Origin of the sequence: Vibrio sp. M260121 (assembly GCF_036533715.1) — a bacterium.
GTDB lineage: Bacteria > Pseudomonadota > Gammaproteobacteria > Enterobacterales > Vibrionaceae > Vibrio.
Genome location: NZ_JATABF010000003.1, coordinates 1 through 57,671 on the forward strand (window position 1 = coordinate 1; position 57,671 = coordinate 57,671).

Below are 57,671 nucleotides of genomic sequence, written 5' to 3' on the forward strand. Positions count from 1 at the left end.
GCCAGAGTGATTATTGCCAACCGCATGAAAGCAGTGCTTACCTAAATCGATACCTAAAATGTGGATAGTAGACATATGGTTCACCTCGTTCTGATAGCCTACTCTAAGCGTAGGGCTTGAGAGTGAGGCGGACCATATAATTAGCCCCGCTCACTATGTAGCGGGGCTTTTATGTTCGAAACTGGCGATGCAGAGATTAAAGCACTTTCTCTTTGATCACTTTCATTACGCCAGAGTCACGATTGCTTGGTGCCGAGAAACGTGCGATTTTCTTCACCGCTTCGTGCGCGTTTTCCATCGCGTAAGAATGCTCGCTCACTTGTAGCATCTCTAGATCATTCAAGTAATCACCAAAGGTCATGGTTTCTTCCGGACCAAAACCCATGGTTTCTTGAAGGTGTTTGATCGCCGCGCCTTTTGACGCTTCGGCGTTCATCACGTCTAGCCAAATCTTCGCGCTCACCACAACTTGATGGCTGTGACCAAACTTTGCACTCATGGTTGGGAAAACCAACTCTTCAGAACCACCAAAGTGACAGATCGCAACCTTGATAAACTCATCGTCAACGGCCAGTAGATCTGGCACGTATTCACAGCGATGGTAGTACTTCTGGAACTCTTCCAACGCTTTAGGATCTTTGGTTTCAATGTAAGCCGAGCGCTTACCACACAGCACTAGGTGTGTACCTTCAACTTCACGAGCCGCTTGGATGATCGCATCAATTTCTGTTTTTGGAATTGTGCAGCTGTATAGCTCTTTATCTTGGTACATCACCAAGGTGCCATTTTCCGCCACGTAAATCATACGGTCTTGAATTGGCGCAAACGTATCACGCAAACTGTAGTACTGACGACCCGATGCCGCCGAAAACAAAATGCCCTTCTCTTCTAGCTGCAAAAACAGATCAAAGAACTCAGGGTCTAAACGACCATATTGGTCAAGCAAGGTGCCATCCATATCGGTGGCAATAAATTTGATGCTAGCTTGTGACATGACTTCAACTCAAAAATAAGCAGCACAGGTCACTCTGCGAATGAAAACGGCTGCAAAAAACAATCACGCTAAGGTACAGGATATTGGGTGAATCTCAAGCTGAAAGAAAAATGAAAACCGACCAATATAAAAAGCCACCCGAGAGTGGCTTAGAATTAAGTACTAAACTAACTTAAAATCTACTGGCGCTTCCGATAACTCTGGTTGCGCAAACTCGATAATGTGCTCGGTATCACTGTAGGGGATAACTTGCACGCCTAAGTTCATCATTCCTTTATAGACTAGATCGAAAGCAGTTAATACATCATCACTTTTTGATTTTGGTGGTTCCACAGTGAACAAGAAATTGTTAGGCGCTAAAGCTTTTGCTTCTATAACGTGTCTAATTCGTGAAATCCATTTGTCGCCATGGTCAGCTATATCAATAGGTTTTGCTTGGTTAAAAGCCATCGGCTTAATTGCCCGTAACGATGCTCCTATTTCAGTGACCAATGGAACTTTGATTTGTCCAAACCCAGTATCTAATGATTTTTCTCTGTATCGTAATGGTAACCTATTGAGACGAGCCCTAAGCTCTTTAACCATGACTCTTTCCCTTTGCTCTTTAGATAGAGGTAAATCACGGCCAATATAAGTATCATACAATTTTTTTAATACTGTCTCAGGGTCTTCTGCGAGAAGAGCTCCAGGCTCGCTGAAGGTCATAACCCCTTCTCGCTGACGAGTTAACTCATGCATAATTGCATCAAATTGCTTCTCTTCAGCACTTGCGGCAAAAGACTTTATCCTACTTAACTCTAATTCCATGAAATGGCGGGCTTTCTTATAAAGATTCCCATCTAAATCATCGAAAAAGCCATTGATACGAGCAAAAGGAGCAGGAGCCAATTTCGTAAAAACAATGTTTGGTGAGCCTGACCACAAGACAATCCCAACATTTGCAAACTCTTGAGTTTCAGCAAATGGCATAAAGCGCACTACGGCATATTCATATAGCGTCTTCATTTGATTGCCTCCCAAAACTCTTCGCTTTCAAACCTCTTAAGTATAGGTTTGATTTCTAATTCTATATCATCAAGAGAATAGCGCTCTAACCATTCATCTGGAATTAACTTGATAGCATTATCAAGTGCCTCAAGTGATTTTGCAAACATCCCTTCATAGCGTGCTCTCTCGATTTCAAATAAGTCCGCCCATTTTTTATATGGAGCACAAACATGGAGGCTCTTGTGGTTTTCAATGTCGAAATCCGAATCAAAAGCTAGATTATGGTCGATTACATATGGATACCCTGTTTTCTGATGGACAAAAAAGTTCGGGTTCCCGCCATGTTCCGTCAAATTCCTATCCGCATTCAAAATCCAATAGTCAAACATGTACAAGTCATTAAGCAAATCTTGATTGAGGCCTTTAAGTATAGACGGCGTCACATCTTGAATATTTTCAACAAAACAAGAAGCAAAATTGTATTCAAATAAATCTCTTTTCCTTTGGAATGGAGTGTCAGCCCACGCGACTGAAAAATCTGGAATTGGTAAGCCAAACTCAGTGCCTATCACAGCACAAATCCACTCACGAACAAGACCAGCAATAGTTGCATTCTCACCTTTGACGATATGTTGGCGATCTTCATCATCTTTGCACAAATAAGGGGTTGTTCTACCTTGCTTCATTTCGCGCAAAACGTGTGTTATACAGATTTCTTCTTTTAATGCCATTAGCGTAACTCTGAGAAAGCATAATCGAGCATCAGCTCTTACGCCGAATATCAATGTGATACAGAAAGTATATACAACCTATTTTATTGCCACTCAGAATGAAAGTCGATATAAACGAAAGCCCGATGCATATCATGTGAGTTCCACATTTCGTTGACCTTCGTGCAAGATAGCAATCACAGCCAAAACAGGTACAATCCGTGCTCGATTTTTATTTCGCGCGGACTCACTCTCATGCACTCGCCTGAACAATGCTTTACTCGATTTACTGCGGACACTTCTGGCTACGGCTTGCCAGCGCAGTTTACGTTTCCGTTCTACTACACGCCTCACCCATTGTGTGTATTGGCTGTCGAACAATTGCAGCAGCACCTAATGACACAAACTGACTTCGAACACGATTTCGGTCTTGAGGATGAACAAAACGGACGCGGCAAAATGTTCGGTGTTTTGTTAGTACGTAACCCGCAAGGTGAGCTTGGCTACTTCAGTGCTTTCTCTGGCAAGATTGCCGATCAAAACTTGCTTCCGGGTTTTGTTCCACCCGTATTCGACATGCTGACAGAAGAAGGCTTCTTCCGAGGTGAGACGGATGCCATTAATGCTGCGAACGCGGAATACAAAGCCTTTGCTGCCAACCCAGAGTTGGCACAACTGAAAGCAGAAATCAAAGCCGACCAAGAAGCGTATCAGCAAGAAGAGAATGCCCATCGCCAAGTGATGATTGCCGGTCGTGCAGAACGCAAACAACAGCGCAAACAAGGCGAACAAACACTGAGTCCAGAAGATCTGAAAGTGCTACTGGATGATTTGGGTAAACAGAGTGTGGCTGAGAAAAATGTGCTCAAGTACCTCAAACAAGCTTGGGACGAAAAACTGGCAATCAAAGAAGCGCGCTTAACTGAGCTAGAGCAAAAACTAGCGGAACTTAAAGAGCAGCGCAAAGACTTGTCTAATGCTCTGCAGCACAAACTGCATAAGCAATACCGCTTCTTGGACAACAACAGCGCAGAGCGCGATTTGGTGGACATTTTTGCTCCTACCACCAATCCAGTACCACCCGCAGGTGCTGGCGAATGTGCTGCGCCGAAGCTGCTTCAGTTCGCATACAAACATGGTTATCAGCCACTTGCATTGGCGGAGTTTTGGTGGGGCGTATCGCCGAAATCTGAAGTGCGTCAGCACAAGAAATTCTACCCATCTTGCAACAGCAAATGCCAACCTATTTTGGGGCATATGCTGCAAGGCTTGGATGTGGAACCAAACCCGTTGGCGGAGAACTGGGCGGAAGATAAAGAATTGGAAATTCTGTTCCAAGACGAAGCCATGGTGATCGTCAACAAGCCTTCGGGCCTACTTTCCGTTCCGGGCAAAACCATCAAAGATTCCGCGTACACACGCCTGCAAGCGATGTTCCCAGATGTCGAAGGGCCGTTCGTGATTCACCGCTTGGATATGGCAACGTCGGGGATTCTCGTATTTGCTTTAACCAAACGCGCTAACAAGAGTCTGCAAAAGCAGTTCATCACTCGCGGCGTACAAAAGCGCTACATGGCACTGCTAGAAGGTGTGTTAACCGAACCTGAAGGTGAAATCTCGCTCCCGATGCGTGGCGATCCAGATGACCGTCCACGTCAGCTAGTATGTTTTGAACATGGTAAGCCTGCTGAAACTTACTGGCAGCTAATTGAAGTGAAAGACGGGCGCAGCAAGGTGTACATGTACCCAAAAACAGGACGAACCCACCAGCTACGTGTACACAGCGCGCACCACATGGGGTTGAACATGGCGATGGTTGGCGACGGCTTGTATGGCGAGAAAGCGAACCGTCTGCATTTGCACGCGGAGATGTTGGAGTTGGACCATCCGTACAGCAAAGAGCGTATGTGTTTCCAAGCAGAATGTGAGTTTTAAAGCGACTTATACTTGAAGAATAGATAGCGAAAAGGCACTGAATTTCAGTGCCTTTTTTACGTTTAGAGCGGGTAAAAGATAAGGTTAACTTACCTTAAACTTCGTCCACACTTGAGAGCGCCAGCGTCTTGCCATGATGATACCGCGTACCCATTCATCCAGAGCAATCGCCATCCACGCACCAATCACGCCGTAGCCTAAGTGAATACCCAAGATATAAGAGAACACCACACCCAAGCCCCACATGCTCAGAATCCCCATCTGTACTGGGAACTTGATATCACCAGCGCCTTTCAGTGCCGAGATGAAGATCAGGTTAAACACGCGACCAGCTTCTAGCACGATGGAGCCCATCACCAATGCGCCCGCCAATGCCAAGATTTCTGGCTGATCAGTAAACACGCTCAAAATCTCTTCGTGGAATAGGTAAATCAAACACGTTGCCGCCGTTGATGCAGCAAAACCGACCAAGAAGTAGATCTGCACGCGTTTCAGAATGCTGCTTACCCAACCTTTACCGATGTAGTAACCCGTCTGGATTTGAGCCGCCTGACCAATCGCCAGCGCAAACGCGAAAGAGAAACGCGCGATGTTTTGCGCATAGGTAAACGCGGCGAGCGACGATGTACCCATTTGCACCACAAAGTAGACGATACAGATCTGCGCCATGTTGTAAGACAGCACTTCACCCGCGTTCATGCCACCGATTTTTAGGATCTTCTTGAACACATCTTTCGGCACTTGTTTGAGCTTAGACATTGGCAGTTCGATGCTGCTGCGTTTCAAAATCACACCCAACAATAGCGTACCGATTACTTGGCTCACGACTGTCGCCACTGCAACGCCTTCAACGCCATAGACAGGCAAACCAAACGGCTGATACAGCGCAATGTAGTTACCAATGATGTTGAACACACCAGAGATTAGGTTAACGACCATTGGCGAGCGTGAATAACCGTGGCTACGCAGAATCGTGGTAAACACGATACCAATCGTCACGTTGAACGTCATCGCACCGCTGATAAGCAAGTATTCACGCGCGTACTGCTCAACTTGAGCCTCTAGCCCGTAATACGGCAAAAAGAACACCGCACCAATCACGGCAAGCACACTCAAGAATACGCCGACAAGCACGGATAAAACGATACTTGCAACACCCACATCAACCGAGTCTTTCTCGCGTCCTGCACCATTATATTGCGCAATCAGAATCCCCGTACCACTGCTTACAAAGGTGGATACAATGATTAGGAAAAATGTTAATTGTGTGATGACCCCAACGGCGGATACCGCTTTGTCTGAGTAACCACTCAACATAAATACATCGCTGGTTCCTAAAGCCGTCCGTAGCAATATTTCGACAAGTATTGGCCAAGCTAATGCCACAATGGACATACGCTGGTTGATATTCTGGCTTTTAGGCATGTGTTTGACCTTTCCTAAAACTAAAAACTGCCCCACAGAGAACTGTGAAGCAGTTTGAGTTATCGACTAATTTTGTGCGCGGATTGTATAACTTTTAAACGCAAAGTCACGTTACTTTTAGGGGTATTTACAAGAAACATTCCCCACCATTTACCCAGCAACAACAAAACCATAAGCTTACGTTATCATTTATTATTTACTGCTTGATTATTTTGATTTTTTCCAGCTCTAAACCCGGCTTAACAAAGTCGATATCTAGGGTGTAGAACCCAGGATTCAACTTCACCTTCAAACCTTCTACAGTAATCAGTTCACCATCCGTGCCATGCATTGGTAACGTCATACTAAAGTCTCCATTGAGGAATAGACTGCAAGAAGATTGTGCCAGAGAGTCACGCTCGTACTTCATCATGCCATTGAACTGGTATACACCTTCCTCGCCAACCTGAAGCACAACCGAAGCGTTCACTTTCGTATTCAAGGTAATTTCCTGTTCAACGAAATGCGTTTCTTCACTCGGTTGCTCAGTTTGTGCAATAAAGGTTTTAATTGGCTCGTAAGCTTTCAGCGGTCGTTCCATGACTGGAGCGGCCATGATGAAGCGACAGATATTCATCGCAGAGCGTTGCAGCTCACCAATGGTTAATGTGCCGTTTTCTAGCGCTTGTAACGTGTCATCGCCCATCGCGTTGCTCTCTGCACCATCGTTCTCGACCACCATGTAAAGATCGTTTTGTGCACGCACCATGAATGAAGTAAAGGTTTTACTCTCTTCTCCCGCTTCGATTGGGTCATTCATCTTCGCCCACCAATCCGTCATCACAATACCGGTGTAGCCCCACTCATTACGCAGAATAGTGGTGTTTAAGTCGTAGTTGGATGCCGCCCAGTGCCCATTTACAGGGTTGTAAGAGGTCATGATGGTTGTCGCATTACCTTGCTTCACTGCCATCTCAAACGGCTTGATATGGATTTCACGCAGTGCACGCTCTGACATGATGCTGTCCACATCCACACGAGCGGTTTCCTGATCGTTCGCCGCATAGTGCTTGATGGTGCCCGACACACCCGCTTTGCTTAAACCACGAGTTTGCGCTGCCGCCATTACGCCCGTCATAAACGGATCTTCAGAGAAGTACTCGAAGTTACGTCCATTCAAAGGGTGGCGATGAATATTGATGCCAGGGCCAAGCAAGGTATCGATGTGGTTGGCACGCAACTCTTCACCAATCAGGAAGAAAAGTTCTTCGTTTAGAGCAGAGTTCCAAGTACAACCAAGCAAAGTGCCAATTGGTACTTGCGTTGCCTTGTGTCCACTGTCCATACGAATACCTGACGGTCCATCTGCTGCCGCTGCCGTTGGAATACCTAGTTCAAACAGACTGTCCGATACACCACCAAACGCGGCTGCCGTTCCCGGCGTCACTTTCGGGCTGCACATACCTTCACCACGAACGATAGTGGCAAGTTGCTCCGCTGACATCTGCGCGACAAAGTCCTCTAGGCTCGCTTTGCCTTGTTTTACGTCCATCAACTTGATGCCTTGGTTGCCGGTCAGTTCGAAAGTGCGAGGCATATTAGCTTGGATACGCTCAGCTAAGGAAACGCTGCGTTGTGGCGTCATTTCATGGCTCAACGCATACGTACCATTGTCGCTCTTTTGTGCAGGCTTCATGCGTTCAAATTCATGAATTGGCGCACAAGCCTCACTCAATACTTCAACGACTAATGTGTCATCCAATTGGTACGTCGCCGCAACTGGCTTAGCGTGACGTACACTTTCACCGATACAGAACTGGTAGCAACCCGCTTCCAGCACATAACAGCTGCGATGTCCGGTCACGCCGCTGTCATCGTAAGAAGCGAGCGAAGCAACAGGTACTGAGATACGAACCAACTCACTCGCGCCCGGCTTAAGTGTTTGTGTTTTAGCAAAGCCCGCCAACACGCGAGCAGGTTTACCTAGCTTGCCTTGAGGCGCTTCAACATAAAGCTGTACCACTTCTTTGGCGGCAAATTCAGAGCCAACGTTGCTCACTTCAACATCAAAGTGCAGCACAGCATCTGCGCCTTGACCTTCAGTTGTGAACTCGACCAAATCACGGCTGAAATCGGTGTACGATAGGCCAGCGCCAAACTCAAACTGCACCACTTCAGGATTGAAGGTTTCAAAGTAACGGTAGCCCACGTAGATATCTTCAACGTAGATGTTGCGGTCTTTACGCCCGAAGTTCGCCGATGATGGGTAGTCGGCAAGATCGTAAGCAATCGAATCGGTCAAACGTCCGCTTGGTGATTGCTCGCCAGAAACGATATCCGCCAAACCATGACCGCCTTCCATACCCGCAGCCCAGCTGTAGAGCACACCTTTGATGGACTCATTGCCTTCGATGGTGTTTAGCCACGCCATGTCCATGATGTTGGTGACGTTCATCACTACGATCACGTCGTTGAAGTGACGATTGACCTTGGCGATCATGTCCGCTTCTTCTGCAGTTAAACGGTAGCTGCCCGGCTCGTCGGCGTTGTCTTGGTCTTCACCAGCGGTACGACCAATAAACACCATGGCTTTGTTGGAACTGGATGCCGCTTTGGCCACAAGTTCATCAGTCAGTGGCATTTCCTGTTGGAACCAAGGTTCCGCCGCCCAACCACCGCCGCCATCGTCAAATGGGTGCTCTGCAATCCAATCTTGATAGACCGCAACCAACTCTTCATTCAAACGAACCTTTGCATTTGCGCGCAAACCGTCTAGCGCACTGATCGCATAAGGCACATTCACTGCCCCGCCCGAACCTGTGCCGCTGCGGTGCGTATCAATTTGGCAGCGACCAAACAGAGAAAGAGTGTCTTGCGCAGTAAGAGGTAAAACCGCGTCATTGTTTCTGAGAAGTACAATCCCTTCTGCTGCCGCTTGTCGGCTTACAGGGACGAGGTTCTTTTGCGCTTGGCTAATTTGTTTATTGTTCATACACAACCCACAACCGTTCATTTTTATTTCGTATTTCAGCGCGCTGAATGACAACGGGTCACTAAAGTCACGCAAGTCGTTATTGGCACCGTGCTTTTCACCAGCTAAACAGGCATTGAAGGCAAGTTAAAAAAATGTCGCCAGCCCAGCAAAAACGGGCAAAAAACGTCGATGAGAATTCGTTTTTCTATGGGGAAATAGTATGCTGACCGAATGCGCCATTCTACCAAAATGGCGACAGTAAAAAGGAATATCGCGACATGAGCATCATCTACCAACTTAAAGCACATCAGAAGCACAGTCATCTCAAGTTTGCCTACGTCGACGGACATCACCATTGTGATTTTGCCGCCCACAAACATGACTTTTCTGAACTGTTTTTAGTGGTCAGTGGCAGCGGTAAGCACACAGTCGCGGAATACGAATACCCGCTACACAAAGGTGATGTATTTGTGATTAATGGCGACATCGAGCACGGCTTTCGAGACGTAAACAAACTCAAGATCATTAACTTGATGTTTGACTCCAGCACGCCGTTTTTTGAAATCCCTTCCATGCGCCAGTTGTCCGGCTACCAAGCCATGTTCAAGGTCGAACCAATCGCGAGACAAACCACCGAATACAAAGCCAAACTGACCCTCGACCGTCAGCAATTGCCAGAAATCGAGCGCCTGTTATCGGTTTTAAAAACGGAATATGAAGCCTCGCAGCCTGGGTTTGAAGTCATGCTAACCAGCTTAATGCAGCAGTTGGTGATTGCCCTCTCCCGAATGTATCAAGACCAAAGCCAAGAGTTGCCCCAAACCACACTTGCACTTAGCCGAGCCTTGGTATTTATCGAGCAGCACTTCAGTGATGTCGGCGTAAACAGCGATGCAATTGCGAAAGCAGCCTTCATCAGTAAACGTCAGTTAGAAAGGCTGTTTCGCCAGTTTTTAGACACGTCGCCAAACCAGTATTTACGTGATGTGCAGTTGAACTACGCGACAAAGTTATTGTGTGAAGAGAACGAGCGCTCGGTACAGCACATCGCCGAACAGTGTGGATTTTCGGACAGCAACTATTTCTCGAAATGCTTTAAACAGAAGTTTCAGCACAGTCCAAGAAGTTACCGCAAACAACATTTCTTACCGGCATAAAAAAAGCCGCTATGCCAGCGGCTATGAATGGTTAACCATTCACTGCAATATAATCGAGCTCCCCCGTAACATGCCCAAGTCGATTCAAGATAGTATGTTGCAAATCGTTTCTCGGCTCGGGCATTACCTCTCGCATATTGCCAATGGAGTGAGTGCGGCCCCCCAAGAGCCGCACTTGAGTTAAGAATCTACGTATTGGCTTACCACCACGCTTCGAACATAGCACCCACTGTCACAGTATCCACGTCTGATGAAATCTTCTCACCTGTTACTGAGTCAAAACCTGTGTACTCGTTGTCTGCATTACCCACTGTCGCGTAGAAGCGCAGCATTGGACGAGACCAAGTTTCAGGACCGATCGCCATGTTTTGCGATAGCGTCATTTTCCAAGAGCTGTTGGTTGCGTCGATGTCATCGTAATCAACCACGCTGTAACCCGCTTCTAGCCACGTAGAGTGGATATCATTCCATTGGTAAGTTGGACGAACAATCGCGTTGTAGTTTACGCGGCTCTCATCACCTTCCACTTCAAGTGCTTGGTAAGCAGCTAGGTATTGAATGCCCGCTTTGTCAGTCAATGAAGTGCTACCATCAAAGCTCACTAGAGTTGCTGTTTGACCGTCAGCTAGGTCAAACACACTGTCTTTTGCGTTATCAGAGTAACGAACAATCACACGTTGGCCCGACATCGATAGCTCACCCGCGACTTGGTATGCCGTTACATCGCCAACATCTTCGCCATCCAATTTCTCAGAAGCAAAACCATAGTTGGCGTATAGGCTTAAATTCGCAGACTCACCCAGTTTGATGCTGTGAAGTTTACTTGTGATTGCGTAGCGACCGTTGTCACCTACCATATCGCCTTCAACTTGAGCTACCGCACCGAAGTCCAGCATCGCACCACCAAGGTTTAGGTTATAGAAACCCGCACCTTGACCATCGTGCATCATCCAAAAGTAGTCGTTCAAATCGGTTTGTGGACGTTGATGGAAGTCACGACCAGCCCAAACATAAAGGTCTGGCTGAGATTCGAATAGGTTTGTCGCACCAGCGTACATCTTCTTCACGTTTACGCCGCCATCGTCAGCCCATGAAGCATCTGCCCAGTGATCCAACATAAACACGAGATCCCAGATTGCACCACCATCACTCTTGAAGGCACGAGCTAACTGGAATTCGCCGCCGTTTTGTTCATTACCTAAACGACCTGTTGCGTTTGAGTTCAATGCGCCAGCCGTGCCCACTGTCAGAGCATCACTGCCTTGGTAGCCCGCGCCGTAACGTGCGTAGCCAGAGAATACGATGCCTAATGGCACTTCCGTTTCTGGTGTCAATACAGCAGGTTGTTGATCGTAGACGTAGCCAGTTTCAATTCTTGTTTCCAATTCTTGAATGCGTTTTTCAAGCGCTTCAATCTCAGAATCAGCAGCAAAAGAAGGTAGAGAAGCAAACGAAGCAGCCACTGCTAGGGTAAGAGGTAAAACCTTAAAGTTTTTCATGATAACTCCATCATTATTATATTTTGCATTTCCAAGAAAGCGCTTTCTTAATGAAGCAAAATTTTTTGCCAGAAATGAGCAAATTGAGCTGATGCTTGAGGAAAAAAGACAGAAATCCCCCAAATATCAGCAAAACAGCTATTCCCTAGCGCTTTTGACGGCATTATATGGACAAAAAGCGAGCTAAAAAGTGATCGCACTCACTAAGAAAGCGTTTTCTTAGTGTATAGATCACATCATTGATACATTTGATCATTAGTTTGAGTGATTGATCATATAAGCTACTCATCGACGCACTAATGAACCCATACCTAGAGCGCTGGAACGATGGCGATTATCGAATTGCAACAACACGAATATTGCACCGTTTCAAAACTTAATCGACGCTCTAAAACCCAATTAAATAAAGGTTTCCCTGCTATTTCAGTGCCAAAAATCAGCTAAACAAAGCTCCCTATAAAACGTTCACTTCAAAAAGCCATACTACGAAAAACAAAGCATTCATTACGTATTCCCAACACGTCATCACAGCATCTCTCAGTAAGTGTTCATTCATGTTGATTTATTGATTTGGCTAGAAAATTAGGAAAGCGCTTTCTTGAGGTTAAGTATAAAAGGAGAGATAATTCAATAAACAGAATTTGTAAAATCTCGTTATTGCTTCATAAGCTGATGAAAATTAGAGAATAAGATCACATTCGCTTTTGCTTCTGTCCTTTACTCTCTTTGTTTATGGGCTGACGAGTCTTAATGTTTTTGAAAGCACTTTCGAACTTTCAGATGCGCGTGATTTCACGTGCGCATTTTTGTTGAATTTATACACCTGTGGCTCTCGTTTGGTAGACCAGAGCGCGACCAAGTCGACAAATGTGATGCCTTCTCTATGACGAATAGAAAACGGCGAGTAACATAGTTCGATAATTAGAATGGATAAGGTACTTCCCATTGATCACGATTAAAGAAGTCTCTGAGCTGGCGAAAGTTTCTCAATCTACTGTCTCACGAGCGCTAAACGGCCATCCGACAGTCAAAGAAGCCAACCGTAAAAAGGTATTTGATGCGATTGAACAGCTGGGCTACAAGCCGAATGCGTTTGCTCAAGCCTTGGCATCTAGCCGTTCAAACAGTATCGGTATGTTGGTTGGTTCTTTAGATGGTCCTTTCTACGGCCCTTTGATGCACAACGCAGAAAACACCGTACGCGAAAACAATAACCATCTGATCGTGACCAGCGGTTTAGAATCACATTCACGTGAAATCGATTCAATTAACTTCCTGCGTTCTAAGCAAGTCGACGGTTTGATCATTCATTCAGACATGCTGTCAGACGATGAATTGATTGAGGTTATTGAGAAGACACCATCAACCATCGTGCTCAACCGCTACATTCCCGAGGTTGCAGATAAGTGCATCTTTATCGATAACGAGTTGGGCGGCTATCTCGCAACCAAGCACATGTTAGAAAACGGCCATACTAAAGTGGCTTGTATTACTGGCCAGCTGAGCAAGATCGATAGTCGAGATCGTCTACAAGGCTACCGTAACGCACTCACTGAACATGGTATTGATTACGACACTAACCTGATTGTAGAAGGTCGCTTTGACCATGAAGATCGCGGGTTAAATCATACCTGTGCTCGTCGATTGCTTGACCGCGATCCTGAAATTACCGCCATCTTCTGCCATAACGACAATATCGCACTCGCGGTATATGATGTCGCGTACGAACGTGGTTTAGAGATTGGGAAGGACATTTCTGTTGTCGGCTTCGATAACGACAGTCATAGCCAACATATTCGTCCAAAACTGACCACAGTAAACTTCCCGGTACGAGAAATGGGGTGTGAAGCCGCTCAAGGGGTAATTGCTTTAGTGCATAAACAAGAGCGCCCACTTAAGCATAAACTGACACCAGAGTTAATCGTGCGAGAGTCCGTCGGAAAACGATGATCTCCACACTCCAGTCGTACCAACTGGTTTGGCTGAATACAGATACAAAAAGGCCCCGATATCGATCGGGGCCTTTGCTTTTCAGCGATTTATGCTCTTAAGAGCGATGTTGGAATCGACACAACGACTTTCTCAACCTCTCCAGAGCGCGCAAAGATTTGCTGGCTCAACGCGCTCGATAGCGCCAAGCCTTCTACAACAAGCTGCTTACCATTTGATTGGGTTAATACCATACCAGCTTGAATCTCCGACTCCACAAGTTGATACACAAACGGCACTTGGCACAGAGTAAATGCCAACTGATCTTTCTCAACCACATAGCTTTGCGTTTGACCCGACACACTTTGGCAAGAGAACGATGCCGATTCGGTCAAGAATTCATGACGATGAAGCAAACGTGGGTCGATACGAATCTCGCCCTCTTCAACCAAAATACCCAGTTCAACAAAGCGCGTGATCACTTCTTCTTTCACCTGCCCCGTCATACCTGGTTGCTGCGCACCAGCATGCTTTGGTGTGTGAGAGTACGGGTCTGTTGGGAATGCGCCGTAGTTTTCTGGCGTTTTGTTGAAACCAATACCAGCGCGAACTCGGTAGTAGTATTCCGCTAACTTTTGTGTCTCTTCGCTATCAGCGTCCAGTTCACGCGCTGCCAAGTAGTTTTCTTGTACCGCGAGCAACAGCTTAGAAACCATGTGCCAGTAGATACAGCCTAAACCTTCGTAACCAAACATGGTGCCAGAGCGGCCAGTAAACGCTTTGTGATTGAACACATCTTCGTATAGGGCTTCAATCGCTTCCCATTCTTCTTCAGCAACATCAACATACTCACCACGGAGTTGCTGAATCTGAGCTTTAAGATAACCGCTGTTCTCTAGGCTCGCATGGAAGTGGAAATGACCTTGCTCATCCGCATTCACTAGGCGTTGATCGCCCTTACTCAGCATCGAACTTAACACCGGCACCGCATTGATTTGCGCGTCCGTTAAGCTGTTCTTGTTCATGAATGCACTCAAGTCACGATCTGGATACAGCATGAAGCTGTGTTGATCTTCGCGGTACATCTCGCTGGTAAACAGATTATCCAGCAAGTTCACCGCTTGCGCTGGTGTCAGCACGCCGGCGCTCAGGGCTGCTACTTGGCCTTCCAACATTGGGTACAACTCTTCCACCTGCAAGCTTTCCGCAGAGTAAGTCAGGATGTTGTAGGCGTTAAACAGACCATCTTCTCGCAAGTTGCTAGCAATGCTCGAATCCAGCACAGCCAAACTCACCTCAAGTAACTGTTTGATAGCCGATGCTTCGACGGTGGTTTTGCCCGAGAAGCCATTCACACGGTATACGCGCTGACGGAAATCTTCGGCGGCTTTCTCCAACTGAGTCAGGAACGCTTTGCGAGTTTGGCGAGTTACGGTTTCTTGGCGAATCTCTTTTGCCGCTTCCGACAAGATACGAGTGGTTGAAAGTAGCCATTCGAACACTTCTTTCGACATGCTGACCGACGCAGGCGCATCTGCCAACAATTGCTGCAAGAACGCGACATAGCGACGCATGTAGTACAACGTGACCATCGACAAGCCATTGCCCACAATCGCGTTGTTCGCATCATTCCACTCTGGTCGCTGAGTATTGAGCCAAATGCCGCCATCAAGTACCAAGTTGCTCAGTTTCGCCAACAGTGGTACTAGGACTTTCTCAGTCAGATTGACCATGTACACGTCGTTGTCGCTACCAAGCACCAATCGACCATCGCTGCCCATTGCAGATACGCGTTGTTCGATGTTGTGTTGCAACTCATCATTGAACGTCACGGTGTCTTTTGGATTGACGAACAGCTTCTCAACATCACACAACTCGTAAGGTACGTTCGCGTAGCTGAACACATCCGTTTGCATCATCGCTAACAGATCATCGCGCTGATACTTGTCTGCCAGTTCTAGGAACTTGAGTAAGTAGATGATTTGATGGTCGCCCCAGTAACCAATGTTGCTCCATGGGTCATCTGGCTCCAACATTTCCCAGTCAATACCATCTTTGGTGATGCGGTATGGGTTGTAACCATCCATAGTGGAAGCATTCACAAACTTGGCTAAGAAAGATTGAATAAAGCCAGGATAGCTCAGCGCAATCGCCTCCCAGTTTTGGAAGATATCGCGCCAGTTACCTTGGTAAGAAAGCAAACGCTCGCCATTGTCGTCTTTCAATTTGATTTCGTAGTGGTTCCAAGGACGGCTTGGATCACCGTGGCGACGACCAAACGTCAGTGGCAGATATTCGTAACTTAAGCGGACTAACTGAGCGTCTTCACTCTGCTTAGCAAGGCTCACAAGCTCAGCATGGGTAAACTGCTCAGGCAGGTCATTAAACAGCGCAGCATGACGTTCAAACACAAGGCGGTTGGCATTACGAATCGTCGTCAACACATCTTTTTTATCTAGGGTGTAATTGTTCTCAAATACCCCACCACGCATGTTATTGAACAACACGTTCGCGTAGTGGTGCACACTGGTCTCTTCTTCCGCGGTGATTTGCCACGCATCCGCACCAGACATCAAACTGATCAGCTCTTGTTGGTTGGCAGCGATGCTCTGCTCAACTTGTTGTGCCATATTCACCGGCTGCGCAAGGCGATTACGCATCGACGTCACATCGCTATGGCTCTTATCGATATCCGCGATGATTAACCAAGACTTGTTCTGGTTTGTTTCTAGCTTGATAGACTTGTGAATCAAGTAGCTACCACGTACGCCTTTAGTCAAAGTTTCGTTTTGGATTTCACGACCTTGACGGAACGCGCTCACTTGGCTGCTGCTCAATAAGCGCTGGCCGTAATCGTTATCGACACTGAACACGGTCGTTGCGAGCAAAGATTCCGCTGGCTCAGCGCGATCACTCAGTTTTGCGTACATGGTAAACAGCGCTAGTGAACTGCCATCAAGCAACTCATTCCATTTGTAGGCATCGACCAAAGCGCTACGAGTTTGCAACGCAGACAGTGGCGCGCCCGATGGCAATAGGTTCTGCAGGCCATCAATCAACTCAATCTCTCGAGTTGTGCCTGACAGATCGGTGATTTGCGAGCGACGAACAAAGCCAAACTCTTCACTGGTGTTCCAGCTGTATTGGAATTTTAGCTTTAACGTGTGGTTAAGCTCTTCGAAAACAATCTTGTCGCCAATGGTGTTTTTATACAGATGACGCTCAACTTGGTACAGGCCATCATGATGGCGGTTGAACGGTTCCCACATCGCTACGCCTTGTCCACTAGCGACTTTAATGATGGTTTTTGAACCCGTGTTTTCTGCGTTCTCGTGGATATGATCGACGGATTTGTATGGGAACAGCGCGTTCTCGGGACGAATACGCCCCGCCGACAAGCTGCCCGTGGATGAAATAAACAGCCAATGGTCACTGGCTGACACGACACTAATGAAAAACGGGTTCATTTGGTCGACATGTGAAATCTTGTAGTATCGCTCGCCGTCCAAATCGACGAAGCTTCCCTCTACGGTTGGGCAAGAATAATGTTCAAAAGTCATAATGTTCTTCCAATAATTATGAAAGCGCTTTCTTTCTACGCTTTTTTTAATAAGCTAATTTGTTTTTATCCTAAGTGGTGACAGCGTGCGTAATGGTCTGCGCCGACTTTCGTCGCGTCAGGTACCGATTGAGTACACACTTCAGTCGCTTTTAAACAGCGACTGGCAAACGGACAGCCTACGCTGCTTGGCTTCCATAGCGGGATTTCACCCTTCTTCGCCATCAAATCGCGTTTACCGGAGTTGCCCACTTCAGGCACCGCCGAGAGCAATAACTGGGAATATGGGTGTTGCGGATTTTGTGTCACGTTGTCGCTGTTGCCCCACTCAACCATGTGGCCCACGTACATAACGGCGGTCTTCTCCGCGAAGTAACGTGCGGTTGCGATGTCATGGGTGATGTACATGAAAGAAATGCCGTGCTTGTCTTTCAGATCCGACATCAAGTTCAAAATGCCCAAGCGAACTGACACGTCGAGCATTGAGATAGGTTCATCCGCCAGAATCACTTCAGGATCGACGGCAATCGCACGAGCAATCGCAACACGTTGGCGCTGACCGCCACTTAGCTCATGTGGGTATTTTTCTGCGGTTTCTTTCACCGGAGACAGACCAACCAGCTCAAGCAATTCGTAAACCAGCTTTGGGATCGCGTCTTTTTCCGCACGTTTGTGGATCAACAGCGGACGTGCAATATGGTGGTAAATGGTATGAACCGGGTTCAGCGAGCCAAATGGGTCTTGGAAAATCATCTGCACTTGGCGCGCGTATTCCAGCTCGCCGTGCTCTTGAATGTATTCACCCAACTCTTGGCCTTTGAACGTTACCTCACCATCGGTTTTGTCGTAGATGCGCGTCAAAACGCGTGCGCCCGTGCTTTTGCCTGAGCCAGATTCACCCACGATAGCCAACGCTTCCCCTTTGCGCAGTTCAAACGTGACGTCATTCACCGCTCGCATCAAGTTGCTTTTTGCTGACTGACCAATAGGAAAGTCTTTCACTAGATTCTTAACTGAGAGAATCACTTCTGGGTTTGTTACGTTATCCATTATTCTCTCCCGTTTACATCAAATGGCATGACACTAGGTTGCCGTTTGTGACTGGCACCAAGGTTGGATCGCTCTTCTGACACTCTGCAAAACATGCATTGCAACGCGCTTGGAAGTTACACCCTTGCGGGATTTTCAGTAGGTTCACAGGGTTACCCGGAATGCCGTACAAACGCTCTTTCGGTCCGTGAATGGTTGGGAATGAAGAAATCAAACCTTTGGTGTATGGGTGTTGAGGATCACCAAATACGTTCTTCGCATCCCCAAGTTCAATTAAGTTGCCCGCGTACATCACACCAATGCGGTCTGCGATTTCGCCCATCAAGCTCAAGTCATGGCTGATGAACAGAATTGAGAAGCCGAATTTGCTCTTCAGCTCGTAAAGTTCATTAAGGATTTCACGCTCTACCACCACATCGAGCGCGGTGGTTGGTTCATCCATGATGATCAGTTTTGGCTCTAACGCTAGCGCAACTGCAATCACCACGCGCTGGCGCATACCACCACTCAATTGGTGTGGGAAGCTCGCCATGCGGTCGCCGTGAATGCCCACCACGCCAAGCAGCTCAACCGCACGATCATACGCTTCTTGGTAAGTCACTTTTCGGTGCGCAAGAATTACGTCGGTTAACTGCTCACCAATGGTGATCACTGGGTTCAAAGAGTTCATTGCACTTTGGAACACCACAGACACGTCATTCCAGCGGAAGTTGCGTAGCTGTTTATCGTTCATCTTCAACACGTCCTGACCTTTGTAGAGGATTTCCCCTTCAGAGATCAGAGCCGGTGCTTTATGCAGACGTGAGATAGCAAATGCCAAGGTACTTTTGCCGCAACCAGACTCACCGGCGATACCGAGCGTTTCACCCGGAGCGATGCTGATACTGACGTTGTTCACTGCACGAGCTACACCGTTTGGTGACACATAATCGACGCATAGGTTGTTAATTTCTAATAAGTTGCTCATCTTAGACCTCGGCGCTTATCTGCTTCTTTTTTCAGTTTGTGCCACAGCTTGATGTGTGGACCAGTACGAAGTTTCGGGTTACTCACTTGGTCAATCGACATGTTGATCAGTGCCAGTGCACCACCTGTGATTGCCAATGCCATGGCTGGAACTAACATCTCCCACCAAGCACCTGTGTATAGAGACGAAGACGTTTGTGCCCAGTACAACATAGAGCCCCAGCTCACTTCTGTTGCGTCACCCAAACCTAGGATGCCAAGACCCGCCTCTGAGCCCATTGCGTAAATCACCGTGCCCAAGAAACCACCAAATACGATCGAGACTAGGTTTGGTAGGATTTCGACCAAAATGATGCGGATTTTTGATTCGCCCATCACCTCTGCCGAGATAATGAATTCTTTGCTTCGAATCGCCATGGTTTGCGAACGAATCACCCGCGCTCCCCAAGGCCAGGAAGTTATCCCGAGCAATATGGTGATGACGAGGGACCCCACCTGCCCTAAGAAAGCGGCGAGCACAATCAGCAAGGGGAGCTGAGGGAACACCAAGAAAACGTTGGTTAGGAAGTTAAGACGCTCATCGATTTTGCCGCCGAAGTAGCCCGCAGAGACACCGATAATGACGGCTAGGCTCATTGCAATCACACCAGCTGAAATCGCAACCGTGAGTGATTTTCTCGCGCCGTGCAACACTTGGCTGTAGACATCACGGCCACTACGAGTAGTGCCAAGTACGTGCTCTGCATTCGGAGCGACGTGTGGTCTTGCAACACGACGATCAGGGTCATGCGTTGCTAGCACAGGAGCGAAAATCGCACCAGCTAAAACAATCGACAGTAGCAAGCCACCGATAATGGCAGGCGGGTTGCCATAGAAAAAAGCGTACACTTTGCCGAAGCTTTTTTTGATTCGCTTCCAAGAGAATTTCGACTCACGAGTCATTAACTCATCGTGCTCTGAAGGCGTTGGGGTTTTGATTATTTTTTCCATGATGCACCTTAGTTCGAAATTCGTGGGTCAAGCCACACATACAGCAGATCGGCAATGAAGTTGGCAGTCAGAACCGCCGTTACTAAGATAAGTAAGATGGCTTGGATAAGTGGGTAGTCACGCGCCACGATGCCTTTCAGCAGGATGTTGCCCAAACCCTGATAGTTGAACACCACCTCTGTCATGATTGAACCCGCGAACGAGAAGCCAATCGCCATCGCAATCGCCGTGGCAACAGGCAAGATCGCATTACGACCCGCGTAACGGCTCATCACTTTGTAGCTGCTTAAGCCTTTCGCTTCAGCCATGGTGACGTAGTCCTCACCCAGTACGTTGATCATTGCGTTACGCATGTTGAATACCCATGTCGAGATACCAACCACGACCATTGAGCCCATTGGCAGTACCGCGTGTTTCGCTACACTGCTGATGAATTCCCAGTTAAAGCCAGGCTCTAGCGAAGGGTCATAGGTGTAAGCCAACGGCAGCAGTTCCATCTTCAGACCGAAGAAGTAGAACAGCAATAAAGCGGTCACGATGTAAGGGAAGTTACTGATAAAGGCCAGCACTGGCGGTACGATTTGGCCGAACAGTCCTTCGCGACGGTAAGAGGCGTAAGTACCAATACTGACACCAATGATCAGCGCCACAATAAGAGAACCAAGCGCTAGGAACATGGTCCATGGCAGTGCCATCGCAATCACTTCAGATACGCTAACAGGGAACATCAAAACCGATGGACCAAGATCAAGCGTGAATACACTTTTCATGTAAGCGATGTATTGCACAAAAATGTTGCCATCAACGAAGCCGTACATCTCACGTACAGCATCCATCTGAGCAGGATCCATTCGACCTTGCGCTGCAGCAAACAAGGCATCAACTGGGTCACCTGGCATTAAGCGCGGCAACATGAAGTTGAAAGAGATCGCAATCAGAAAGGCAGTAAAATAAAAGCCAAATCGGCGAGCTAGAAACGACATATCAAACCTTTAACTTACGAGCCACAACACACACTTACTTTTGCAATTACGGTTGCGGCTCCGATGTTAATTAAAAAACCTACCTACAAATTGAAACTGCTAGTTATTTCAGGTGTAGGTTGTTCAGGATGATCACGCGCTTGCCGCCGTCATACCAAACCGGTTGGATGTAAGGGTCTTTTTCACTTGGCCAACCAACGATGTTTTTCGTGCTGTATTGGAACCAAGTTGGGTTTGAGAACAGCGGAATAAATGGCATGTTCTCTGCCGTGAACTCTTGAAGTTCAGAGATGATCGCTTCCTGTTTCTCTGCATCACCAATTTTACCGAAGCTGTCGATCAGCTTATCGATTTCAGGAGAGTGCACACCGTGGCCAGCATGGAAGCCTTTACCGATACGTGAAGTGTGGTAGTACTCTTGGAACGCAAGGATTGGGTTATCCGACACCATTGACCAGTTGATTGACATAGTGAACGCACTGTCTTTCAAGTTCTTGTCGTATACGGCCCAGTCAACGGTTTTCACGTTGGCTTTGATGCCCACATCCGCGAAGTATTCCGTCACCATTTGCACGACTTGAATCCAGTCCGTCCAGCCGTTAACCACTTCGATATCGAACTCAACCGTTGAGCCATCAGCATTGTCACGGAAGCCGTCGCCATTGCGGTCAACAATGCCCGCTTCATCTAGCAAGTTCTGCGCTTTCTTCGCATCGTATTGCGTTAGATGGCCGTACTTTTTGTTCACATTTTCGTCAATGTGATTTTTGTACAGCTCGGCAATACCGCCGACGTTGTAGTTCACGGTTGGATAACCATAAGCCGCGATATCAACAATCGCTTCACGGTCTAGTGCCATAGACAGAGCTTGGCGTACGCGCAGGTCATCAAACGGTGCTTTCTTAGTGTTTACGTACAAGTGAATCGCATCGTTCGCTGGGTACCAGAAGTGGTTGTTTTCTTTGTCTTGACCAACAAAAGTGGACTCAACGTCAGCAATAAAGTTTGAACCCCAGTCAATTTCACCTTTGATCAGAGCCGGCTGGATCTGCGAGTTGTCGTTGTAAGAACGGAAGTTCACGCAGTCTAGGTAAGGGCGATTTTCTAGGTAGTAGTTAGGGTTACGACACAGCTCCATTTGTTGTGGTTTCACATACTTAACGGTTGTCATTGGACCGCTACCCACCGGGTTTGGGTTGGTGAACGTTGTGTAATCAGATACCGTTGACCAAATATGTTTAGGGACGATGTGATAAGCACCAATGCTCCAAAGGAAAGTAGAATCCGGCTCTGCTAAATCAAATACAACTGTCTGCTTATCCGTCGCTTCAATACTTTTTAGGTTACCCGTTGGCCAAATCGCTTTGACATCAAATGCTGGAGATTTTTTGGTTAACTCAAAGCTAAACACCACGTCTTCCGCCGTTAATGGCGCACCATCAGACCATTTCAAGCCGTCACGTAGTTTTAGCGTAATGGTTTTTAGATCATCGGAATATTCAACCGACTCAGCCAAACGATAGTGTGTTTCCCCCGTCATGTTGTTCAACACAAACAGTGGTTCGAACATAATGCCGTGTAACGTGTCCTTAGTAGTGTATGGGTTAAAGTTTTCAACAAACCCGGTGTTGATGATTGGCACCGTCAGCGTACCACCTTGTTTGATGGTGTCCGCTTGAGCGGCAGTAGCAAGCATCATGCTGGCAGCAAATGTAGCGAGCAGAGTTTTCTTATGCATCACATTGTCCTTTTATAATGTTGGATACGAAAAGAAAGCGCTTTCTTTTGATTTCAAAAAAATGAAGCGAACTTTGTTGAATGGTTTCATCAGTTCATCATCGCTGACGACGCTGACAGGCTCGAAACCGACACAAAGAAAGCGCTTTCTTTATGCGATAGATACTCGTAAAAATGCTTAGGTTCTTCAATAAAAGTGAGCAAAAACAAAGCTCTGATCACAATCAAACAAAATCAATATATTCAATAAGTTAAAACAGTACTAGATCTCACTTTAATATTTAATCTATTAATTTCAATAGGTTAAAATCAACTCCAAAACCTTGTATTTTGTGAGCTCATGCAAGTTTGATCATGCGTGATGTCACGATCATTTTTGACAATAGCGACTCCTAATAAAGTTCACTCATTGATTCAGCCTTCGTGCGCTCGTACACAAAATTCCACGAAACAAAAGAAAGCGCTTTCAATATTAAATAAGCAGTGAAATCATAATCTAATGAGATCCACTTAAAGGAGAGCACCATGGTGCAATTTTGGAATGGCAATAAATCAACGATTCGTCAGCAATATGAATGGGAGGCCTTGCAACTTGCGCTCCAAAACTCTCAGCATGAATTCTTATTAAACAATGACTTAACAGAATATCCAGATGCAAAAGATGAAGGGCGAGTCTTCTCTCACGGAACTGATCTGCTCGTCACCGTTGCTGGCAATAAGAAGTTTGCTCAAGGCAGTTATCTGATGCTTCCACAGCCTTTATGTAAAGGGTTATTAGGCTGCCGAGTTTTGATTGTCCGTAGAGACCGACTGGCAGAGTTTCGAGGATTGAGTGAAGCGAAGCTAAAACAAATGAGTATTGGTATTCCTGCAACCTGGGCGGATGCCGATCTGTTTCGCGTTAATCAATATCAAGTCGAAGAGCATGGCAGTTTAGAAGAGCGCTTATTAGCCGTACAGAGTGGCGAATGTGATTACATGGCACTCGGTGCAAATGAAGCCGAAGCGATCGTGACACAATATGCGTACCTTGTTCCCGATTTGGTCGTAGAACCAACGATTATGCTCTATTACCCTTTCCCACTGGTGTTTTACTGCCACCCAGAAAACGCCGAATTATTTACAGAGCTCAAGTTGGGACTGGAACGCTGCCTTAACAATGGTGAATTGGATAGATTATTTGAACAAACCTACGGCACAGATGTGCGTGCAATGAAGCTCCACCAGCGTCGTGTGTTTCATTTGACCAACCCTATTCTGCCCAGTGAACTGGCTTACTATCAATCGGACTTGTTACCCGCTTAGAGCAGTGATACCCAAGCAACCTTAGCTCTTGGGTATCGGCTACTTTGGGTATTAGCTTATTGAGGACGGAATTTCGATACCGTTGAATCACGCACAATCAGATCAATCGGTGGAAGTCGAGTATTGCACTGCTCGCCAGTCAATAAGCCAAGAATCGACTCGGCACAGGCTACCCCAATTTCTTCAACAGGTTGACGTAGTGTGGTCAACCCCGGCGTGAAATACTTCGACGTAGGCAGATCGTCAAAGCCTATCACTGAGACGTCTTCCGGGACTTTAAAACCGTGGTCATGCAGCGCTTTGATCGCCCCATAAGCGGTCTGATCATTGGCGGCAAACAACGCCGAGAAATGCACTTTAGATTCAATCAACTCAACGGTGCGTTCATAGCCGACTTCGCTACTGAAATCGCCCTGCTTAATTAGGTTATTCCGCACTTTGATCCCCGCTTCAGTAAGTGCCTTCTTATAACCGACAAAACGCGCAACCGCGTCTGGTTGGTTGAGTAACCCTTTGATATGAGCAATGTTCACATGGCCTTGTTGCAACAAATGCAGTGTCGCCATGTGGCCACCTAGAACGTTATCGATGTTGACTGAATGCAGCTTTTCACTGGTGTAGCTATAACCAACCGCAACGACCGGAATTTTTCGCGAATACTCCACTAATTCATGCTCGGTTAAGCTGCCAGCGACCACAATCACACCATCAACATTACTCTTTGCCAGATAATCCAACGCTTGTAACTGCATACTGTGTTGCCAGTACCCCGAAGCAATCACGAGCGAATACCCTTTTGGCCCAAGGAATCGTTCCATATCATTAAAGATACGGCTAGTGAACGGGCTTTCAGGATTTTGAACTAACACACCAATCGTCATCGAGCGCGTATTACTGCCCTGATTCATCTGGTAGTTCGGTTTGTAATCGAGCGCTTTGATCGCGTCTTCTATCGCTATGGTTTTCTCTTTAGAAATAAAGGTGGTGCGATTTAGAAAACGAGAGACGGTACTCGGTGAAACCCCGGCGAGTTTGGCGACATCGTAAATGGATGGAGCGCGTTTTTTCTTTTTCATAGTTACCAACATGCAAGCTAATGATAGAAATATATTTAACCGAAAGGAGTACGGCAACGCTTAACGATAAGAAATGAGAGCTTGGTAATTTAGCCAGCACGCCTTAAGCGCACTGGCTTTCATATGTCAGATTAGAACGTTGCCAGAGAATTTTCACTCAGCGCGTCGAATAGATGAATCGCATCCAAATCCAAATACAGTGTGAGTGTATCCACATCCACTTCAGCCGCTTGCGTCTCCACCATTAAAGGCTGACCAGCGATTTCTGTCTTCAGCAGAATACTCGCACCCAATAGCTCTTTATCTTTGATTTTCACCGGGAACGGCAGTACGCGGTCGTGATCCACTTGCTCTGAACGCAAATGAATGTCCGTCGGACGAACGCCAAAGTGCAGGGCTAGGTTCTTCGATGCGTGGGCTTTAAAACGCTCTGGTAAAGGAATACGAACATCACCCAGTTCGACTTCCCAATTGCCTTCTTCACCCACTAACTTCGCATCCAACATGTTCATTGACGGGTTACCGATGAACTGTGCCACGAACTTGTTTGCAGGGCGTTGGAACACTTCAGTTGGCGTGCCAACCTGAGCCACATAACCATCTTTCAGAATCACGATACGATCTGCCAATGTCATCGCTTCAATCTGGTCGTGGGTTACGTAAATCGTCGTCGTTTTCAGTTCGCGATGAAGGTGTTTGATCTCTTCACGCATCACACCACGGAGCTTGGCATCAAGGTTAGACAATGGCTCATCAAACAAGAATACTTTTGGCGTACGCACCATCGCACGTCCCATCGCCACACGTTGACGCTGGCCACCAGACAGCTCTTTCGGCTTACGATCCAACAGCGCATCCAGCTCTAGCATTTTCGCCGCTTTACGCACTTCAACGTCAATTTGATCTTTCGGCATGCCCTTTAGCTTGAGCGCAAAGGCGATGTTTTCGTAAACCGTCATGTGTGGGTAAAGCGCGTAGCTTTGGAATACCATCGCAAGGTCACGGTCTTTGGCATCGATTTTGTTCATCAACTTATCGCCAACGTAAATCTCACCGGCTGTGATGCTCTCTAAACCTGCCAACATACGCAGTGTGGTCGATTTACCACAACCCGATGGACCAAGGAAAACCACGAATTCGCCATCTTGCACGGTAAAGTCGAAGTGCTTGACGACCTCCACATCATCGTAAGATTTTTTGATGTTTTTGAATTCTACTTTAGCCATTATTTGTTCTCCTCAGCTCGCTCTAGCAGCATGTTTCGGTACGCAATCGCACTCTGCTTTAAGGTGCGCTCTTGAGTTTGGTAGTCAACGTGTACGATGCCAAAACGTTGTTTGTAGCCATACGCCCATTCGAAGTTATCCATTAGGCTCCAAGCGAAGTAACCATTCACATTTACGCCTGCTTTGATCGCTTCATCCAGCGCTTCTAAATGCGATTGGAAGTAACGCACGCGTTGTTCATCATTCACTTGACCCGCTACATGGTGATCATCACCCGCGGCGCCGTTTTCAGTAATGTACAGTGGCGGTAGGTTTGAGTAACGCGCTTTCAGACGCAGCAATAGATCGGTTAGTGCTTGTGGGTAGATTTCCCAACCAATAAACGTATGCTCTGCTTCTGGTTGAGGAATGCTCTCTAGCATGCCGTTAGCATCAAATCGCACAACACAACGGGTGTAGAAGTTGATGCCAATGAAGTCTAGGTCAGTACGGATGATATCGAGGTCACCCTCTAGAATCATCGGCATGTTGTGTGCTTGGCGCTTAAGTACCATTTCTGGGTATGTCCCTTTCAACACTGGGTCCATAAACCAATGGTAACCTTCTGCATCACTGTACTCTGCCGCTTCTACATCTGCCTCTGTGTATGGGTAGGCGGGCGTCGCATTGAACACACAACCGTGCATTGCGTTTGGTGCGTTGTTACGCATGTGTGGAATCGCCAAGCCATGGCCTAACATGAGGTGGTGTGCAGACAAGAAGCCTTCACGCTCACCTTTAATACCAGGCGCATGCTCGCCCCAACGGTAACCTAGGTAAGCAGAACAGAAAGGTTCGTTCAATGTTGCGTAAGAATCAATCTTGTCACCGAAGTAAGCACTAACTACATCCGCATACTCTGCAAACTTGTAAGCCGTTTCACGGTTAAGCCAGCCACCTTTATCCTCAAGGTATTGAGGCAAGTCCCAGTGGTAAAGGGTGACAAACACTTTCAAACCGCGAGCATGACATTCATCGATGATTTGCTCGTAGAACTTCAGCCCTTCTTCGTTTACCTTGCCATCTTCTGGCAGGATGCGAGGCCATGCCATCGAAAGACGGTAGGCATCTACACCAAGACCTTGAATCATCTCAATGTCTTGTTTCCATAAATGAAAGTGATCACACGCCACATCACCGTTATCAGCGTTATCGACGGCGCCAGGTTTGTTGCAGAACGTATCCCAAATCGATGGGGTGCGTCCGCCAAGTTGTGCACCTCCTTCAATTTGGTAAGAAGAGGTCGCGACACCAAATAGAAACTCTGGGCGGCGCATTTTAGAATCTTGGGGTAATTGGAATTTATTCATTATATTTTTATGCCTTAAATTTCTCTTAACCTTTAACAGCGCCTGATGTCAGACCGCTAATCATCTGTTTCGAAGCAAATAAGTAAGTAATTACTAACGGAAGAATGGAGATAGTGGTACCAAGCATCACCGCGCCCCATGGCGTATTTGGAATGCCCTGCACGCTTCGCAGTGCCTGAGTAATCACATAGTTCTCTGGCGTTGTCAGTACCACCAGTGGTTGCATGAACATGTTCCAGAAGAAGACAAACTGCACGATAGCAAGCGTCGCTAACGCTGGTTTCATCAGCGGGAGTACTACGCTCCAGTAAGTACGGAACTCACCAGCACCATCCAGTTTCGCCGCCTCTAATAACTCTTTTGGAATCGATGCCACCACATGCTGACGCATCAAGAAAATACCAAATGGCGTGGTAGTGAACGGTAGCCAAACCGCTAAGTGGTTATCGAGCAGACCAAGGAACTTCACGATCATAAAGTAAGGGATCAAGCTCAATACTGGCGGAATCATCATCGAGCCAACCAACATACCAAACAGCACGTTTTTACCTTTGAACTTGTACACCGCAAATGCATAGCCACCCATGCTACAAAACAGCAGTGAAATCGTGGTGCCGAGGAACGCGATGTAGATAGAGTTAAACATCGCCTGCCAGAAAGGCATGATTTCCAGTAGCTTGGCGTAGTTGACCGCTAAGCTGTCACCAATGGCAAAGCTGATGCCTGTGCCAAAAATTTCGGTACGGTCACGGGTTGAAAGCAACGCCGACCAAATGAACGGGAATACCGTTATGATGGCAGAAACAATCAGTACGGAGCCGAGCATCACCATCAATACTTTAGTGAAGATCTCAATGCTGCGATCGCTAGGACGCCAACGCTGCGCCGCAGGTAAAGTGTTAGTACTCATCTTATTGCTCCCCTAGACCTTTCTTACCGAAGAAGAAGAATTGAACCGCTGTACAGCCTGCAATCAAGGTAAAGAGCAGCCATGAAATTGCTGACGCTGTACCCATTTCTAACCATTCCCAACCCACTTTGTAGAGGTACATAGAGATGGTTAAACCAGACTGACCTGTACCACCCGTACCGCGCGTCAGAACAAATGGTTCTTCGAACAACTGCAAGTTACCGATGATGGTCATGGTGACCGCAAAGAAGATGAATGGACGAATCATTGGTAGGGAAATGCTCCAGAATCGACGCCATGCGTTTGCACCGTCCATACGAGCCGCTTCTAGAATGTCTTTCGGAATCGTCATCAAGCCAGTGGTGTAAAGCACGATGTTAAAACCGGTGTATTTCCAGAACACCATGATAGCGATAGAAGGCTTCACCATGGTCGCGTCATCTAACCAACGGATTGGCTGGAAGTCGTTTACCCAAGAGAATGCCCAACCAAAAAGCGTGCTGTCGGCCAGTGCCATTAAGCTTTGGTTGATGATGCCCGAGTTCGGCGAGTACATATTGAAGAAGATAAGCGACGCTGCCACCGTAGATGTGATGAACGGAAGGAAGTAAGCCGATGTCAGCCAATGACGGAAACGGTCACCCAGCGACACCAAGATGTACGCCACAGGTAAAGCAACTAAATGCTGAGCCACACCCGATGTGATAGCTAGCCAAAGCGTGTTTTTCAGTGAGCGCCACAGCCACGGGTCAGTTAGTGCAATGTGGTAGTTTTCGAACCCCACATAGTCCATTGCCCCCAAACCCTCGACTGGGTTCCACTCATGAAAAGAAAGAAAAATAGAAAACAGCAACGGAAAAATTCCGAACACTGAAAAGATAATCAAAAACGGCAATAGGAATCCATACGGTGTAAGCGCTTTCAAATTTAGACGAGAAAAAATGCTCTCACGCTCTGATGTTTCCATAACCTTGCTCGCTGCCTGATTCATAGTAACGACCTCTTACCCAGAAGGGGGACATGCCCCCTTCCTGCCTTAAGTATTGGCAAAAATTACAGATTACGCGTACGACGCTTGATCATGCGCTCTGCTTCTTTAAGCGCAGTCTTAATGTCTTTACCTTCATCCAGCACTTCCATCAGTGCATTCTCTAGGATGATAGAACGAGCAACGTGATCGCCTTTCGCTGGTGCCACTGGCTTGATGTTCTGCGCCACTTCAGCAAACAGTAGGCGTGCTTGTTGACCACCTAGGAATTCGATTTTCTCTTCGAACATTGGGTCGTCGTAAGTCGTGGTGTTAGCAGGGAATGCAGCAATGGTTTCGAAGTGTTTAAGCTGAATATCACGCTTGGTTGTCATGTATTCGATCAGCTTCCAAGCTTCATCTTGGTGTTTAGATTGGGTTGGAATCGATAGGAATGAGCCGCCCCAGCTTCCGTAAATACCATCAGGAAGGTTAGACACGCCCCAGCTGCCTGCTGTTTCTGGCGCAATCCAGTTGTTTAGGTGGCCAAGTAGCCAAGCACCAGAAAGCTGAGTCGCGAATGTACCGTTACGGAAGCCTTCGTACCATTCGTTTGACCACGCTAGAATACGACCATCCAAGCCTTTGTCACGGATCTCTTTCGCCACTTCGAACGCGTGGACAAAGCGCTCAGAAGTCACAACTGGGTTGCCGTCTTTGTCGAAGTACAGACCTTCACCTTCAGGAACTGTAGTGAAGATGATCGCTTGTGCCACATCCGCAGCTGAAGCAATCAACTGAACATTTTGCTGCTTAAGTTTTTCACCTGCTGTAATGTAAGAATCCCAATCTTTGATCGCTTCGTTAATATCAATGCCCGCTTTTTCAAAGATGTCTGTGCGGTAATACATAACACCAGGACCTAGATCGACAGGCATGCCGTAAACATCACCGTCGGCACCTTTGCCTTGCGCCCATGCGTAAGGAGCAAAGCTTTCTGCGTACTTATCCGCGCCATAATTTTCAGACAGATTTACCAAGCCGCCCGACGCCACAAATGGGCCAATCTTTTCTACATCAACAACAATCACATCACCTGCACCAGAGCCCGTCGCCAAGTTGGTTGTCAGCTTCGTATGGTGGTCACCGTGGTTGTTCATTAGGTAATCAACCTTAATGCCTGTCTCTTTCTCGAAATCTGGCAACAGCACTTTCAAGCTGCTATCGAAGTCAGGAAAACCATCGAAGCGGATTTTAGTTTCATCGGCAGCGTTTACCGTTGCAGCAACACCGAGTGCAGCCGTCATGGCAAGCGTCAAAGTTTTGAGTTTCATGTTGTTGTCCTTAATTATTGTTCTAGAGAGTATTGAGTTCCTTGACCGAACTTCTTGGCACCAGGGTAGGAGTGAGTTTGAAGTTCACATCACGTTTGTTCTTGTTCAGCGCTTGGATGACAAGTTGTACCGCCTCTGCGCTCATCTGTTCTATAGGGAAGTTAACCGTGGTAAGGGCTGGCGTGAGATAGCGAGCAAACAAGATGTCATCAAACCCGACAAGCGAGATTTGCTCTGGCACTTGCATGCCCTCTGCCTTCAAGACTTCATAAGCACCAAACGCCATGTGATCATTACAAGCAAACACTGCGGTGAAACCGCTTTCACGTTTAAGCAATTTTCTCATTGCACTGATGCCTGATTCTTCTGTAAAACCGGCCTCGGACACTAACGCTTCGTCATACACGATTTCCGCTTCTTCAAGAGCCTTGCGGTAACCTTGTAGACGCCCCCGTGCGTCAGATCTGTCCAGAGGTCCGGTAATACATGCAATGTTGCGATGCCCCATTCGCAACAAGTATTCGGTTGCCATTCGGCCACCAAATTCGTTATCGATCTCGATACAGCTATGAGCCATTTCAGGGATATATCGGTTAACTAACACCACCGGAATCCCTTTATTATCGAGGTCGATCAGATAATCATCAGAAAGACTTTGTGTGTGCAGAATCATCGCATCAACACGGCGACCAAGCAGAAACTCAACCGACTCGCGTTGACTCTGTTCTGTATTCGAACCCGCCGTCACTATCACGTGATAGCCCATGCGTCGTAAGCGCTCTTCAATGCTATGTAAGATGCCCGAATAAAATGGACCGCCTAATTCAGGAACGATAATACCAATACTGCCCGTACGGCTTGAGGCTAATGCCTGCGCAATAGAGTTTGGACGATACCCTAACTCTTTGATCGCTTTTTCGACTTTAAGCTTTTTGTCATGGCTAACGCGGCAAGTCCCGTTAATGACTCTAGAAACGGTCGCTTGAGAAACGCCGGCGTATTCAGACACATCTTTAATCGTCGCCACAGAAACCTCTTAACAGACTGCACCTCTCCGGTTTCAATTCTTCTCGAAACCGCTTTCATGAACTCATTATTCAATATCCACTTAGAGGTTAGCGTGAGAGAGTTCACAACAAGTTTGGGGCTAAATTGAGTAATTTGATAAATAATGAGGCTACTTGCAGTTTTTATTTCATCCATGAAACTGTTTCATGAAACAACACAGGTCGCAGTCTTTTAACCAAAAAAAGCCTCCACGAGGGAGGCAAAAAATATAGGGCAAAGAGATGAATGGATGGTAAACACCTGATACTTCTGCCTTAAGTGTTTACCATCTTTACACGGACAGTAGTTAACTAGGTGTGGCTTACCACCACGCTTCGAACATCGCACCAACTGTTACGGTGTCGACGTCTGATGAAATCTTCTCACCAGTCACAGAATCAAAGCCTGTGTATTCGTTATCTGCATTACCAACTGTTGCGTAGAAACGCAGCATTGGGCGAGACCAAGTTTCTGGACCGATCGCCATGTTTTGCGATAGCGTCATTTTCCAAGAGCTGTTGGTTGCGTCGATGTCATCATAATCCACCACACTGTAGCCTGCTTCTAGCCACGTTGAGTGGATGTCGTTCCATTGGTAGGTTGGACGCACAATCGCGTTGTAGTTAACGCGGCTTTCATCGCCTTCCACTTCTAAAGATTGGTACGCCGCTAAATATTGAACGCCTGCTTTGTCAGTGATTGACGTGCTGCCATCAAAGCTCACTAATAGCGCGGTTTGGTCTTCTGCTAAGTCAAACACACTGTCTTTTGCATTGTCTGAGTAACGAACAATCAAACGTTGACCCGCTGCAGATAGTTCACCGGCCACTTGGTAAGCGGTAACATCACCGACATCTTCGTCTTTCAGCTTGTCAGACGCAAAACCGTAGTTGGCGTAAAGGCTTAAGTCTGCAGACTCTCCGAGCTTGATGCCGTGTAGTTTACTGGTCAGCGCATAGCGGCCGTTATCGCCAACCATATCACCTTCCACTTGGCCTACAGCACTAAAGTCAAACTTCACGCCACCTAGATCTAGGTTATAGAAACCACCACCTTGACCATCGTGCATCATCCAGAAGTAATCGTTGAGGTCCGTTTGAGGACGTTGGTGGAAGTCACGACCCGCCCACACATACAAATCAGGTTGGGATTCAAACAAGTTCGCTGCACCAGCGTACATCTTCTTCACGTTTACGCCGCCATCGTCAGCCCATGAAGCGTCAGCCCAATGATCTAACATGAACACCAAATCCCAAATAGCACCACCGTCGCTCTTGAATGCCTTCGCTAGTTGGAATTCACCGCCGTTTTGTTCGTTACCTAAACGACCTGTCGCGTTAGAGTTTAGTGCTCCTGCAGTACCAACGGTCAATGCATCGCTACCTTGGTAACCCGCACCATAACGAGCGTAACCAGAAAATACGATACCCAACGGTACTTCAGTTTCTGCAGATAACACCGCTGGTTGCTGGTCGTATACGTAGCCAGTTTCCAGTTTCGTTTCCAGTTCTTGGAGACGTTTTTCTAATGCCTCAACATCGGCATCAGCAGCAAAAGAAGGTAAAGAAGCAAGCGAAGCGGCCACCGCAAGAGAGAGAGGTAAAACTTTAAAGCTTTTCATGTGATATCCCTAAAATTTGTATGTGTTGTTATCTCGATAGGAATATTAAGGAATGAAAGCATTGAAAAGCCGCTATGGCTTCACACGACGATGGCCTAGAAAGTGACATGAAACAACGCATGAAACTTAACCATCATTTTTAAATTTAAAAACAATTAGATAGTAAGTTTTAATTTTTGAATCATGATTTGAAATCGCTTTCATTTCACCAAAATGTTTAAGTGCTATCACGTTCACTAAGGCTGAAAAGCCCACATTTCTGAATGACGACATGAAAGATTTCAGAAATATGAAAGATTTCACAATCCGTAAATTTCTTACGAATTCAATAACTCACACTCATAACAAACATGCTTCATATCACAAATACGGGCTTTGCTATTCCATGCAGCACTAAATTACCACCTAGAATAGGCACTAAGTAATTCTTAAGTAGGGAAGCATAATGTCGAAATTGGCCGGAGCACGCCTAGAGGAAATGGCGGATATCCGATCGACAAGAAAAAAGAAGATCGTATTTCTCTGTTCTAGCATTGCCACCGCATTCTTAGCGTACGGGTCCATCCTGCATTATCTGCAAGGGAATTGGGGACTCAGCTTGTTAATCGGGCTGTGCTCTATTGCGTGTCTCACCATCAGTTATCTGATCAAAATTCGAGGTCATCACCAATACGCCGACTTGTTGCTCACCGGCGTGTTGATGTTCGATGGTCTTCTGTTGCTGCTTTATAACGACGCGCCATCGGGTCGTTTGTTGTGGCTCTACCCAATCATCGCTGCCATCATTTTGATTAACGAATTCAAAGTCGGTTTGCTGTTCAGTGTTACCTACACTCTCATCATCTTTTTCGGTTTAACCTTTTTAGAGAGTGTGCCAACTGCTAGCGAAATGACCGAACGCCGCTTTATGTTCACCCTTGTGGCTATTTGCTTTGTTTGTCATACCTTCTCTTATTACTACTCAAAAGTAGTGAACTACATTCAGACCCTTTATCGCGAAGGGATTGAAGAGCTCGCCTATCTCGACCAATTAACTGGCCTTGCCAACCGTTGGAGCTTTGAAACCTGGGCGCGCGCGAAACTAGAAGAATTAGATCAAACTCAAAGCAATACCGTCACTGCTCTGGTTTTCCTCGATATCGATAACTTCAAGCACATTAACGACAACTACGGACACGATGTCGGCGACCGCGTGTTAAAACACTTTGCGACACGCCTGAAAAATAACATTCGTAATAAAGACAGAAAGACGGATAAGCACGACTACTCTATTGCGCGCTTTGCTGGGGATGAGTTTGTGCTGATGCTTTACGATGTGCGCTGCAAGAAAGATTTAGACCGAATCATGGATCGCATCGTCAACTTGTTCCAAAAAGGCTACCACTCGGAAGACAACATCAACGAGCTGACCATGAGTATTGGGGTCGCGATTTACCATCAAGATGCCAATGACCTGTCTGAGCTAACACGCTGCGCCGATAAAGCTATGTACGCAGCCAAGCACACAGGCAAAAACCAGTACGCGTATTATGAGCACTGCTCACACGCAGAAGAGTTGCGCCATCAAAGGCATTCGTTGGTTGGAGCAATGGGCAGTGAAAACGTCACGTCTCTTCAACGTGACGCAAGTTTGTAAGAAATGTCGATTGGCGTGTATTTGCGAACTGGCTTGTACTTGCGAATAGAGGCAAGGCAACGACCACTTACATTAAGCGAACATGTACATCGCCCACAAACCGCCAAGTAAGAAGGTGAGCAGCCATACCACTTGGCGCGTTTTACTCGGTTTGTCTTCTTTTGGTGGAATAACTGGCTTGAGCGCTCGCTCTTTTATTTTACCGACCAAGCTGTTTTCGATCGCACGCTTATAGAAAGCACGGCGTTTTTGAGCTGCATTCGCCACTTTCGTAAAGCGGTGTCTCTGTTCTGTTGTAAATTCTGTCGCCTCATAGCGAGGAGGGAGATCAGAATGTTTAGGTTGTACTGCCATCACTTCCTCCTTGTTAATGGGTGCACCTATCTTAAGTATATACAAAGTTATCAGTTTGTTGCTAAAAACCTTTGCATCTGAACAAGATGCATGAAAAAAGCCACCCGAAGGTGGCTTTCATTTCAATTCTGTTTAGCGCTTATAGGTACTCACACAAGTACGCTGTTGCGTCTTTTACTTGCAGCTCAAATGATGAGTTGCCTTCTACCTCAAAGAACTCACCGCTGTTGTATGTTACCCAATCAACGTCGCCGGCTTTCTTTACGATCAATGCACCTTTGACAACGCTCATGCGCTCTGGCGCTTGAGTGCCAAACGTATACTCACCTGGCAACATCACACCAACACTTACGTCCTGTCCTTGTTGGTTAAAGCCCAGTGACTTTACGCCACCAGCAAAATAACTGTTTTCCTTAATACTCATTATTGGTTTCCTTATCAAAAATCAGCTCTTTTTTACCCTGTTTCGGTTTACGACTCAAGTCTCTACATTGACCTTTCGTCAAAGGCTAAATTCTCAATAACTGTGTTTCGGAATGTAAAAGTGGACATCAGATCATAATTTCACCGTCTCAAAGGCAAGATTGTTTGTTTTTGCGGCTCAAGCTTCTCACCATAATAAAAAAGGAAAGTAAGCAGGGATCATGACCACCACACCGCGCCGTAAACGCAATCAGAAGCCAGAACCGCAACCCTCATTTTGGGCTCGTCATCAGTTCAAAATCATCAAAGGGGGCCTTGCTCTGTTCGGCTGCGCATTGGCTGGTGTGATTAGCTATCAGCTTTATGCTTCTTATTTGGATTACATTGATCCGGATAAAGTCTATGGGGAGTGGATTGAGATTGGTGCGCCGCCATATCAAACCGAGCAGCTTTCTTTTACACCCGACGGAGTTTTTCGTAACCATCGCCTCATCGCAACGCAATTCGAGTTTGACGGCAAAGTGGTCACCCTCAACACAGGATTGGGAATGACAGAGTACCAGCTGTCCGGCTCCCACCTCTCTCCACAAATTCGCCGCATCGAACCACGCTTGCCCGATCAACGTTTTATTCTCAAAGGCTATGAACACACTGTTCAAGGTTCAGAAACAGGAGCAGCGTCGAAGCGTCGTGCCGCTCTGAGTGAACATTTCAGCCGTAAATAGCTTTTGGTCTATCAATTAGCTTTCATCTACAAATCGCTTTTCCCAACAAAACATCTTCTGTATACGAAACAAGCACTTTTGCTCGTAACCTGCTCTATTGCATAATAAAAATTTAATTTCACTCGCAAAATAACGCATACGAACTGAGTAAGCGATTAATTAAATACATGCAAAATATTTATAAAATCTTGGCTCGATATTGAATTTTCACTGCAAAAGTATGTTTCTTGTAGTGAGATTTAGGTAACACGGTCGAAACTTGATTTATTTTTTTTTGAAAAAAAATAAGCCTCTGAAATGCTCAAAGGGATGCTTTTGCACAGTGTGTGAATTGGTTGTCTTTTCTGTCGCAGGAGCAGCTTATGTTCGTCAATGAACATGAATTCAAGGATTGAGAGAGAAGTTATGATTCGATTTAACCTATGTGCAGCTGGGGTTGCCCTAGCATTATCTGGCGCTGCAAACGCGGCACCTACCGCACCAAGTATCGATATGTACGGTTCCAACAACCTGCAATTTTCTAAAATTGAGTTGGCAATGGAAACTACATCTGGCTACAACGACATGGTTAAGTACCATGAACTAGCCAAGATCAATGTGAAATTCAACCAGTGGAGCGGCACATCTGGCGACACTTACAACATCTATTTCGATGGCGTTCAGGTTGCAACTGGCCCTATCACTGGTAGCCAAACCACAGCGTCGTTTGAGTACGGCCAAGGTGGTTTGTACCAAATGGAAATCGAAGCGTGTGATGCAACAGGCTGTGCCAAGAGTGCACCTGTAGAGATTACTATCGCAGATACCGATGGTTCTCACTTACCACCTCTAACCATGAATGTTGACCCGAACAACAAAACCTACAACACAGACCCAAGTGTCGTGATGGGTACATACTTTGTTGAATGGGGCATCTACGGCCGTGATTACACTGTCGACAACATGCCAGTCGACAACCTAACGCACATCCTTTACGGCTTCATTCCAATTTGTGGTCCAAACGAATCTGTGAAATCGGTTGGCGGTAACAGCTTCAACGCACTGCAAACAGCGTGTCGCGGCGTGAACGACTACGAAGTGGTTATCCATGACCCATGGGCAGCGTACCAAAAGAGCTTCGCGCAAGCAGGCCATGAGTACAGCACGCCGATCAAGGGTAACTACGCAATGCTAATGGCGTTGAAACAACGTAACCCTGATCTAAAAATCATCCCATCTATCGGTGGTTGGACACTGTCTGACCCATTCTTCGATTTCGTTGATAAAGCCAACCGTGACACGTTTGTCGCGTCAGTTAAGAAATTCCTGAAAACGTGGAAGTTCTACGACGGTGTGGACATCGACTGGGAATTCCCAGGTGGCGGCGGCGCTGCAGCGGATAAGGGCGACCCAGTAAACGATGGCCCAGCATACATCGCATTGATGCGTGAACTGCGTGCAATGCTTGATGAACTAGAAGCAGAAACTGGCCGTACTTACGAGCTAACTTCAGCAATCGGTGTAGGTTACGACAAAATTGAAGACGTGGATTACGCAGACGCAGTTCAGTACATGGACTACATCTTCGCGATGACATATGACTTCTACGGCGGTTGGAACAACGTTCCTGGACACCAAACAGCACTTTACTGTGGCTCATTTATGCGTCCTGGTCAGTGTGACGGCAGCGGCGTTGATGAAAACGGCGAACCGTACAAAGGCCCAGCTTACACGGCTGACAACGGCATCCAACTACTACTAGCGCAAGGCGTTCCTGCGAACAAACTGGTTCTAGGTACAGCAATGTACGGTCGTGGTTGGGAAGGTGTAACTCCGGATACGCTAACCGATCCAAATGATCCAATGACAGGTACTGCTACAGGTAAACTGAAAGGCAGCACAGCTCAAGGTGTTTGGGAAGATGGTGTCATTGACTACAAAGGCATTAAGTCATTCATGCTAGGTGCGAACAATACGGGTATCAACGGCTTTGAATATGGCTACGATGCTCAAGCAGAAGCACCTTGGGTGTGGAACCGCTCGACTGGTGAACTGATTACATTTGATGACCACCGCTCTGTATTGGCAAAAGGTAGCTACGCAAAATCTCTAGGTCTAGCGGGTCTATTCTCTTGGGAAATTGACGCAGATAACGGTGACATCCTTAATGCAATGCACGAAGGTATGGCAGGCGGCGTCGTTACTCCACCAAACCGTAAACCAACGGCAGCAGCAGGTGCGGACCAAGCAGTAACAGGTCCTGCAAGTGTTGTACTTGATGGCAGCAACTCAACAGACTCTGATGGCACAATCGCAAGCTACGCTTGGGAACAAGTATCTGGTACTGCAGTGACTCTATCTGGCGCGAACGCAGCGACAGCAAGCTTCGATGTAGCAGAAGTGACCGTTGAAGAGCAGCTAACGTTCAAGCTAACTGTTACTGATAACGAAGGTGCAACCGCTTCTGATCTTGTTGTAGTAACGGTTAAGCCAGCAGGTGTGATTGATCCACCAAACACTGCGCCAGTTGCACAGGTTTCTGCACCAGCAACAGCAAACGCAGGTGACGTGGTTGTGATTGACGCTTCGGCTTCAAGCGATGCGGACAACGACACACTAACGTTCGATTGGACGCTACCTCAAGGTCTAAACGCAACGGTTAACGGTGCAAAAGTCACGTTCACAGCAGCAGAATACCCACAAGACACTAGCCTAAGCTTCACTGTAAGCGTAAGCGACGGTCAAGCGGCATCTACAGCGACAGCAACCGTTGTTGTTGCAAAACACACCACAGGCGGCGGTACATGTACTAACGCTTGGGATGCAGCAGCGGTTTACACTGGCGGTGACCAAGTGACACACGCTGGTAAGACTTGGGAAGCGAAATGGTGGACTCAAGGCCAAGATCCTAGCCAATCTGGCGAATGGGGTGTTTGGAAAGAAGTTGGTCCAGCTAACTGTAACTAAGCCACTGCTAAAAAGCGTTGTGATTCAACATCACTCGCTTTTAATAGGGTTATAAAAGAAAAGGACAGCTTCGGCTGTCCTTTGTTGTTTCATCAGAATCTAGGGAATGCTTTTCAATAATCAGCTTGCTTCAATTAAACGATCAAAGCTCTGGAATACCTCATCACACTTCATCACGCGTCCATGGCCTTGCCCTTGGGTCGTCACCAACTCCACTCGCTCAATCTCACTTGCCGCCTGTGCGGATACGCTGTGTTTAGTGAACTTGTCTTGCTCATCGTGAACAATAATGGTTTTCGCTTCACGTTCGGCTAAGCGTCTCTCTGGGTCAATCGACTGCAATGGGTAGTTAAACTGATCTTCCACTTCCGAAACCACGGCTTTGAACAGCTTCATTGAATAACCCGAACGAGCAATGCTGCCAAACAGGTTTTCAACGTAATTCAATACTGGCGCAATCAATAGCAAAGGCTTGTTTTCTAATTTGCTGTGACGGCACTCTAATGCCGACGCCGTTCCCATGCTGTGTCCAACCAAACCGGCCACGTCTTCCACCGAATCCAATACATCCTCTAGGCCACGAACAAACGCAGGGATGTGCCCGTACTGACCATCACTCTCACCATGCGCAGGATGATCGTATGCGAGTGCGGTGTAACCTGATGCGGCAATGTGTTCCATCAACGGGTAGAACTGACTCGCTGTCCCCGACCAACCGTGAGTCAACACCCATACCGGACCACGACCAAGCTGATAGGTTTTAATTGCCCCAGCATGACCTTGGATTTCACTTTTGATAAGCCCCTGTGGCTCGGCATTTTTTGGCTGCGTACGCGCAGGGGTAAGCAGTAATTTACGCGCAGTCTTTTTTGCGTGTGACGGTGCTAGTGTGTGATGTAAACGCGTGCTGATGTTGATTAAACTGCGCTTTACGCTGAATTTCTGCGAAGTATTGAAGTAAATTTTCTCACTCATGATCGTTTCCTTAGCTATCAGCTTTGCACAAAATAGAACGGTCGTGCTTTTTAAGCTGATAAGAAAGAGCGCTCTCCGTCGCCCTTTGTTATGAATCTATTACTATGCCCGTTACCGCGGGGCTAGCGCTTCCATCGAATGAACAAGTTATCGATGCCTTGCCAGAACAGTCTCTGGCTCTCTTCTTCCCCTTTGATCGAGTAAAATACGTGTGCACTTAAGTACTGCCCGTATAGATCAAAGGTCGCTTGTCGCGTATCTAAGTCCGCCACAAACTCTTGGTTTTCTTTGCCTTTCTTGATTTGAATTTCTAGGTAATTCAACCAAGTATCAATTGATTTACGCAATGCTGCTTGCAACGCACATCCTTCTTCTGCGGTGTCGTTCCAAGCATCGAGGAACATGCAACTGCCTTGAAAAGAGTGGTTCCACGTCATCCAAGCATCCAACAACCCACGAACTTTACGCTCGATGTTGCTATCACCCAACTCACGCGCGGGCGCAATTACACGCTCGGCAAACACTTGGTTGGCAAACTCCAACACCGACAGTTGTAAGTTCAGCTTGGAATTGAAGTGAGCAAATAGGCCGCTTTTCGACATACCACACTGCTTTGCAAGCTCACCAATAGTGAGGCTCTCCAACCCGTTTTCACTCGCTAGTTGGAATGCACGCTGCAGTATCAGCTCTTTGGTTACTTTTCCTTTTTTCATAAATACAGTTTTAGCACGGTCGTACTTTTTTGCAAATCACCAATTTACTGGTCAAACCATCTTATAGCCACCCGCACACTCTCGATCGCAATACATTGAGTAATCTTATGAATATGAATTTTCGAAATTTGAGATGGGTCTGAATTTCGAAAACAGGTTGCCGTCAATTGCACATGAGTTGATTTTTTACCGCGAGAACTGAGCCGTTACCTGCTAATTTCGCAGCGATTTTTCACTTTTTAGGTAAGCACTTATGGCAACCACAAAGAAAATTGCCAGTTTAGAATTTGCCCGCATCATCGCGATGTTTGCGATCGTAGGGCTTCACTGTCAGATGGCTCTCACCTATTGGCAATGGGATGAGGTGCCTTGGGTTGGGTACATGCTCAACCAATTGGCTCGCTTTGCCGTGCCGCTGTTTTTCCTCATCTCCGGCTATCTTATCCAACCAAAGCTCAGCACGAATCCAGTGGAGACACTCAAAAACTACACCAAGCCTTTGCTTAAAATATGGTTGGTTTGGAGCGCGATTTGTCTCTTGATACCTTTCCGTTGGCCAGTGGTTGCAGAGGCGGGTTATCTTGCCGAGAGACAAGGCTATTGGGGCTACCTAATGTCGAACCCGATTAACTCACTGTTGGAAGGTGGTTTGGTACATTTGTGGTTTATCCCTGCCCTGATCATTGCTGTGGCCATCATTGCGTTTCTGGTTCGTATTGGAATGGCGCAGTTGCTGCTACCAACAGCGGTATTGCTATACATCTACGGAGTGTTCGCAGGCAGCTACATCACGCTTACTGAGCTACCAGCCCCATTCTTCACTCGTAATGGTCCATTCTTCAGTACTTTGTTAGTGGTGCTTGGTTACTTAGCGCGACAACACCAGTGGCAATGGTCTCGCAATAACACCATTCGCTTGATTTTGATCGGTATGGCGCTGCACTTTGCCGAAGCCTATTACTTGATGAACTACGAGATCGCCTTTAATTCACACGACTTCTTGTTCGGCACTGTGATCTGGTCTTTAGGTGTATTCATGTGGCTTCTTGCCCATCCAAACTTCGGCAATATGCCGTGGGTGTTTAAGTGGTCTCCGAGTATTTTAGGTATCTACGTCAGCCACCTTTTGGTGATCATCATGATGATGAACGTCGCTGGCATGTTGGGGTTAGAAAACTTGGCGAAAGACGCCTTCATTTACCCAGCAACCATTTTGGTGACCTTGTTGCTTGTGAAAGGCATTGAAGCAACACCACTGAAAAAATTATTACTGCGCTAAATCCATTCAGCACTATGTATGGTCTGCACTACCACTTTTTGGCTAGTGCAGACTTTATAAAAATGAGAGCTCTCTCTCACTCATCAAAATTATCATTTCTAATACTTTGTAATTTGCTTTCACTCACAAAAAACATTGTTCATTTAATTTAGATTTGTCTTACATCAACAAAATGCTCATTAAACGGAGGCGGTATGTGGGCAGGTCAAGGACTCGTTCCTTTTTTAGAAATTAGCCATTGGCTAACTTATGGTTTATACGCTGCAGTAATCCTATTTGGCGCGGCGAGCATTGCGTCACTCAGAAAGTAGTGGCGCAAGCTACATCAATTCAAAACTCCTACCGTTAATTCGAGCTTACTCACACTTAACCTATTAATATGTGGCTAAAATTTCTCCAGTCAGACAAGGAGAAATGTCTATGCCAATCTATCCAATTGTCGCGTTTTGCTGTTTGATATTTTCTAGCTCCACCTTTGCAGCTGCGACCAGTGATCTTAATCTCGTCAATTCGACCGTCGGTTATGCCGCGCTGATTTTCTTCACCATTGCCTACATTCTGGTGATGTTGGAAGAATACCTACACATGCGAAAATCCAAGCCTGTGCTGCTCGCCGCGGGATTAATCTGGATTTTGATTGGTTACACCTTTAGCCAACACAACCAAGCTGACGTCGCTAAAGCCGCTCTGGAACACAACCTTCTGGAATACGCCGAACTTTTATTGTTCCTACTGGTGGCGATGACTTACATCAATGCGATGGAAGAGCGCAGATTGTTTGATGCTTTGCAGGCGTGGATGGTCGGTAAAGGCTTTGACTTCAAGAAGCTATTTTGGCTCACAGGTAGCCTAGCGTTTGTGATTTCTCCCATTGCCGATAACTTGACCACGGCATTATTGATGTGCGCAGTGGTGATGAAAGTTTCTGGAGACAATCCAAGGTTTGTGAACCTAGCCTGTATCAACATCGTCATTGCTGCGAATGCTGGCGGCGCATTCAGCCCATTCGGCGATATTACCACTCTGATGGTTTGGCAAGCAGGGCACGTCAGCTTTGCTGAGTTTATGCCGCTGTTTGTGCCTTCGCTGATAAACTACGTCATCCCTGCATTCATCATGTCGTTATTTGTACCAAACACTAAGCCAGATACGGTACACGAACACATTGAGCTCAAACGCGGCGCAAGACGCATTGTTGGTTTGTTTATCCTGACCATTGCGACTGCAGTTTCCTTCCACGCCGTTTTACACTTCCCGCCAGTGGTGGGGATGATGATGGGCCTCGCTTACCTGCAATTTTTCGGTTATTTCTTGCGTAAAACGCTCAAACACTCCCTTGCCAAAAAAGCGGCGATGGCGATTGCCAATGGGGACGATTACGCGCTCAAGCGCTTAGGTTCTGTCGTGCCATTTGATGTCTTCCACCGTGTGTCTCGCGCCGAGTGGGACACCCTTCTGTTCTTCTACGGCGTGGTCATGTGTGTTGGCGGCTTGAGCTTGCTGGGCTACCTTGGTCTGGTTTCGAACGTGATGTACACCGAGTGGAATCCAATTTGGGCAAACATCATGGTGGGAATACTGTCCGCCATCGTCGATAACATCCCAGTGATGTTTGCGGTATTGACCATGGAGCCAAGTATGTCGATGGGTAACTGGTTATTGGTGACACTAACCGCCGGCGTTGGTGGTAGCTTACTATCGATTGGTTCTGCCGCGGGTGTGGCTCTCATGGGCGCTGCGAGGGGACAATACACCTTCTTTGGACACCTCAAATGGGCACCGGTGATTGCTCTGGGTTACGCAGCGAGTATTGCCGCGCACCTCTGGATGAATGGCAGCTTGTTTACTTAAACTGCCTCAATCCACGCTACGTATCTTTATTGGTCTGATGGGTGGTTCACGCCATCCATCACCTCTATCTCTACTAGCTCATAAGGATTTACGCCTTCTAAACAGCCAACGTTATAACCGTATTCGCTTGGGTTAGAGCGGCGCTGATGGTGGGTATAGATACCACATTCACCACAGAAGAAGTGCTTAGCCGTGTTGGTATTAAACTGGTACAGCCTGAGCGTATCCTCACCTTGGATGATGCGAATCCCATTCAAAGGCACCGATGCCACAATCGCGCCACGACGTCGGCACATGGAACAATCACAACGTCTAGGCTTCTCGATTCCATTTGGTAATGACAGTTCAATTTGCACTTTTCCGCAGTGACAAGAAAGCTTATGCAAAGGCTGAATTATCGTACTACCTACTTGTTTAATCATGACATTTCCTCGCTCCTTCCGTGTTTGCCTAGCTTAATGTGTAAAGTCTGTTAAACAGTTAACATCCGCGCAACCTAGGTCAAAAACTCGACATCCATCACTTTTCACGACATTTTATTCAGCGATTTATCACTATTTGGTTGGCGTTTTGCTAACCGCGTCCGTTTTGGTTGCGCGCTCGCAGTTAAAACGGTTTTAAAACCAAGGAAAATACTTTTATGGATAAAGATCATAGCCTTAGAGAGAACCTCTTGGCTCTGACGCTCGGTAGTGCGTTGGTGTCACTTGGGGTTATCTTCTTCAACAAAGTGGGATTGCTCACTGGCGGAACAGCGGGTTTAGCAATCTTCCTCACTAAGATCAGTGACTTCAGTTTTGGTCAGGTGTTCTTTGCATTGAACCTGCCTTTCTACATTTTGTCTGTGATGCGCATGGGTTGGCGTTTTACCATCAACACTTTTATTGCGGTTTCGATCGTTTCTTTTGCGGTAGACCACCTGCACCATGTGATTGAAATTTCTCGTATTGAACCCGTTTATGCCGCACTGCTCGGTGGCGGCTTGATTGGTATGGGGATGCTGGTGATTTTCCGCCATAAAATGAGTTTAGGTGGCTTTAACATCATGGCGCTTTACCTTCAGGAACGCTTTGGTATTCGTGCGGGTAAAGTACAAATGGCGCTCGACTGCACCATCGTTGTGATGTCGCTGTTTATCGTCGATGTTTACTTGATTGCCCTTTCTGTACTTGGCGCCGTGGCGACCAACTTAATCTTGGCCATGAACCACAAACCTGGGCGTTATCAGCCCAAGCCACAAGCTGCGTAATAGCACAGAGTCACGATGAAAAAACAAAGCCCCGAGCCATTAACTCGGGGCTTTTATTTGTTCTAATTCATTAATTAAAACATTACACCAATGGCGAACTTTCACAGTATTTCTGATCATCTGCCATCAGTTTTTGCTTGCTCGCTTGGCTTAAGTGATAGTGCACCAGCATCAGCAAATCATGAGCGTAGAAAAGCTCAAAAGCGTCTTCACCATTTTGTCGACAGATTGCCTCACAGCGTTCAGCGTGCACTTTGGCTTTGAGTGGCTTACCAGCTTTGAGTAGGCTCATAGCTAAGCGATATTCTGCGCGCTCTTCTTGTATCCAACCACCAGCAACTTTCCAGTATTCAAGCGCCAGTGTCGCGGCCTCTAGCATGTGTTCTGCTTGCGCTTCAGAGCGTGTTTCAAGCTCTTCATATTGGCAGGCAAGGTTGTTACCCGTAATGGCAATTGAACGCGCTAAAGGCTCGGCAGCTTGATCTGAATCTATACCGTTGGCTGCTTTTGCTAACCACGTGCTCGCTTGCTCTAGTTCATTCATTGCTGACAGCTCGTTAGCAATTTGAGCAAACACGCGACGCTGATCGACATCATCTAGATCCGTAATCGGGTCTGTATTTTGATCAACGAAGTACTGTGCAACGGCTTTGGCTCTCTGACGCGCTAGACACTGAGTCACTACGCCATTTTCGAGCTTATCTAAACTGGAGAGAAACTGGCTTGGGTCGTGCAGATGACCGATTGAAGTGTGCAACATCAAGGGTAAGATGCGCTCAGCATGGTTAGTGTCTTCCACCTCGCTAAGCGCTTGTTCTAATTGATTGTATGTTTGTTGTGGCTGCGCTTCATGTTGCTGCCAGCTTTGGGTTATGAATGCATCAAAATCCGTATTGAAAGACATATCCTTATTATCCTTTTTCATTGCTCTGGATTGTTTATTAGCACAACAACCCTACACAAAATTTAGCCAAATAAGATAAACCTTGCCGGATTCTGAGAATGGTCTCACTTAAAGTGGCGTGCCCTTTTCCAATGCGAGTAATCGTTGCTTTCGCTCTACCCCGCCTGCATAGCCCGTAAGCTTGCCACTTTTGCCGATCACACGATGGCATGGCACCACAATCGAAATCGGATTTTTACCATTCGCCAGCCCCACCGCACGTACCGCTTTGGGATTACCGATGGCATTTGCCAGATCTTGGTAGCTCCATGTCTCACCGTAAGGAATAGTCGTTAGCGCATCCCAAACTTGAGTTTGGAAAGCCGTACCTGTCGCTGCAAGGGGCAAGTCGAATTTGTTACGCAGCCCAGCAAAGTATTCTTCCAATTGAGTAACAGTCTGGCTGAGCACTGCATGTTGATCATCACGCTCACCCAACTCGTCTGGTTTGGTGGTACACGTTTCAAACCAAATTCCCAGCAAACCTTGATCGTTAGCTTGAATGGTCACAGCGCCTAACGGACTTGGCATTACCGTATAAAGTGATTTCATGATTGATTCCATAAGTGAAAAGTCGCGTAACTGCCCCAAGGCGACGCAGTATGAGCATTCAATGACGGATAGTTTGGCATGGCTTTCTTCACCACCAAGTCTTTATCTAAAAAACAATCGGGCTGAGATTGGCCACGCAGTTGCGCATAACTCACCGTCCACGGACCAATGCCCTTTAATTCCAGCCATTGCTCCGGATCGGCTTCTGGGTTTTGCTGCATGTACTGAGCAAATCGCACGAGTGTGTCTTTACGGCTTTGCGGCATACGCAAGAAGCTAACATCGGCATTCGCAATGGCTTCTGGCGTTGGAAAGTGGCGCGCTTGCTGATCGTTACTGAGCGTTTCTACCAACAAATTAAGTTGTCCGATAGCCGCTTTGACCGACACTTGCTGCCCCAACACAGCGCGTACACCGGCTTCCCACGCACTCCAGACGCCCGGAATGCGAATCCCTTGGGTTTTCACCAACCCTGGCGCGATGTAATTAAGGTGCTGCTCCACCGTGCAAATATCCGCATCAAGGTCGAACATGCGACGTACACCAGACACCAAATTCTGCAATTTCGTGACGTCTTCAATCTCAAACTCCATCTCAAGGTAACCCTCCCCTTGAGTGACCTTGAATCGCGCATGGCAATCATCGAGTAAAACATTGCGCTGGTATGCGTCTTGTGTAACTTCTTCCATTCCCTCAATCGCACGCAGACGATAAAAATCGAGCATGTGTTGCCAGTGCAAAGCGCCGCGATAAGGGAGCACGATTCGATTCGTCCCTACGCCATCAAACTCCTTTCTGCGCACTTGAGAAGGCGTTAGCTGAAGGATCTTTTGGAACGCATCATTGAAGCGTCGAGTGCTGTTAAAACCCGCGGCAAAACCGACTTCGGTGACTGACATCGAACTCGAATGCAGAAGCTGCTTGGCAAACATCAATTGCTGATACTGCGCATATTGCTTAGGTGACATCCCCAAATATTGCTCGAACAGCATGCGCAAGTAACGATCCGAGATCCCAAGACGATCGGAGAGATCTGCAAGGGACTGATGATGTAACTCACCTTGATCGATCATTTTGATCGCACGTTGGAATGTGGTTTCAACCCCTTTCCAAGCCCATGATCCTGGCGCACTATCCGGGCGACAACGCAAACACGGACGATAACCTGCCTTCAAAGCTTGCGTCTTGTCAGTGAAGTACTCGACGTTTTCCTCTTTGGGCAAATTGGCTGGGCAGATCGGGCGACAAAAGATCCCTGTCGTTTTCACCGCAATGTAAAAGCGCCCATCAAAACGGCTGTCACGTGCCATGCGTGCTTTTTGACATTGTTCGAAGGTCAACGATGTGTGTGGGTGGATGAGCATAGTGCTGTCCTTGCGTACACAGTGGGTGTTTAACGAGTGGGCAACTTGCTCGCCACTCGATCGGTATAACTTCATTGTAGAACGAGGAGTTACTGTAGATTAGCCATTTTCGGAACTCAATATTGAGAAATTTTGGCATTAGTAAATTTGTGCACTAAAGTTAGATCAGAACAACACAACAACGTCGGCTAAAGGGAATTGGCATGGACTTACATACGTGCGTGATTGTACTTAGAAATCACAAGGTTATTACCAGTAAATCAGTCGAGCACTCGATAGGGATTATCGAACGTGACTCTGATAACGAGATTTCAGAAATTCAAATCAATGCGACTGATGGTGTGAATATTCGCACTTATCACTACAGTAGTGTGGAAGACTCGCTTGAAAGCTTAATGAATCTATAAAAACTCCTTTCTCCCTTGTTAATCGTAAAAGCAAAAGAGCACAGCCCCCTGTGTTCTTTTTTTTGCCCGTAGTACACAGGCGCCCTTCCAAAAGACCAACAAAAGTAAAGAATGTCATTCAAAATTTTACCAATTCCTTGATCAAATCCAGCACGTATGAGCACTAAAAACAAATACTTTTAACATTTTAAGTTAATGTATTTAAAAACAAAAAAACGTTCCATCGAATTTATCGAACGAGAACATCAAATTGCCCCAATTTTTTCTTTCTCTCCTCCTACCTACACTGGTTTCAACAGTAAGGGAGTCAGCACTCCTCATCAGAAAAATTCGAGAAAGGATAAAGTCATGAAAGCACTACTACAGAAAATCACTACTTCAAATGCAGGTTACAGCGCACTCGCACTTCGCATTCCCGTTGGCATCATCTTTATGGCGCACGGCGCCCAAAAACTTTTTGGCTGGTTTGGCGGTTATGGTCTTGAAGGTACAGGTCAATGGATGGCATCGATTGGTTTAGGTCCAGGCATGCTGATGGCATTTTTAGCTGGCAGTGCAGAGTTTTTTGGCGGCTTGTTCATCTTGCTTGGTCTACTTACTCGCCCAGCAGCCGTGGCTTTAGCATTCACCATGGTGATCGCCATTTTCTCGGTTCACTTTGAAAACGGTTTGTTTATGTCGAATAACGGTTACGAGTTTGGTCTAGCACTGCTGGCAGCAAGCGTTTCTCTCGCTTTCTCTGGCGCAGGCAAAGCCGCATTGGATGAAACACTTCGTCAAAAACTGGCGTAAACGGGAGCAAAAACGACCTTCACAGTGCCACAACTCTCGCTTCAAGAAGGCGATTTATTTATAAACATATCGGCATTTCCCGAAACCCATACAAAAAACCCCTTGGCATCACACCAAGGGGTTTTCGTTTAATTTTGCACTGGATCGCAAAAGCAGAAATTACTCGTCTGCAGGAATGTCCGCAATTTGCTGCAAACTGTACGCCGTTAACGGGTCAATCTCTTTTACGATTTCTTCAACCTGCTTAATCGCTTCTACAGACGTGCTGGCTTTGCGATAGCTCAAATAGATAGGACGGTACCAATCTTCTACGCCAGACACCTTGTGGAGCTGCCCACTTGCAATAAACGGCTCTACCAGAGACGCTGGTAGGTATGCACTGCCACCTTTCTCTAAAACGAAGTCTAACGCGATACGAGCGGTAGAAGTGCGAAGGTAAGGCGCTGGGATTTTCGGGTGACGTTCCGCGTGTTCTGAAGCGAAGCGCGTACCCCAATCAACGTAAACGTATTTCTTGTTAAACACCGTATCAAGAGAATCTTGTTCGGTAGACACAAGCACCAACACCACGTCAGCCACTTTTTTGCAGTTAAGCTCATCCGCTTTGATTTGATCGAAGGCGAAAGCCATATCGAGTGTGCGCTCAAGCAGGCTGCGGCTTAGCATCTCACGTCCCATGACTTCCGCCATAAAACCGTAACCACCAAACGAGTCTGTTACGACACTCAAACAGTTTTGCAGGTAAGCATCCCAAATGTTCGGCGTACCACCCATGGTGAGCTGCAACGCTTTGCCATCTTCGAGGGATAATTCGAGTTTGGCTTGCTGCAAGGTGGTCACCATCACCTCGGCATAGCCTATTAAACGTTCACCTGCGGAGGTCAACTTTATGTTATTTCGATCACGAATAAACAACTGCGTATCGAAATAACTTTCGAGTTGTTTGATGCGTGCGCTCACAGCGGCTTGAGTAATGTACAAGTTCTCAGCAGCTCGTCCGAAGTGACGAACCTTTGCCAGCTCTAAAAATGTTCGAAAGACCTTTACATCCATAAACCATCTCCTGGTCAATATAAAACCAGATTAACAACTAATTAAAATTTTGACGACAAAAAAGTTTTGTTTTTCTTTTGTTAGCTTTGCGCCTAATTTTCGCCGTAATTCATCACATTCATCAATAACGGTTACAGAGGCTGTTGATATGTCTGACACTGAATTTCGTCATGGCAAAAAACGTTTTTACGACAACGTAAAATTCCCACGCGGCTTTGCAAAGTCTGGCGATTTTACTCTTTCGGAAGAGGAAATCCTAACAATTTATGGGGATACTATGCTTGGCCTAGAGTCAGGCGAGTTGACACCTGAGAACAGCGAAGAGAAACACTTCGTAAAAGTTCTGGAAAACCCAGGCAAAGCGAAAACTAAGATCGAGCGCACTTGGTTAAAATACACACAATTAGCTCGTGGTCGCAAACGCTTCCACACGCTAAATGGTCGTAACAAACCAGAGGCGACAGATGACTACGCAGAAGAGAGCCTAGCAGAAGACGATTAACCGACTCTGCCAAGCCTTAATGCTTGGTTAATCCCCAGAGTGTTTCATTCTGTGGAGTTGCAAAAATTTTTCTTTTCCAAAAGCCCAGAGGTGTTTCACCAAAGGGCTTTTTCATTTTTTAGTAAACCTATTTATCCGGCGAGCACTCACTTCGCCAGCATGGCGACCTTCTTCAAGAAGCTGTCTTTAAGATGCTCTTGGTCATACTCCAACTGATAGGTGTTGTGGAAACCCACTTTGAGCTCCACGCCATTGCCTCTCAGAAACACGTTATAGCCGTCGTAATCAGAAAAGGCTTCTACCCCTTCATACATCTTGCCAAACTCGGTAGGCGTGCCGTTGTTCATCACACATTCGTATGCTTGCAGCACTTTGGTTGCGTCTAAGTCGTTTTTCATTGCGATTCCCTCAGCAATAAACACACTTTAAGTATGGTTAAGGAAGAAACGCCGTGCCACACCATAGATTGCGTGAGATCATAACTTCGGCATTTTTCTTCCCTTTCTCCTACGCAACTCGGTTCAATTTGGCTCGCTCATTCAGCCAAAAAACTTTTTTTCAGTCATAAATTTTAAACGCTAATCAACTAGTCTAACGCACTCTATATAAGAGGGTAATCGCAACAAGCAAACGTGAAAACTGTTGAGAAAAGCAACATTGGTTAAAGAAAAAGCAAAATTTTGACCTAAAACAATAGCAGATCGTCATTACTTATTTTATAATGCGAATTAATGTTTCAGGACATCTTAAATTCCAATAACTAGGGGCACAAAATGAGACTTATCCCGTTAGCTCAAGCAGCACAAGTAGGCAAGTGGGCAGCAGCACACATCGCTAAGCGCATCAACGACTTCAAACCAACTGCTGAGCGTCCGTTCGTTCTGGGTCTACCTACTGGTGGCACTCCTCTAGCAACTTACAAAGCATTGATCGAACTTTACCAAGCTGGTGAAGTGAGCTTCGAACACGTTGTGACTTTCAACATGGACGAGTACATCGGTATCCCTGCGGATCACCCAGAATCATACCGTTCATTCATGTACAACAACTTCTTCAACCACGTAAACATCCAAGAAGCGAACATCAACCTTCTTAACGGTAACGCGGAAGATCACGAAGCGGAATGCCAACGTTACGAAGACAAAATCAAGTCTTACGGCAAGATCAACCTATTCATGGGCGGCGTAGGTAACGACGGTCACATCGCATTTAACGAGCCAGCATCTTCTCTGTCTTCTCGCACTCGCATCAAGACACTAACTGAAGACACTCGTATCGCGAACTCTCGTTTCTTCGATGGCGACATCAACCAAGTTCCTAAGTACGCACTAACTATCGGTGTTGGCACGCTACTAGACGCTGAAGAAGTGATGATCCTAGTAACTGGTCACAACAAAGCACTTGCTCTACAAGCAGCAGTAGAAGGCAGCGTAAACCACCTATGGACGGTTTCTGCACTTCAACTACACCCTAAAGCAGTGATCGTTTGTGATGAGCCTTCACAACAAGAGCTTAAAGTGAAGACTGTTAAGTACTTCTCTGAGCTAGAAGCGGAAAACATCAAAGGTTTCTAATCCTTCGGGTAACAACCAAAGATAAACGCTGAATACACAAAACCCGTGAGTTATCACGGGTTTTTTCGTTTTTAGAGACTGAAAGGTTTGGGAATTTAAACAACCGCTAGCGGTACGTCTAATAAGCTTGAATACCAAACTGGCGCAGACGTTTTGGCAATACCTCATCGAGTTTATCTAACTCTCTCGGTTCGACCTCAATAAGGTTAAAGCTATGTTGCTCGTACACAGCACGAATCTTCTCTCGCTCCGCTTCTAACATCTCACCGGTGTCGCTACCCCAAAACTGAAGATAGACTTTGCCGCCTGGTAGGTAGAAATCGCTTGTCACATCTTGGTCGATCGGCAGTTGACGCTCATAAGCGTGCACTACTCCTGCCAAATACAGCCAGTTATCGATCAGCAGTTCTCCTTTAGAACGAACATAATGCCCGTCTAAAGTGCGGTGCTTAGCTTCAAACTTCTGGCGAAAACTAGAAAACGACTTATCTGTCGAATGGGACTCGGCATCTTGACCTAAAAACTCAATCACAGACTGCTTGAGACGCTTGTTACGTAGCACTACGTCGTGCCACACCACAAAGGTATTCTGCGACTCTTTATCGGTTCTCTGCTGCCCACCAGCGCGGATTCCGGCTTCGGTTAAGCTCCAACCTTCTTCGGATTTACTGATCCAACCTAATTCACTTAACAGCTGGTTCATGCGCTTGGCATTGAGCTTAAGCTTCTCACCCAACTGGGTTGCGCTGTAAGTTTTGCCAGATGTTGCGGCAAGCTCGATGTGCAAGTTGGTCGGCCATACGATGAACTGCCCAAATTTAGGGTGATCGACATACTCACCACCAAATTTGGCGCCCTCTTCGGTCAAAATCCATTTCTCGTCTTGGCGAACAATGTAACCAGCGCGTTTGAGATCCGCAAACAGCAGCTTAGCTTCTATCTGACGCATTTTTGCCAGCGCCGACGTCGATATTTTTTCAGACACGATTCATGCCTCCTGCTACTGTTTGAAATAAGGTAATGACTTGGATATTAACGCATTGATTTCACTGCTTGAAGTAAGAATAGTTGGGATTTTCTATCCACAACAAAAAAGGAGCACTTTGGCTCCTTTCTCTACATCGAATTGAATCGGCTTAATTATTCGCGAGTTTGGCAAACTTGCTATAGGTACTGATTTTGCCGTTGATGTACTCGATACCACTGTGCACATTGTTTTCGGTGTGACCAACAATTTGGTATTCGACGATGAATTCACCGCTGATGACTTTGATAAACAAGAAGCCGTCGCTGACCTTCCATAAGCCCTGTAAACCGCGCTCACTGAACAAGTCTTTTTCCACCAACGTGCCATTTGGTTTGAGCTCTAAAATCGATGAGAAACCGTCGACGTTCACTTTTACCCAAGGCTGTTGATGCACTTCGTAGCTGAGGATTTTACGGCGTGTTTTCGCCCACTCACGCAGTTCTTGCTCTTGCGCTGGGGTGAGAATTGGCAGGTCTTCCATCTCCAATAGGGTGTGATGTTTTTCGTACCAGAAAAGTTGCAGATGGAGTAATTTCATTCAGATTAACGGGGTTTCATAACGACAAAGCGCAACTTTGCGCCAACCCTGATGGTAAGTCAACCAATGAAACGAAAGAGTGCAGTTTTCACGAGGGTTAAAAACTGCACGTTCCCACGATGGGAAAACGGTGCCCAATAACGAGCACCGGAGCATGTAAGTGTCTATACGACCCAGAAAGAATTATGCGGCAAACAACCTAGGTAATTCCGCATGATCACACGCTTGATTTAAGCGCTGTTGAGCGGTTTGAATGTGCGCACGCCAATGTTCATCTTGCGCCCACATCTCAATCACCAGTGGCACGACGCAGTCTGTCTCTTTGAGTGTGCGGAAGATGGCATCGAAGTTCACTTCACCATCGCCAATCACCAGATCGCGAAACTGACCTTTGTACTCTGGCGTCACGCGATACGTGTCTTTAAGGTGGATTTGGGTAATGTGTGGCTTACTCAATTTCAGTTCGGTGCACACGTCATAGTTCCAACCCGAGATGTTGCCTACGTCTGGATAAGCAGTGAAATACGGCGAATTCACTTCGCGATTGAGCACCTCAAACTTACTCAATGAGTTAAGGTAATCGGTGTCCATGATTTCAACAGCAAGCATCACACCTGCGCGCTCTGCCAGTTTCGCCGCTTCCTTCATACCTTCAATAAAGCGCAAATGCGTGGCACGGTTTGCTGGCTCGTAATACACATCGTAGCCAGCTAATTGAATGGTACGGACGCCAAGTTTGTACGCCAATGCGATCGCCTTTTCCATGTGCAGCACAGCTTGCTCTCGGATCTTCGGATCAGCCGAGCCAAACGGGAACTTGCGGTGCGCGCTCAAACACATCGACTGCAGTGGCAAACCATAGCGTTCGCACTGGTGACGCAGGGCGTAAATCGTCTCGTCGTCCCAATCTAAGCGGCTGCGGCGCTCGTCTGATTCGTCAACCGAGAGCTCAAGAAAGTCGAAGCCCAACTCTTTGGTCACGCTGAGCTTTTCTTCCCAGCTCAACTCGTTCGGCAACGCTTTCTCATACAAGCCAACACGATGACGTTGTAGGTTCTGATACATGTCGCCCCCTAGTTCCAGTAACGGTCGATTTGCGCTTTCAATGCTTCTGCGGTCTCTTGTCCTTTGTCGCCCGCCAATGCACGACCTGCGATAAAGGTTTTCGCTTTGATACCTTCGAACAGGTAGATGTCTTCTGGCACGATGCCGCCCGTAATAGAGAGCTCGATACCTAGCTCAGAGAGTTGACGCATCTTGCTGATGTCAGCGTCTGTCCAACCAATCCCTGCTAACTCTGCATCGCGAGAACGGTGGTAAATCGCTTGAGTGATGCCAAGATCCACCCACGCTTGCGCATCTTCCATCGTCCAGTTGCCGTAGATTTCGATTTGGATTTCGCCGCTAAACTCATCCGCGACTTTCTTACACGCTTCGATGGTCGCAATATGCGCTGCGGCTGAAACCGTAATCCAGTCAGCGCCAGCTTCAAACGCCATGCGAGACAAAATCGCGCCGCCATCAGTGGTCTTCATGTCGCACACAAGAATATGGTCCGGGTGGTTCTTACGCAGTGTTGAGACCGCATTCATCCCTTCAGCGAACGCTAAGATAGTGCCCACTTCAATCACATCAACATAGCTGTGTACATTGCTTGCAACCGCCACGGCGTCAGTTAGGTTAGTTTGGTCTAGAGCGATTTGAATCATTGGTTTGGTCATGATGCTTATCCTTGAATTTTTTCACGTATCAGACGAGCTAAGCCGTCGTTATTGTTATCGGTTTCGCACACCAAACGGGCGCTTGAACGTACCGTCTCGTCTGCGTTATTCATGGCAACGCCTAATCCGGCGTAACGGAGCATGGAAATATCATTGTGGTTATCGCCCACGGCAATGACATGATTCGGGTGATAACCCAGCTCAGAAACGTATTCCGCCAGTCTTAAGCCTTTGCTGTTGCCTTTTGCTGCGAAGTCGATGCGATTCGACCACGAGCGCTCGCCGTTGAATTTCTCTTTCACCCATGGGTTTTCAATCAAGCGCTCTACCGAGCTTGGTAAACCTTCCACCACGAATTTCCACACAAACTCGGTATTGCGCACTTCTTCGCTGAACGAGTCGATTTTGTAGATCTTCGGTTGAAGATGCTCAGGCGCGGTTTTCGCCCACTTTTCCAGCGCTTCCATGTAATGAATTGGGTTGTAGTTTGAGTACGTCATAGCATCGGTTACGTACATCACCATCTTGACCTGAAACTCCTTCGCCAAGGCGATGAACGTCAGCGCATCTTCCTTATCGATGGAGTTGTGCTTGAGCACTCGGTCATTGTGGTAGTCATAAACATAAGTGCCGTTGCAGCAGATGATAGGCGTGGTAAGCCCCAACTCATCGTAATACGGGCGTGCCGCGGTGTGATGGCGTCCGGTGACAATCACCACGTGACACTTCTGCTGCGCTTCTTGAATCGCTTTTTTCACCTCAGGGTGAATGCTGTGGTCATCGGTGAGGACGGTTCCGTCTAAATCTAAAGCAAGCACTTTGTACATGTCGTTACCTCTGCCCGTAGTAGGCGTTTTCACCGTGCTTACGCAGGTAGTGTTTGTCTGAAAGCTCAGGCTGGATCTTGATGCCGCTGTTGAGTGAACGCGTTGCTAATGCCATGGCAGAAATCTCTTCCAATACCACCGCGTTGTGCACGGCATCGTCAGCGTTGGTTCCCCAAGAGAAAGGCGCATGCCCTGCCACAATCACGCTTGGTACTGCCATTGAGTCGATGCGGCGTTGACGAAACTCTTCCACGATCACTAAGCCGGTGTTCTTCTCGTACTCTTCGGCAATTTCACGTTGTGAGAGCTTACGAGTACACGGAATATCGCCGTAGAAGTAGTCGGCATGAGTCGTGCCCAGCGCCGGAATATCGATCCCTGCTTGCGCCCAAATCGTTGCACTGCGTGAGTGGGTATGCACCACGCCGCCCACTTGTGGAAACGCTTGGTAGATCTCAATGTGGGTCGCGGTATCGCTGGATGGATTCATGTTGCCTTCCACCACATTGCC

51 protein-coding genes (1 of these 51 running past the window's edge) are annotated in these 57,671 nt (G+C 46.9%); 15 read left to right on the forward strand and 36 right to left on the reverse strand.

Going from position 1 to position 57,671, the window contains the following annotated elements; translation table 11 throughout:
- Positions 1 to 196 precede the first annotated feature (196 nt).
- The 3 genes from QTO06_RS02720 to QTO06_RS02730 all read right to left on the reverse strand — a co-directional run bounded on the left by QTO06_RS02720 (position 197) and on the right by QTO06_RS02730 (position 2,712).
- Entirely contained in the window at positions 197 to 994 is a 798-nt protein-coding gene (locus tag QTO06_RS02720; RefSeq protein WP_020195092.1) for a Cof-type HAD-IIB family hydrolase, read from the reverse strand.
- 162 nt (positions 995 to 1,156) lie between these two features.
- Positions 1,157 to 1,999, reverse strand: a complete 843-nt coding sequence (locus tag QTO06_RS02725; protein ID WP_331406801.1) for a DUF3037 domain-containing protein — start codon at positions 1,997 to 1,999, stop codon at positions 1,157 to 1,159.
- Positions 1,996 to 2,712: a HipA family kinase gene (locus QTO06_RS02730; protein ID WP_331406802.1), complete on the reverse strand. Its 717-nt coding sequence runs from the start codon at positions 2,710 to 2,712 to the stop codon at positions 1,996 to 1,998. Before QTO06_RS02730 ends, QTO06_RS02725 begins: the two co-directional genes overlap by 4 nt.
- 234 nt (positions 2,713 to 2,946) lie before the next feature.
- On the opposite strand from QTO06_RS02730, the gene QTO06_RS02735 reads away from it, so the two are divergent.
- The gene (locus QTO06_RS02735; RefSeq protein WP_331406803.1) at positions 2,947 to 4,626 is read left to right on the forward strand and encodes a pseudouridine synthase; all 1,680 of its coding nucleotides are present in this window, start codon (positions 2,947 to 2,949) and stop codon (positions 4,624 to 4,626) included.
- Between the two features lie 84 nt (positions 4,627 to 4,710).
- Here QTO06_RS02735 and QTO06_RS02740 read toward each other — a convergent pair whose 3' ends face one another.
- Together QTO06_RS02740 and QTO06_RS02745 are read right to left on the reverse strand one after the other, a co-directional pair.
- Positions 4,711 to 6,051, reverse strand: a complete 1,341-nt coding sequence (locus tag QTO06_RS02740; RefSeq protein ID WP_331406804.1) for an MATE family efflux transporter — start codon at positions 6,049 to 6,051, stop codon at positions 4,711 to 4,713.
- 196 nt (positions 6,052 to 6,247) lie between these two features.
- On the reverse strand, positions 6,248 to 9,022 hold the full coding sequence (locus QTO06_RS02745; protein WP_331406805.1) for a glycoside hydrolase family 3 protein: 2,775 nt from the start codon (positions 9,020 to 9,022) through the stop codon (positions 6,248 to 6,250).
- A 260-nt stretch (positions 9,023 to 9,282) separates the two neighbouring features.
- On the opposite strand from QTO06_RS02745, the gene QTO06_RS02750 reads away from it, so the two are divergent.
- Positions 9,283 to 10,161, forward strand: coding sequence for a helix-turn-helix domain-containing protein (locus tag QTO06_RS02750; protein ID WP_331406806.1), 879 nt, complete (start codon positions 9,283 to 9,285; stop codon positions 10,159 to 10,161).
- Positions 10,162 to 10,361: 200 nt separating this feature from the next.
- Here QTO06_RS02750 and QTO06_RS02755 read toward each other — a convergent pair whose 3' ends face one another.
- The gene (locus QTO06_RS02755) at positions 10,362 to 11,660 is read right to left on the reverse strand and encodes a carbohydrate porin (RefSeq protein ID WP_077262558.1); all 1,299 of its coding nucleotides are present in this window, start codon (positions 11,658 to 11,660) and stop codon (positions 10,362 to 10,364) included.
- Between QTO06_RS02755 and QTO06_RS02760 the strand changes: the two genes are divergently transcribed.
- Positions 11,659 to 11,847, forward strand: coding sequence for a hypothetical protein (locus tag QTO06_RS02760; RefSeq protein ID WP_331406807.1), 189 nt, complete (start codon positions 11,659 to 11,661; stop codon positions 11,845 to 11,847). The two genes, QTO06_RS02755 and QTO06_RS02760, sit on opposite strands and share 2 nt — an antisense overlap.
- A gap of 758 nt (positions 11,848 to 12,605) precedes the next feature.
- A complete protein-coding gene (locus QTO06_RS02765) occupies positions 12,606 to 13,610 on the forward strand; it encodes a LacI family DNA-binding transcriptional regulator (protein ID WP_331406808.1) in 1,005 nt (334 codons plus the stop codon).
- Between the two features lie 89 nt (positions 13,611 to 13,699).
- Here QTO06_RS02765 and QTO06_RS02770 read toward each other — a convergent pair whose 3' ends face one another.
- The 6 genes from QTO06_RS02770 to QTO06_RS02795 form a co-directional block, all read right to left on the reverse strand.
- Positions 13,700 to 17,149, reverse strand: a complete 3,450-nt coding sequence (locus QTO06_RS02770) for a hypothetical protein (RefSeq protein WP_331406809.1) — start codon at positions 17,147 to 17,149, stop codon at positions 13,700 to 13,702.
- A gap of 65 nt (positions 17,150 to 17,214) precedes the next feature.
- Complete coding sequence (locus tag QTO06_RS02775) at positions 17,215 to 18,198, reverse strand: ABC transporter ATP-binding protein (RefSeq protein WP_331406810.1); 984 nt, start codon at positions 18,196 to 18,198, stop codon at positions 17,215 to 17,217.
- Between the two features lie 13 nt (positions 18,199 to 18,211).
- Positions 18,212 to 19,165, reverse strand: a complete 954-nt coding sequence (locus QTO06_RS02780; RefSeq protein ID WP_038887923.1) for an ABC transporter ATP-binding protein — start codon at positions 19,163 to 19,165, stop codon at positions 18,212 to 18,214.
- Positions 19,162 to 20,154 carry an ABC transporter permease gene (locus QTO06_RS02785; RefSeq protein ID WP_045392221.1) on the reverse strand — a complete coding sequence of 331 codons (993 nt, stop codon included), beginning with the start codon at positions 20,152 to 20,154 and terminating at the stop codon, positions 19,162 to 19,164. Before QTO06_RS02785 ends, QTO06_RS02780 begins: the two co-directional genes overlap by 4 nt.
- Positions 20,155 to 20,162: 8 nt before the next feature.
- Positions 20,163 to 21,137, reverse strand: a complete 975-nt coding sequence (locus QTO06_RS02790) for an ABC transporter permease (RefSeq protein ID WP_045392224.1) — start codon at positions 21,135 to 21,137, stop codon at positions 20,163 to 20,165.
- A gap of 103 nt (positions 21,138 to 21,240) precedes the next feature.
- Positions 21,241 to 22,875: an ABC transporter substrate-binding protein gene (locus QTO06_RS02795; protein ID WP_331406811.1), complete on the reverse strand. Its 1,635-nt coding sequence runs from the start codon at positions 22,873 to 22,875 to the stop codon at positions 21,241 to 21,243.
- 524 nt (positions 22,876 to 23,399) lie between these two features.
- Between QTO06_RS02795 and QTO06_RS02800 the strand changes: the two genes are divergently transcribed.
- On the forward strand, positions 23,400 to 24,179 hold the full coding sequence (locus QTO06_RS02800; RefSeq protein WP_331406812.1) for a transporter substrate-binding domain-containing protein: 780 nt from the start codon (positions 23,400 to 23,402) through the stop codon (positions 24,177 to 24,179).
- 56 nt (positions 24,180 to 24,235) lie between these two features.
- Here the strand turns inward: QTO06_RS02800 and QTO06_RS02805 are convergent, their stop codons facing one another.
- The 8 genes from QTO06_RS02805 to QTO06_RS02840 form a co-directional block, all read right to left on the reverse strand.
- Positions 24,236 to 25,255, reverse strand: a complete 1,020-nt coding sequence (locus tag QTO06_RS02805) for a LacI family DNA-binding transcriptional regulator (RefSeq protein ID WP_009706757.1) — start codon at positions 25,253 to 25,255, stop codon at positions 24,236 to 24,238.
- A 131-nt stretch (positions 25,256 to 25,386) separates the two neighbouring features.
- Positions 25,387 to 26,481, reverse strand: coding sequence for an ABC transporter ATP-binding protein (locus QTO06_RS02810; protein ID WP_010453536.1), 1,095 nt, complete (start codon positions 26,479 to 26,481; stop codon positions 25,387 to 25,389).
- Positions 26,481 to 27,830 (reverse strand): GH1 family beta-glucosidase, encoded by a 1,350-nt coding sequence (locus QTO06_RS02815; RefSeq protein WP_331406813.1) that lies wholly within the window; start codon positions 27,828 to 27,830, stop codon positions 26,481 to 26,483. Before QTO06_RS02815 ends, QTO06_RS02810 begins: the two co-directional genes overlap by 1 nt.
- Positions 27,831 to 27,855: 25 nt before the next feature.
- Entirely contained in the window at positions 27,856 to 28,740 is an 885-nt protein-coding gene (locus QTO06_RS02820; protein WP_331406814.1) for a carbohydrate ABC transporter permease, read from the reverse strand.
- A 1-nt stretch (position 28,741) separates the two neighbouring features.
- Positions 28,742 to 29,731, reverse strand: coding sequence for a carbohydrate ABC transporter permease (locus QTO06_RS02825; protein WP_045424814.1), 990 nt, complete (start codon positions 29,729 to 29,731; stop codon positions 28,742 to 28,744).
- A 62-nt stretch (positions 29,732 to 29,793) separates the two neighbouring features.
- Complete coding sequence (locus tag QTO06_RS02830) at positions 29,794 to 31,041, reverse strand: ABC transporter substrate-binding protein (RefSeq protein WP_331406815.1); 1,248 nt, start codon at positions 31,039 to 31,041, stop codon at positions 29,794 to 29,796.
- A gap of 22 nt (positions 31,042 to 31,063) precedes the next feature.
- Positions 31,064 to 32,068, reverse strand: coding sequence for a LacI family DNA-binding transcriptional regulator (locus QTO06_RS02835; protein ID WP_045455755.1), 1,005 nt, complete (start codon positions 32,066 to 32,068; stop codon positions 31,064 to 31,066).
- Between the two features lie 342 nt (positions 32,069 to 32,410).
- Positions 32,411 to 33,709, reverse strand: coding sequence for a carbohydrate porin (locus QTO06_RS02840; protein ID WP_258491515.1), 1,299 nt, complete (start codon positions 33,707 to 33,709; stop codon positions 32,411 to 32,413).
- Between the two features lie 445 nt (positions 33,710 to 34,154).
- Between QTO06_RS02840 and QTO06_RS02845 the strand changes: the two genes are divergently transcribed.
- Positions 34,155 to 35,345 (forward strand): GGDEF domain-containing protein, encoded by a 1,191-nt coding sequence (locus QTO06_RS02845; protein ID WP_032802833.1) that lies wholly within the window; start codon positions 34,155 to 34,157, stop codon positions 35,343 to 35,345.
- A gap of 72 nt (positions 35,346 to 35,417) precedes the next feature.
- On the opposite strand, the gene QTO06_RS02850 is transcribed toward QTO06_RS02845, so the two are convergent.
- Together QTO06_RS02850 and ppnP are read right to left on the reverse strand one after the other, a co-directional pair.
- Positions 35,418 to 35,699: a hypothetical protein gene (locus tag QTO06_RS02850; RefSeq protein WP_331406816.1), complete on the reverse strand. Its 282-nt coding sequence runs from the start codon at positions 35,697 to 35,699 to the stop codon at positions 35,418 to 35,420.
- A 139-nt stretch (positions 35,700 to 35,838) separates the two neighbouring features.
- On the reverse strand, positions 35,839 to 36,123 hold the full coding sequence (ppnP, locus tag QTO06_RS02855) for a pyrimidine/purine nucleoside phosphorylase (RefSeq protein WP_005434752.1): 285 nt from the start codon (positions 36,121 to 36,123) through the stop codon (positions 35,839 to 35,841).
- Between the two features lie 220 nt (positions 36,124 to 36,343).
- Here ppnP and QTO06_RS02860 point away from each other — a divergent pair, with 220 nt between their 5' ends.
- Both QTO06_RS02860 and QTO06_RS02865 read left to right on the forward strand, forming a co-directional pair.
- Positions 36,344 to 36,847 (forward strand): DUF2850 domain-containing protein, encoded by a 504-nt coding sequence (locus QTO06_RS02860; protein WP_331406817.1) that lies wholly within the window; start codon positions 36,344 to 36,346, stop codon positions 36,845 to 36,847.
- Positions 36,848 to 37,252: 405 nt separating this feature from the next.
- The gene (locus tag QTO06_RS02865) at positions 37,253 to 39,793 is read left to right on the forward strand and encodes a glycosyl hydrolase family 18 protein (protein WP_331406818.1); all 2,541 of its coding nucleotides are present in this window, start codon (positions 37,253 to 37,255) and stop codon (positions 39,791 to 39,793) included.
- Between the two features lie 120 nt (positions 39,794 to 39,913).
- Here the strand turns inward: QTO06_RS02865 and QTO06_RS02870 are convergent, their stop codons facing one another.
- Together QTO06_RS02870 and QTO06_RS02875 are read right to left on the reverse strand one after the other, a co-directional pair.
- Positions 39,914 to 40,768: an alpha/beta fold hydrolase gene (locus tag QTO06_RS02870; protein ID WP_199453065.1), complete on the reverse strand. Its 855-nt coding sequence runs from the start codon at positions 40,766 to 40,768 to the stop codon at positions 39,914 to 39,916.
- 122 nt (positions 40,769 to 40,890) lie between these two features.
- Positions 40,891 to 41,481: a TetR/AcrR family transcriptional regulator gene (locus QTO06_RS02875; RefSeq protein WP_009706743.1), complete on the reverse strand. Its 591-nt coding sequence runs from the start codon at positions 41,479 to 41,481 to the stop codon at positions 40,891 to 40,893.
- 253 nt (positions 41,482 to 41,734) lie between these two features.
- On the opposite strand from QTO06_RS02875, the gene QTO06_RS02880 reads away from it, so the two are divergent.
- Positions 41,735 to 42,760: an acyltransferase gene (locus tag QTO06_RS02880; protein ID WP_331406819.1), complete on the forward strand. Its 1,026-nt coding sequence runs from the start codon at positions 41,735 to 41,737 to the stop codon at positions 42,758 to 42,760.
- A 420-nt stretch (positions 42,761 to 43,180) separates the two neighbouring features.
- Complete coding sequence (gene nhaD, locus QTO06_RS02885) at positions 43,181 to 44,611, forward strand: sodium:proton antiporter NhaD (RefSeq protein ID WP_331406820.1); 1,431 nt, start codon at positions 43,181 to 43,183, stop codon at positions 44,609 to 44,611.
- A gap of 26 nt (positions 44,612 to 44,637) precedes the next feature.
- Here nhaD and QTO06_RS02890 read toward each other — a convergent pair whose 3' ends face one another.
- Complete coding sequence (locus tag QTO06_RS02890) at positions 44,638 to 45,033, reverse strand: GFA family protein (RefSeq protein ID WP_331406821.1); 396 nt, start codon at positions 45,031 to 45,033, stop codon at positions 44,638 to 44,640.
- Positions 45,034 to 45,251: 218 nt separating this feature from the next.
- Between QTO06_RS02890 and QTO06_RS02895 the strand changes: the two genes are divergently transcribed.
- A complete protein-coding gene (locus QTO06_RS02895; protein ID WP_331406822.1) occupies positions 45,252 to 45,860 on the forward strand; it encodes a YitT family protein in 609 nt (202 codons plus the stop codon).
- 82 nt (positions 45,861 to 45,942) lie between these two features.
- On the opposite strand, the gene QTO06_RS02900 is transcribed toward QTO06_RS02895, so the two are convergent.
- From QTO06_RS02900 to QTO06_RS02910, 3 genes are all read right to left on the reverse strand, one after another.
- Positions 45,943 to 46,764 (reverse strand): hypothetical protein, encoded by an 822-nt coding sequence (locus tag QTO06_RS02900; protein WP_331406823.1) that lies wholly within the window; start codon positions 46,762 to 46,764, stop codon positions 45,943 to 45,945.
- Between the two features lie 108 nt (positions 46,765 to 46,872).
- The gene (locus tag QTO06_RS02905; protein ID WP_005448914.1) at positions 46,873 to 47,355 is read right to left on the reverse strand and encodes a methylated-DNA--[protein]-cysteine S-methyltransferase; all 483 of its coding nucleotides are present in this window, start codon (positions 47,353 to 47,355) and stop codon (positions 46,873 to 46,875) included.
- Entirely contained in the window at positions 47,352 to 48,719 is a 1,368-nt protein-coding gene (locus QTO06_RS02910) for a DNA-3-methyladenine glycosylase 2 family protein (protein ID WP_331406824.1), read from the reverse strand. Before QTO06_RS02910 ends, QTO06_RS02905 begins: the two co-directional genes overlap by 4 nt.
- Before the next feature lie 203 nt (positions 48,720 to 48,922).
- Here QTO06_RS02910 and QTO06_RS02915 point away from each other — a divergent pair, with 203 nt between their 5' ends.
- Positions 48,923 to 49,126, forward strand: coding sequence for a hypothetical protein (locus tag QTO06_RS02915; RefSeq protein WP_005448910.1), 204 nt, complete (start codon positions 48,923 to 48,925; stop codon positions 49,124 to 49,126).
- Positions 49,127 to 49,474: 348 nt separating this feature from the next.
- Positions 49,475 to 49,918 (forward strand): DoxX family protein, encoded by a 444-nt coding sequence (locus QTO06_RS02920; RefSeq protein WP_005448907.1) that lies wholly within the window; start codon positions 49,475 to 49,477, stop codon positions 49,916 to 49,918.
- A gap of 159 nt (positions 49,919 to 50,077) precedes the next feature.
- Here QTO06_RS02920 and QTO06_RS02925 read toward each other — a convergent pair whose 3' ends face one another.
- On the reverse strand, positions 50,078 to 50,971 hold the full coding sequence (locus tag QTO06_RS02925) for a LysR family transcriptional regulator (protein ID WP_009696587.1): 894 nt from the start codon (positions 50,969 to 50,971) through the stop codon (positions 50,078 to 50,080).
- Positions 50,972 to 51,119: 148 nt separating this feature from the next.
- Here QTO06_RS02925 and QTO06_RS02930 point away from each other — a divergent pair, with 148 nt between their 5' ends.
- Positions 51,120 to 51,473 (forward strand): DUF413 domain-containing protein, encoded by a 354-nt coding sequence (locus tag QTO06_RS02930; RefSeq protein ID WP_009696586.1) that lies wholly within the window; start codon positions 51,120 to 51,122, stop codon positions 51,471 to 51,473.
- Positions 51,474 to 51,619: 146 nt separating this feature from the next.
- On the opposite strand, the gene QTO06_RS02935 is transcribed toward QTO06_RS02930, so the two are convergent.
- Positions 51,620 to 51,871, reverse strand: coding sequence for a DUF3081 domain-containing protein (locus QTO06_RS02935; protein ID WP_009706732.1), 252 nt, complete (start codon positions 51,869 to 51,871; stop codon positions 51,620 to 51,622).
- A gap of 375 nt (positions 51,872 to 52,246) precedes the next feature.
- Between QTO06_RS02935 and nagB the strand changes: the two genes are divergently transcribed.
- Positions 52,247 to 53,047 carry a glucosamine-6-phosphate deaminase gene (gene nagB, locus QTO06_RS02940; protein WP_005448902.1) on the forward strand — a complete coding sequence of 267 codons (801 nt, stop codon included), beginning with the start codon at positions 52,247 to 52,249 and terminating at the stop codon, positions 53,045 to 53,047.
- Between the two features lie 118 nt (positions 53,048 to 53,165).
- Here nagB and QTO06_RS02945 read toward each other — a convergent pair whose 3' ends face one another.
- The 6 genes from QTO06_RS02945 to QTO06_RS02970 form a co-directional block, all read right to left on the reverse strand.
- Positions 53,166 to 54,032: a glycerol kinase gene (locus QTO06_RS02945; protein WP_331406825.1), complete on the reverse strand. Its 867-nt coding sequence runs from the start codon at positions 54,030 to 54,032 to the stop codon at positions 53,166 to 53,168.
- A 151-nt stretch (positions 54,033 to 54,183) separates the two neighbouring features.
- On the reverse strand, positions 54,184 to 54,612 hold the full coding sequence (locus QTO06_RS02950; RefSeq protein WP_005434695.1) for a hypothetical protein: 429 nt from the start codon (positions 54,610 to 54,612) through the stop codon (positions 54,184 to 54,186).
- Positions 54,613 to 54,795: 183 nt separating this feature from the next.
- Positions 54,796 to 55,677, reverse strand: a complete 882-nt coding sequence (locus QTO06_RS02955) for an L-ribulose-5-phosphate 3-epimerase (protein WP_331406826.1) — start codon at positions 55,675 to 55,677, stop codon at positions 54,796 to 54,798.
- An 8-nt stretch (positions 55,678 to 55,685) separates the two neighbouring features.
- On the reverse strand, positions 55,686 to 56,333 hold the full coding sequence (locus QTO06_RS02960) for a 3-keto-L-gulonate-6-phosphate decarboxylase UlaD (protein WP_005434690.1): 648 nt from the start codon (positions 56,331 to 56,333) through the stop codon (positions 55,686 to 55,688).
- Positions 56,334 to 56,338: 5 nt separating this feature from the next.
- Positions 56,339 to 57,160, reverse strand: coding sequence for a Cof-type HAD-IIB family hydrolase (locus QTO06_RS02965; protein WP_005434688.1), 822 nt, complete (start codon positions 57,158 to 57,160; stop codon positions 56,339 to 56,341).
- A gap of 4 nt (positions 57,161 to 57,164) precedes the next feature.
- Positions 57,165 to 57,671: the 3' portion of an L-ribulose-5-phosphate 4-epimerase gene (locus tag QTO06_RS02970; protein WP_331406827.1), read on the reverse strand. 186 nt of this gene lie beyond the right edge of the window; 507 of the gene's 693 nt are visible here — the last part of the coding sequence; the start codon falls outside the window, past its right edge — the gene reads right to left on this strand; it ends in the stop codon at positions 57,165 to 57,167.

Coding starts and splice junctions, on each gene's coding strand:
- QTO06_RS02860 (WP_331406817.1), top strand. CDS start 36,344: ATGACCACCACACCGCGCCGTAAACGCAATCAGAAGCCAGAACCGCAA.
- QTO06_RS02815 (WP_331406813.1), bottom strand. CDS start 27,830: ATGAATAAATTCCAATTACCCCAAGATTCTAAAATGCGCCGCCCAGAG.
- QTO06_RS02950 (WP_005434695.1), bottom strand. CDS start 54,612: ATGAAATTACTCCATCTGCAACTTTTCTGGTACGAAAAACATCACACC.
- QTO06_RS02935 (WP_009706732.1), bottom strand. CDS start 51,871: ATGAAAAACGACTTAGACGCAACCAAAGTGCTGCAAGCATACGAATGT.
- QTO06_RS02875 (WP_009706743.1), bottom strand. CDS start 41,481: ATGAAAAAAGGAAAAGTAACCAAAGAGCTGATACTGCAGCGTGCATTC.
- QTO06_RS02900 (WP_331406823.1), bottom strand. CDS start 46,764: ATGTCTTTCAATACGGATTTTGATGCATTCATAACCCAAAGCTGGCAG.
- QTO06_RS02770 (WP_331406809.1), bottom strand. CDS start 17,149: ATGACTTTTGAACATTATTCTTGCCCAACCGTAGAGGGAAGCTTCGTC.
- QTO06_RS02965 (WP_005434688.1), bottom strand. CDS start 57,160: ATGTACAAAGTGCTTGCTTTAGATTTAGACGGAACCGTCCTCACCGAT.
- QTO06_RS02760 (WP_331406807.1), top strand. CDS start 11,659: ATGATAACTCCATCATTATTATATTTTGCATTTCCAAGAAAGCGCTTT.
- QTO06_RS02825 (WP_045424814.1), bottom strand. CDS start 29,731: ATGAATCAGGCAGCGAGCAAGGTTATGGAAACATCAGAGCGTGAGAGC.
- QTO06_RS02810 (WP_010453536.1), bottom strand. CDS start 26,481: ATGGCTAAAGTAGAATTCAAAAACATCAAAAAATCTTACGATGATGTG.
- QTO06_RS02850 (WP_331406816.1), bottom strand. CDS start 35,699: ATGGCAGTACAACCTAAACATTCTGATCTCCCTCCTCGCTATGAGGCG.
- QTO06_RS02865 (WP_331406818.1), top strand. CDS start 37,253: ATGATTCGATTTAACCTATGTGCAGCTGGGGTTGCCCTAGCATTATCT.
- nhaD (WP_331406820.1), top strand. CDS start 43,181: ATGCCAATCTATCCAATTGTCGCGTTTTGCTGTTTGATATTTTCTAGC.
- QTO06_RS02960 (WP_005434690.1), bottom strand. CDS start 56,333: ATGACCAAACCAATGATTCAAATCGCTCTAGACCAAACTAACCTAACT.
- QTO06_RS02905 (WP_005448914.1), bottom strand. CDS start 47,355: ATGAAATCACTTTATACGGTAATGCCAAGTCCGTTAGGCGCTGTGACC.
- QTO06_RS02910 (WP_331406824.1), bottom strand. CDS start 48,719: ATGCTCATCCACCCACACACATCGTTGACCTTCGAACAATGTCAAAAA.
- QTO06_RS02930 (WP_009696586.1), top strand. CDS start 51,120: ATGTCTGACACTGAATTTCGTCATGGCAAAAAACGTTTTTACGACAAC.
- QTO06_RS02870 (WP_199453065.1), bottom strand. CDS start 40,768: ATGAGTGAGAAAATTTACTTCAATACTTCGCAGAAATTCAGCGTAAAG.
- QTO06_RS02925 (WP_009696587.1), bottom strand. CDS start 50,971: ATGGATGTAAAGGTCTTTCGAACATTTTTAGAGCTGGCAAAGGTTCGT.
- QTO06_RS02720 (WP_020195092.1), bottom strand. CDS start 994: ATGTCACAAGCTAGCATCAAATTTATTGCCACCGATATGGATGGCACC.
- QTO06_RS02805 (WP_009706757.1), bottom strand. CDS start 25,255: ATGAAAAAGAAAAAACGCGCTCCATCCATTTACGATGTCGCCAAACTC.
- QTO06_RS02780 (WP_038887923.1), bottom strand. CDS start 19,165: ATGAGCAACTTATTAGAAATTAACAACCTATGCGTCGATTATGTGTCA.
- QTO06_RS02880 (WP_331406819.1), top strand. CDS start 41,735: ATGGCAACCACAAAGAAAATTGCCAGTTTAGAATTTGCCCGCATCATC.
- QTO06_RS02915 (WP_005448910.1), top strand. CDS start 48,923: ATGGACTTACATACGTGCGTGATTGTACTTAGAAATCACAAGGTTATT.
- ppnP (WP_005434752.1), bottom strand. CDS start 36,123: ATGAGTATTAAGGAAAACAGTTATTTTGCTGGTGGCGTAAAGTCACTG.
- QTO06_RS02775 (WP_331406810.1), bottom strand. CDS start 18,198: ATGGATAACGTAACAAACCCAGAAGTGATTCTCTCAGTTAAGAATCTA.
- QTO06_RS02785 (WP_045392221.1), bottom strand. CDS start 20,154: ATGGAAAAAATAATCAAAACCCCAACGCCTTCAGAGCACGATGAGTTA.
- QTO06_RS02920 (WP_005448907.1), top strand. CDS start 49,475: ATGAAAGCACTACTACAGAAAATCACTACTTCAAATGCAGGTTACAGC.
- QTO06_RS02955 (WP_331406826.1), bottom strand. CDS start 55,677: ATGTATCAGAACCTACAACGTCATCGTGTTGGCTTGTATGAGAAAGCG.
- QTO06_RS02750 (WP_331406806.1), top strand. CDS start 9,283: ATGAGCATCATCTACCAACTTAAAGCACATCAGAAGCACAGTCATCTC.
- QTO06_RS02845 (WP_032802833.1), top strand. CDS start 34,155: ATGTCGAAATTGGCCGGAGCACGCCTAGAGGAAATGGCGGATATCCGA.
- QTO06_RS02795 (WP_331406811.1), bottom strand. CDS start 22,875: ATGCATAAGAAAACTCTGCTCGCTACATTTGCTGCCAGCATGATGCTT.
- QTO06_RS02755 (WP_077262558.1), bottom strand. CDS start 11,660: ATGAAAAACTTTAAGGTTTTACCTCTTACCCTAGCAGTGGCTGCTTCG.
- QTO06_RS02890 (WP_331406821.1), bottom strand. CDS start 45,033: ATGATTAAACAAGTAGGTAGTACGATAATTCAGCCTTTGCATAAGCTT.
- QTO06_RS02840 (WP_258491515.1), bottom strand. CDS start 33,709: ATGAAAAGCTTTAAAGTTTTACCTCTCTCTCTTGCGGTGGCCGCTTCG.
- QTO06_RS02740 (WP_331406804.1), bottom strand. CDS start 6,051: ATGCCTAAAAGCCAGAATATCAACCAGCGTATGTCCATTGTGGCATTA.
- QTO06_RS02830 (WP_331406815.1), bottom strand. CDS start 31,041: ATGAAACTCAAAACTTTGACGCTTGCCATGACGGCTGCACTCGGTGTT.
- QTO06_RS02745 (WP_331406805.1), bottom strand. CDS start 9,022: ATGAACAATAAACAAATTAGCCAAGCGCAAAAGAACCTCGTCCCTGTA.
- QTO06_RS02800 (WP_331406812.1), top strand. CDS start 23,400: ATGGTGCAATTTTGGAATGGCAATAAATCAACGATTCGTCAGCAATAT.
- QTO06_RS02730 (WP_331406802.1), bottom strand. CDS start 2,712: ATGGCATTAAAAGAAGAAATCTGTATAACACACGTTTTGCGCGAAATG.
- nagB (WP_005448902.1), top strand. CDS start 52,247: ATGAGACTTATCCCGTTAGCTCAAGCAGCACAAGTAGGCAAGTGGGCA.
- QTO06_RS02735 (WP_331406803.1), top strand. CDS start 2,947: ATGCACTCGCCTGAACAATGCTTTACTCGATTTACTGCGGACACTTCT.
- QTO06_RS02725 (WP_331406801.1), bottom strand. CDS start 1,999: ATGAAGACGCTATATGAATATGCCGTAGTGCGCTTTATGCCATTTGCT.
- QTO06_RS02895 (WP_331406822.1), top strand. CDS start 45,252: ATGGATAAAGATCATAGCCTTAGAGAGAACCTCTTGGCTCTGACGCTC.
- QTO06_RS02820 (WP_331406814.1), bottom strand. CDS start 28,740: ATGAGTACTAACACTTTACCTGCGGCGCAGCGTTGGCGTCCTAGCGAT.
- QTO06_RS02790 (WP_045392224.1), bottom strand. CDS start 21,137: ATGTCGTTTCTAGCTCGCCGATTTGGCTTTTATTTTACTGCCTTTCTG.